The 57,671-nt window shown below is 62.6% G+C and carries 51 protein-coding genes and 3 tRNA genes (2 of these 54 cut by a window edge); 29 read left to right on the plus strand and 25 right to left on the minus strand.

Annotated elements, in window-relative coordinates:
- On the minus strand, positions 1-357 hold the 5' portion of the coding sequence (locus tag ACN50D_RS22750; protein ID WP_003942539.1) for a helix-turn-helix domain-containing protein. The gene continues 210 nt to the left of window position 1, outside the view; 357 of the gene's 567 nt are visible here — the first part of the coding sequence; the start codon lies at positions 355-357; its stop codon lies off the left edge, out of view.
- Between the two features lie 98 nt (positions 358-455).
- Here ACN50D_RS22750 and nox point away from each other — a divergent pair, with 98 nt between their 5' ends.
- The 4 genes from nox to ACN50D_RS22770 all read left to right on the plus strand — a co-directional run bounded on the left by nox (position 456) and on the right by ACN50D_RS22770 (position 4,487).
- Positions 456-1,667, plus strand: coding sequence for a 4,4'-dithiodibutanoate disulfide reductase (nox, locus tag ACN50D_RS22755; RefSeq protein ID WP_212634011.1), 1,212 nt, complete (start codon positions 456-458; stop codon positions 1,665-1,667).
- A 131-nt stretch (positions 1,668-1,798) separates the two neighbouring features.
- Positions 1,799-2,806: a thioredoxin-disulfide reductase gene (gene trxB, locus ACN50D_RS22760; protein ID WP_063315344.1), complete on the plus strand. Its 1,008-nt coding sequence runs from the start codon at positions 1,799-1,801 to the stop codon at positions 2,804-2,806.
- A gap of 38 nt (positions 2,807-2,844) precedes the next feature.
- Positions 2,845-3,168, plus strand: coding sequence for a thioredoxin (trxA, locus tag ACN50D_RS22765; protein ID WP_003942530.1), 324 nt, complete (start codon positions 2,845-2,847; stop codon positions 3,166-3,168).
- Between the two features lie 128 nt (positions 3,169-3,296).
- A complete protein-coding gene (locus tag ACN50D_RS22770) occupies positions 3,297-4,487 on the plus strand; it encodes an N-acetylmuramoyl-L-alanine amidase (protein ID WP_003942558.1) in 1,191 nt (396 codons plus the stop codon).
- 20 nt (positions 4,488-4,507) lie between these two features.
- Here ACN50D_RS22770 and ACN50D_RS22775 read toward each other — a convergent pair whose 3' ends face one another.
- From ACN50D_RS22775 to rpmH, 11 genes are all read right to left on the minus strand, one after another.
- The gene (locus tag ACN50D_RS22775; protein ID WP_007729135.1) at positions 4,508-5,191 is read right to left on the minus strand and encodes a hypothetical protein; all 684 of its coding nucleotides are present in this window, start codon (positions 5,189-5,191) and stop codon (positions 4,508-4,510) included.
- 255 nt (positions 5,192-5,446) lie between these two features.
- Positions 5,447-6,487, minus strand: coding sequence for a ParB/RepB/Spo0J family partition protein (locus ACN50D_RS22780; RefSeq protein ID WP_054188731.1), 1,041 nt, complete (start codon positions 6,485-6,487; stop codon positions 5,447-5,449).
- Position 6,488: 1 nt separating this feature from the next.
- The gene (locus tag ACN50D_RS22785) at positions 6,489-7,490 is read right to left on the minus strand and encodes a ParA family protein (protein ID WP_003942510.1); all 1,002 of its coding nucleotides are present in this window, start codon (positions 7,488-7,490) and stop codon (positions 6,489-6,491) included.
- 81 nt (positions 7,491-7,571) lie between these two features.
- On the minus strand, positions 7,572-8,252 hold the full coding sequence (gene rsmG / locus ACN50D_RS22790) for a 16S rRNA (guanine(527)-N(7))-methyltransferase RsmG (protein WP_019746204.1): 681 nt from the start codon (positions 8,250-8,252) through the stop codon (positions 7,572-7,574).
- Positions 8,253-9,409: 1,157 nt separating this feature from the next.
- Entirely contained in the window at positions 9,410-9,901 is a 492-nt protein-coding gene (locus ACN50D_RS22795; protein ID WP_212634013.1) for a DUF6301 family protein, read from the minus strand.
- A gap of 257 nt (positions 9,902-10,158) precedes the next feature.
- On the minus strand, positions 10,159-10,485 hold the full coding sequence (locus ACN50D_RS22800; RefSeq protein ID WP_020971491.1) for a hypothetical protein: 327 nt from the start codon (positions 10,483-10,485) through the stop codon (positions 10,159-10,161).
- Between the two features lie 117 nt (positions 10,486-10,602).
- Positions 10,603-11,166 (minus strand): protein jag, encoded by a 564-nt coding sequence (locus ACN50D_RS22805; RefSeq protein WP_003942504.1) that lies wholly within the window; start codon positions 11,164-11,166, stop codon positions 10,603-10,605.
- 20 nt (positions 11,167-11,186) lie between these two features.
- Positions 11,187-12,293 carry a membrane protein insertase YidC gene (yidC, locus tag ACN50D_RS22810; protein ID WP_003942570.1) on the minus strand — a complete coding sequence of 369 codons (1,107 nt, stop codon included), beginning with the start codon at positions 12,291-12,293 and terminating at the stop codon, positions 11,187-11,189.
- 4 nt (positions 12,294-12,297) lie between these two features.
- Positions 12,298-12,678: a membrane protein insertion efficiency factor YidD gene (gene yidD / locus ACN50D_RS22815; RefSeq protein WP_007729147.1), complete on the minus strand. Its 381-nt coding sequence runs from the start codon at positions 12,676-12,678 to the stop codon at positions 12,298-12,300.
- On the minus strand, positions 12,675-13,055 hold the full coding sequence (rnpA, locus tag ACN50D_RS22820) for a ribonuclease P protein component (protein ID WP_003942450.1): 381 nt from the start codon (positions 13,053-13,055) through the stop codon (positions 12,675-12,677). The genes yidD and rnpA overlap by 4 nt, the downstream gene beginning before the upstream one ends.
- 26 nt (positions 13,056-13,081) lie before the next feature.
- Complete coding sequence (gene rpmH / locus ACN50D_RS22825) at positions 13,082-13,225, minus strand: 50S ribosomal protein L34 (RefSeq protein WP_003942540.1); 144 nt, start codon at positions 13,223-13,225, stop codon at positions 13,082-13,084.
- Positions 13,226-14,005: 780 nt separating this feature from the next.
- On the opposite strand from rpmH, the gene dnaA reads away from it, so the two are divergent.
- The 16 genes from dnaA (at position 14,006) to ACN50D_RS22905 (ending at position 34,326) form a co-directional block, all read left to right on the plus strand.
- Positions 14,006-15,568, plus strand: a complete 1,563-nt coding sequence (dnaA, locus tag ACN50D_RS22830; protein ID WP_003942491.1) for a chromosomal replication initiator protein DnaA — start codon at positions 14,006-14,008, stop codon at positions 15,566-15,568.
- Between the two features lie 584 nt (positions 15,569-16,152).
- Positions 16,153-17,337, plus strand: coding sequence for a DNA polymerase III subunit beta (gene dnaN / locus ACN50D_RS22835; RefSeq protein WP_007729165.1), 1,185 nt, complete (start codon positions 16,153-16,155; stop codon positions 17,335-17,337).
- A 44-nt stretch (positions 17,338-17,381) separates the two neighbouring features.
- Entirely contained in the window at positions 17,382-18,290 is a 909-nt protein-coding gene (gene gnd / locus ACN50D_RS22840) for a phosphogluconate dehydrogenase (NAD(+)-dependent, decarboxylating) (protein ID WP_030536719.1), read from the plus strand.
- On the plus strand, positions 18,291-19,520 hold the full coding sequence (gene recF / locus ACN50D_RS22845) for a DNA replication/repair protein RecF (protein ID WP_058036936.1): 1,230 nt from the start codon (positions 18,291-18,293) through the stop codon (positions 19,518-19,520).
- Positions 19,513-20,058, plus strand: coding sequence for a DUF721 family protein (locus ACN50D_RS22850; protein ID WP_003942471.1), 546 nt, complete (start codon positions 19,513-19,515; stop codon positions 20,056-20,058). The genes recF and ACN50D_RS22850 overlap by 8 nt, the downstream gene beginning before the upstream one ends.
- 124 nt (positions 20,059-20,182) lie before the next feature.
- Complete coding sequence (locus ACN50D_RS22855) at positions 20,183-21,094, plus strand: metal-dependent hydrolase (RefSeq protein ID WP_007729174.1); 912 nt, start codon at positions 20,183-20,185, stop codon at positions 21,092-21,094.
- Positions 21,094-22,215, plus strand: a complete 1,122-nt coding sequence (locus tag ACN50D_RS22860; RefSeq protein WP_212634074.1) for a PDR/VanB family oxidoreductase — start codon at positions 21,094-21,096, stop codon at positions 22,213-22,215. The genes ACN50D_RS22855 and ACN50D_RS22860 overlap by 1 nt, the downstream gene beginning before the upstream one ends.
- A gap of 40 nt (positions 22,216-22,255) precedes the next feature.
- Positions 22,256-23,179 carry an alpha/beta fold hydrolase gene (locus ACN50D_RS22865; RefSeq protein WP_003942581.1) on the plus strand — a complete coding sequence of 308 codons (924 nt, stop codon included), beginning with the start codon at positions 22,256-22,258 and terminating at the stop codon, positions 23,177-23,179.
- A 197-nt stretch (positions 23,180-23,376) separates the two neighbouring features.
- Positions 23,377-25,413: a DNA topoisomerase (ATP-hydrolyzing) subunit B gene (gene gyrB / locus ACN50D_RS22870; protein WP_003942515.1), complete on the plus strand. Its 2,037-nt coding sequence runs from the start codon at positions 23,377-23,379 to the stop codon at positions 25,411-25,413.
- Positions 25,414-25,499: 86 nt separating this feature from the next.
- Entirely contained in the window at positions 25,500-28,031 is a 2,532-nt protein-coding gene (gene gyrA / locus ACN50D_RS22875; RefSeq protein ID WP_003942463.1) for a DNA gyrase subunit A, read from the plus strand.
- Positions 28,031-29,410, plus strand: a complete 1,380-nt coding sequence (locus ACN50D_RS22880; protein ID WP_212634014.1) for a DUF3566 domain-containing protein — start codon at positions 28,031-28,033, stop codon at positions 29,408-29,410. Before gyrA ends, ACN50D_RS22880 begins: the two co-directional genes overlap by 1 nt.
- Positions 29,411-29,485: 75 nt before the next feature.
- Positions 29,486-29,559 (plus strand) — tRNA-Ile (locus ACN50D_RS22885).
- A 176-nt stretch (positions 29,560-29,735) separates the two neighbouring features.
- Positions 29,736-29,808 (plus strand) — tRNA-Ala (locus ACN50D_RS22890).
- 276 nt (positions 29,809-30,084) lie between these two features.
- Positions 30,085-31,194: a hypothetical protein gene (locus tag ACN50D_RS22895; RefSeq protein ID WP_054828211.1), complete on the plus strand. Its 1,110-nt coding sequence runs from the start codon at positions 30,085-30,087 to the stop codon at positions 31,192-31,194.
- 62 nt (positions 31,195-31,256) lie between these two features.
- Positions 31,257-32,921 (plus strand): alpha/beta hydrolase, encoded by a 1,665-nt coding sequence (locus ACN50D_RS22900; RefSeq protein ID WP_007729186.1) that lies wholly within the window; start codon positions 31,257-31,259, stop codon positions 32,919-32,921.
- 127 nt (positions 32,922-33,048) lie between these two features.
- Entirely contained in the window at positions 33,049-34,326 is a 1,278-nt protein-coding gene (locus tag ACN50D_RS22905) for a lipase family protein (RefSeq protein ID WP_212634015.1), read from the plus strand.
- A 57-nt stretch (positions 34,327-34,383) separates the two neighbouring features.
- Here ACN50D_RS22905 and ACN50D_RS22910 read toward each other — a convergent pair whose 3' ends face one another.
- Positions 34,384-34,836 (minus strand): hypothetical protein, encoded by a 453-nt coding sequence (locus ACN50D_RS22910; protein ID WP_042453366.1) that lies wholly within the window; start codon positions 34,834-34,836, stop codon positions 34,384-34,386.
- A 90-nt stretch (positions 34,837-34,926) separates the two neighbouring features.
- Here ACN50D_RS22910 and ACN50D_RS22915 point away from each other — a divergent pair, with 90 nt between their 5' ends.
- Complete coding sequence (locus tag ACN50D_RS22915; RefSeq protein ID WP_007729190.1) at positions 34,927-35,454, plus strand: peptidylprolyl isomerase; 528 nt, start codon at positions 34,927-34,929, stop codon at positions 35,452-35,454.
- Positions 35,455-35,471: 17 nt separating this feature from the next.
- Positions 35,472-36,416 (plus strand): rhomboid family intramembrane serine protease, encoded by a 945-nt coding sequence (locus ACN50D_RS22920; RefSeq protein WP_030536709.1) that lies wholly within the window; start codon positions 35,472-35,474, stop codon positions 36,414-36,416.
- Between the two features lie 31 nt (positions 36,417-36,447).
- On the opposite strand, the gene ACN50D_RS22925 is transcribed toward ACN50D_RS22920, so the two are convergent.
- Positions 36,448-36,975, minus strand: coding sequence for a lipoprotein LpqH (locus tag ACN50D_RS22925; protein WP_125050136.1), 528 nt, complete (start codon positions 36,973-36,975; stop codon positions 36,448-36,450).
- A 304-nt stretch (positions 36,976-37,279) separates the two neighbouring features.
- Here ACN50D_RS22925 and ACN50D_RS22930 point away from each other — a divergent pair, with 304 nt between their 5' ends.
- A complete protein-coding gene (locus tag ACN50D_RS22930; RefSeq protein WP_007729201.1) occupies positions 37,280-38,623 on the plus strand; it encodes an MFS transporter in 1,344 nt (447 codons plus the stop codon).
- Here the strand turns inward: ACN50D_RS22930 and ACN50D_RS22935 are convergent.
- The gene (locus ACN50D_RS22935; RefSeq protein ID WP_212634016.1) at positions 38,614-40,479 is read right to left on the minus strand and encodes a helix-turn-helix domain-containing protein; all 1,866 of its coding nucleotides are present in this window, start codon (positions 40,477-40,479) and stop codon (positions 38,614-38,616) included. The genes ACN50D_RS22930 and ACN50D_RS22935 overlap by 10 nt on opposite strands.
- Positions 40,480-40,605: 126 nt before the next feature.
- Between ACN50D_RS22935 and ACN50D_RS22940 the strand changes: the two genes are divergently transcribed.
- Positions 40,606-41,973: an FAD-binding oxidoreductase gene (locus ACN50D_RS22940; protein ID WP_228232348.1), complete on the plus strand. Its 1,368-nt coding sequence runs from the start codon at positions 40,606-40,608 to the stop codon at positions 41,971-41,973.
- A gap of 106 nt (positions 41,974-42,079) precedes the next feature.
- Entirely contained in the window at positions 42,080-42,928 is an 849-nt protein-coding gene (locus tag ACN50D_RS22945; protein ID WP_212634018.1) for a TauD/TfdA family dioxygenase, read from the plus strand.
- Between the two features lie 7 nt (positions 42,929-42,935).
- On the opposite strand, the gene ACN50D_RS22950 is transcribed toward ACN50D_RS22945, so the two are convergent.
- Together ACN50D_RS22950 and crgA are read right to left on the minus strand one after the other, a co-directional pair.
- Entirely contained in the window at positions 42,936-43,427 is a 492-nt protein-coding gene (locus ACN50D_RS22950) for a PH domain-containing protein (RefSeq protein WP_003942511.1), read from the minus strand.
- A 107-nt stretch (positions 43,428-43,534) separates the two neighbouring features.
- Positions 43,535-43,798: a cell division protein CrgA gene (crgA, locus tag ACN50D_RS22955; protein WP_003942576.1), complete on the minus strand. Its 264-nt coding sequence runs from the start codon at positions 43,796-43,798 to the stop codon at positions 43,535-43,537.
- Between the two features lie 102 nt (positions 43,799-43,900).
- Here crgA and ACN50D_RS22960 point away from each other — a divergent pair, with 102 nt between their 5' ends.
- Together ACN50D_RS22960 and ACN50D_RS22965 are read left to right on the plus strand one after the other, a co-directional pair.
- Positions 43,901-44,614, plus strand: coding sequence for a DUF881 domain-containing protein (locus ACN50D_RS22960; protein WP_003942461.1), 714 nt, complete (start codon positions 43,901-43,903; stop codon positions 44,612-44,614).
- A 22-nt stretch (positions 44,615-44,636) separates the two neighbouring features.
- Positions 44,637-45,302 carry an aminodeoxychorismate/anthranilate synthase component II gene (locus ACN50D_RS22965; protein ID WP_003942537.1) on the plus strand — a complete coding sequence of 222 codons (666 nt, stop codon included), beginning with the start codon at positions 44,637-44,639 and terminating at the stop codon, positions 45,300-45,302.
- 57 nt (positions 45,303-45,359) lie between these two features.
- Here the strand turns inward: ACN50D_RS22965 and pknB are convergent, their stop codons facing one another.
- The 7 genes from pknB to ACN50D_RS23000 form a co-directional block, all read right to left on the minus strand.
- Positions 45,360-47,285 carry a Stk1 family PASTA domain-containing Ser/Thr kinase gene (gene pknB / locus ACN50D_RS22970; protein ID WP_007729221.1) on the minus strand — a complete coding sequence of 642 codons (1,926 nt, stop codon included), beginning with the start codon at positions 47,283-47,285 and terminating at the stop codon, positions 45,360-45,362.
- Positions 47,282-48,640 (minus strand): protein kinase domain-containing protein, encoded by a 1,359-nt coding sequence (locus tag ACN50D_RS22975; protein WP_064688049.1) that lies wholly within the window; start codon positions 48,638-48,640, stop codon positions 47,282-47,284. The genes pknB and ACN50D_RS22975 overlap by 4 nt, the downstream gene beginning before the upstream one ends.
- A 3-nt stretch (positions 48,641-48,643) precedes the next feature.
- Complete coding sequence (locus ACN50D_RS22980; RefSeq protein WP_007735774.1) at positions 48,644-50,110, minus strand: peptidoglycan D,D-transpeptidase FtsI family protein; 1,467 nt, start codon at positions 50,108-50,110, stop codon at positions 48,644-48,646.
- Positions 50,107-51,558 (minus strand): FtsW/RodA/SpoVE family cell cycle protein, encoded by a 1,452-nt coding sequence (locus ACN50D_RS22985; RefSeq protein ID WP_007735775.1) that lies wholly within the window; start codon positions 51,556-51,558, stop codon positions 50,107-50,109. The genes ACN50D_RS22980 and ACN50D_RS22985 overlap by 4 nt, the downstream gene beginning before the upstream one ends.
- Complete coding sequence (locus tag ACN50D_RS22990) at positions 51,558-52,982, minus strand: PP2C family protein-serine/threonine phosphatase (RefSeq protein WP_162114235.1); 1,425 nt, start codon at positions 52,980-52,982, stop codon at positions 51,558-51,560. The genes ACN50D_RS22985 and ACN50D_RS22990 overlap by 1 nt, the downstream gene beginning before the upstream one ends.
- The gene (locus tag ACN50D_RS22995) at positions 52,979-53,443 is read right to left on the minus strand and encodes an FHA domain-containing protein FhaB/FipA (RefSeq protein ID WP_003943418.1); all 465 of its coding nucleotides are present in this window, start codon (positions 53,441-53,443) and stop codon (positions 52,979-52,981) included. Before ACN50D_RS22995 ends, ACN50D_RS22990 begins: the two co-directional genes overlap by 4 nt.
- Before the next feature lie 186 nt (positions 53,444-53,629).
- On the minus strand, positions 53,630-55,048 hold the full coding sequence (locus ACN50D_RS23000; protein ID WP_212634019.1) for a DUF3662 and FHA domain-containing protein: 1,419 nt from the start codon (positions 55,046-55,048) through the stop codon (positions 53,630-53,632).
- Positions 55,049-55,302: 254 nt separating this feature from the next.
- Here ACN50D_RS23000 and ACN50D_RS23005 point away from each other — a divergent pair.
- Positions 55,303-55,388: transfer RNA gene (locus tag ACN50D_RS23005), tRNA-Leu, on the plus strand.
- A 229-nt stretch (positions 55,389-55,617) separates the two neighbouring features.
- On the opposite strand, the gene dndA is transcribed toward ACN50D_RS23005, so the two are convergent.
- Positions 55,618-56,769: a cysteine desulfurase DndA gene (dndA, locus tag ACN50D_RS23010; protein WP_212634020.1), complete on the minus strand. Its 1,152-nt coding sequence runs from the start codon at positions 56,767-56,769 to the stop codon at positions 55,618-55,620.
- A gap of 160 nt (positions 56,770-56,929) precedes the next feature.
- On the opposite strand from dndA, the gene dndB reads away from it, so the two are divergent.
- Positions 56,930-57,671 carry the 5' portion of a DNA sulfur modification protein DndB gene (gene dndB, locus ACN50D_RS23015; protein ID WP_307850572.1) on the plus strand. 386 nt of this gene lie beyond the right edge of the window, so 742 of the gene's 1,128 nt are visible here — the first part of the coding sequence; its start codon is at positions 56,930-56,932; its stop codon lies beyond the right edge, outside the window.

The raw sequence follows: 57,671 nt of genomic DNA on the forward strand, positions 1-57,671 counted from the left end.
GTTGCGCAGGTCGTCGTGGTCGCGCAGGGCCGCCAGCAATCCTGGCGACGCGGCGCGAACCTCGGGACGGGAGAAGAGCTGAGCACTTCCCTCCACCACCCAACGGATCCAGCCGTCGCGATCGGTGCCCTCGAACGGTGTCAGGTCCGGTGTCGCCCCCAGGATCGACCCGAGAACAAGATGTGCCTTCGACGGCCATCGCCGCGACATCGAGGCTCGGCTGACTCCTGCCCGTGCCGCGATCGCCCGGAGACTGAGTTGATCCCAACCGACCTCGAGGAGCATCGCTCGGGTGACCTCGAGGACTGTGTCGTCGATGCGTGGGTCTCGTGGGCGACCTGATCCTGTGGCATTCATCGTGTCGAATTGTCGGACAGATTGGGAGTAGGCGCTATATCGTCGTAGTTACGAGTCCACTGGCATCGTAAAGATCAGGCCGCCGCAGGAAGTTGAAAATGACCACAGCGCCCACACCGTCGATATTCGAACCCGCACGTCTCGGCCCTCTGACCTTGCGCAACCGCATCGTCAAAGCTGCAACGTTCGAGGGCGTCATGCCCCGGGGAGCGGTCTCGGACGATCTGATCAACTTCCACGCCGAGGTGGCCCGCGGCGGGGCCGCGATGACCACTGTCGCCTATTGCGCCGTCTCACCAGGTGGACGAGTCCACCGCGACACCCTTGTCATGGACGAGCGCGCGCTGCCGGGACTACGCAGACTGACCGACGCCGTCCACGCCGAAGGCGCACTTGCTGCGGCGCAGATCGGCCACGCTGGACTGGTCGCCAACACGCTCTCCAACAAGACGAAGACTCTGGCGCCGTCGACCCGGCTGAGTCCGCCCGCGATGGGCCTCGTCAAGGGCGCGACACTCGCCGAACTCGACGGTGTCGTCTCCGACTTCGAACGGACCGCTCGCGTCGCCGTGGACGCAGGATTCGACGCCATCGAGGTCCATCTCGGCCACAACTACCTCCTCAGTTCGTTCATGAGCCCCAATCTGAACAAGCGCCACGATCGATACGGTGGCAGCGTCGCCAAGCGCGCCGAGTATCCGCGTCGAGTCGTCGAAGCGGTGCGACGGGCCGCTGGATCCAGCGTGGCGGTCACCGCGAAATTCAACATGTCCGATGGGGTGCCGAAAGGTCTGTGGCTCGACCAGAGCCTGCCGATCGCCCAGATCCTCGAAGCCGACGGCCACCTCGACGCGATGCAATTGACCGGTGGCAGTTCACTTCTCAACGGAATGTACTTCTTCCGTGGCGAGGTCCCACTGGCTGAGTTTGTCGCCTCCCAACCCAAACTCGTCGGGTACGGGCTGAAGTTCTACGGTCCCAAACTCTTTCCGACGTACCCGTTCGAGGAGGGCTTCTTCCTGCCCTTCGCCCGTCAGTTCCGACAGGCGCTGAGGATGCCACTGATCATGCTCGGCGGCATCAACCGCGTCGACACCATCGAGCACGCACTGGATGAAGGATTCGAATTCGTCGCCATGGCGCGTGCGCTCCTCAGGGACCCACAACTGGTCAACAAATTCCAAGCCGAGAGCGTCGACGAGGGGTTGTGTATCCACTGCAACAAGTGCATGCCCACCATCTACACCGGCACGCGCTGTGTGGTTCGGGACGCGCTGGTGGTTCGGGAGGCACCGCGCCCCGCCCAGTGAGTCCCGCGCTGTGAGCTGCCGGCTGTGAGCCACTTTCCAGCGGAGTGCGGGAACAACACCCCTTATCCTGGTGTTGATCGGTACGGCTCTCCAAGAAGCGGAGGGTCTGCACTCACTATTGGAAGGCTCGCATGACCACCCAGCTGGAAAACACGCCCGCGGTCCATGACGTCATCATTGTCGGTTCCGGACCGGCCGGATACACCGCTGGTGTCTACACCGCGCGCGCTGAGCTCCAGCCCCTGCTGTTCGAGGGAACCCAGTTCGGTGGCGCCCTCATGACCACCACCGAGGTCGAGAACTTCCCCGGATTCCGCGAAGGAATCATGGGCCCCGACCTGATGGAACAGATGCGTGAGCAGGCACTTCGCTTCGATACCGACATCCGCACCGAGGACGTCGAAGAGATCGATCTCAGCGGCCCGATCAAGACGGTCGTCGCGAACGGCGAAACGTACGCCGCGCACGCGATCATCCTCGCCATGGGCGCGGCAGCCCGTTACCTCGGCATTCCCGGTGAAGAACGCCTCCTCGGCCGCGGCGTCAGCGCCTGCGCCACCTGCGACGGCTTCTTCTTCCGTGACCAGGACATCGTCGTGGTCGGCGGCGGCGACTCCGCGATGGAAGAGGCAACCTTCCTGACCCGCTTCGCTCGCTCGGTCACCCTGGTGCACCGCCGCGAGGAATTCCGCGCCTCACGGATCATGCTCGAGCGCGCCAAGGCCAACGAGAAGATCCGCTTCCTGACCAACGCGGAGCCCGTCGAGGTCCTCGGCGAGAACAGCGTCACCGGGCTCGTCGTTCGTGACACCGTCACGGGTGAGACCTCCACACTCGAGATCACCGGCATGTTCGTCGCCATCGGCCACGACCCGCGCAGTGAGCTCGTCAAGAGCCAGGTCGATCTCGACGACGCCGGATACGTGCGCGTCGCTCCCGGTTCCACCGCGACCTCCGTCGACGGCGTCTTCGCTGCCGGTGACCTGGTCGATCACACGTACCGCCAGGCGATCACCGCTGCCGGCACCGGATGCTCCGCAGCAATCGACGCCGAACGCTGGCTGGCCGATCGTGGCGACATCACTGCCAACACGCTCGACGCTGCCGGCCATACGGTCGACGTCGTCGGCGCTCCCTGATTCATCAAGCTGTCGTACCCAACCCTCGAGGAGTAACAGTGTCGAATACCGTCACCATCACCGACGATTCCTTCAAGCAGGACGTCCTGGGCAGCGACAAGCCCGTTCTGGTCGATTTCTGGGCAACCTGGTGCGGCCCGTGCAAGATGGTCGCCCCGGTCCTCGAGGAGATCGCCGGTGAGAACAGCGAGAAGCTGACCGTCGCGAAGCTCGACATCGACGCCAACCCGGCGGCCGCCCGCGATTTCCAGGTCATGTCGATCCCGACGATGATCCTGTTCAAGGACGGCAAGCCGATCAAGACGATCGTCGGCGCCAAGGGCAAGGCCGCACTGCTCAAGGACCTCGCAGACGTTCTCTGACGGCTGGATGAGCATCGTGGATTCTCGCAATCCACAGAATTTCTGAGATAATCGATCGATGTGCCTGATCGGGTCTACGACCAGGCACATCGATCGAATTCGTTAACCGATCCGAGAGGCTTTCACGCATGCACAGACTCCGACACGGCGATCACGGCCCGGCCGTCGCCGAGATTCGGGGCACATTGACGAAGCTGGGATACCTCCATCACGGAACTTCCGGTATTCGACGTGAAAGCGCCGACGGTGCCCACTGGGTTGCACCCGACGCCATCTTCGATCATCAACTCGACAGCGCCGTTCGCGCCTTCCAGCAGCAGCGTGGGCTCCTTGTCGACGGCATCGTGGGCCCGGCCACCTATCGGTCACTTCGCGAGGCCTCGTACCGCCTGGGCGCCCGTACGTTGATTTACCAGCTTTCTGCGCCGCTGTACGGCGACGACGTCGCAGCTCTGCAGGCCAAACTGCAGGACCTCGGCTTCTACGCAGGTCGGGTCGACGGTTTCTTCGGCCCGCAGACCCACGAATCTCTCTCGTCTTTCCAGCGTGAAATCGGGATCGCCGCCGACGGTATCTGCGGACCGCAGACACTGCGTTCGCTGGAACTGCTGGGAACTCGCGTCACCGGCGGATCGCCGCACGCGATCAGCGAAGAGGAGCTGGTGAGGCGCAAGGGCCCACAGCTGGGCGGCAAGCGCATCGTCATCGATCCAGGCCTCGGTGGTCCGTCCACCGGCACCATCGTCAACGGCATCTCCGAAGCCGACATCCTGTGGGATCTGGCTATGCGCCTCGAGGGGCGGATGGCAGCAACCGGGATGGAAACCTTCCTCTCCCGCCCGCACAACGCCGATCCGAGCGAGGCCGAGCGCGCGCTGACGTCCAACGCATTCGACGCCGATCTGATGATCTCCCTGCGCTGCGACAGCAACTCGAGCCCGTCGGCGAACGGCGTCGCGAGCTTCCACTTCGGAAATTCGCACGGTTCGGTCTCGATGATCGGGCAGGTGTTGACCGGTTTCGTTCAGCGCGAGATCGTTGCGCGAACTCCGTTGCGGGACTGCAGAACTCACGGTCGAACGTGGGAGTTGTTGCGCCTGACCAACATGCCGACGGTGCAGATCGATCTCGGCTACCTGTCCAACGCGTCCGACGTTGCGGTACTGACGAATCCGCGGATGCGTGACACCATCGCCGAAGCCATTTTGATCTCGGTCAAGCGGCTGTATCTGTTGGGCCAAGATGATCAGCCGACCGGTACCTTCACCTTCGCCGAGCTTCTCGCAGAAGAGCTTTCGGTAGCCGACCGCATTTCGTAGGTCCTGCGGTCGGCACCTGCTCACACTCTGGCGAGTTCGCTGATCTCCACCATCTCGAGAGCTGCGGCCTTCAGTAGACGGTCGAGGGCTTCTTCGACGTCGACTTTCCATTCGTGATCTCGATTGAGTTCGAGACGAAGGCGCGGATAACGATGGTGCGGTGCCACGACCTCGAAACCGTAATCCTCGAGGAACTCGGCACTGATCATGCATTCCGCGGGTGAACATTCCAGAGCAGCAGTTGCACTGGCCACGTCGGAAGCAGGTCCCAAGTCGTCGCTACGGATACCGAATGCCTCGAGCGCACGAACTCCTCGTCGGACCAGATCTGTCACGACAGCGGCCAGCAGGCTCGGCCCTAGTTCTTCCTCTATGCCCGAGGGCTCGAGGCGAAGGCTTGTCAGAAGCACTGCGTCCGAGCTGACCGGGCTGGTGGGAAACAGTTGCGCGCGCGGGATCATGCGGGGAGGGGCGTACAACGCACTGCCGAGCGGCTTTCCGTCGCGGACGGCGACCTGTCCGCACGAACCCCACTCGAGCATGACCATCGACAGCCAGGCTTCCTTCTCGAATTCCTGATCACAGAATCCTCGGGCGTCATGAAGCGCGCCCGGGTCCATCTCCCAGAACACGCATCGGCGCGCATGGGCGGAAAGCTGATCGAGGCTGTCGAGTGTGAGAGAGGTGATGACGTGAGTCGACACTGACTAACTCACTCTCCGTAGGTCCCCGAAGCGGTTTTGATGCTCGCCCGCCGCTTTTCTCTTCTCCAGGATAGGCCAGCTACGACATGTCGGCAGTGGCACGAGAGTTGATCGCCCTAATGTATTGCTGTTCAACATCTTTCGTCCCGCTTCAAGATTTCGAGAAGCTCGGACCACCTAGATTTGTCACAGTGACGAAAATAGGTGGTGTGCCCGGTCATCATGATTACGTCACCAAACGGGCATCCGAGTTCTCTACTTGGATTTCTGTGCTTCCATCATTCCGACGATGCGTTGTAGGTCGTCGACCGAGCCGAATTCGACCACAATCTTTCCCTTCCGCTTGCCCAGACTGACAGTCACCCGAGTGTCGAACGAGTCCGACAACCGCTCGGCCACATCCTGCAGACCCGGCATCACGATGGGCTTGCGCTTCTGTGGGGGAGCGATCTCATTATCCGCCCGGTTGGCCAGAGTGACTGCTTCCTCCGTCGCGCGAACAGACATTCCTTCCGCGACGATGCGCGCCGCCATGACCTCCTGAGCGTCGGCACCCGCCTCGAGGGACAGCAGTGCGCGAGCATGGCCGGCCGAAAGTACACCGGCCGCAACGCGACGCTGAACCGCCACCGGCAGCTTCAGCAGACGAATCATGTTGGTCACGACGGGACGCGAACGTCCGATCCGATTGGCCAATTCTTCGTGGGTGACTTCGAACTCCTCGAGCAGCTGCTGATACGCCGCTGCCTCCTCGAGGGGGTTCAACTGAACTCGATGGATGTTCTCGAGGAGCGCGTCGCGCAGCATCGAGTCGTCATCTGTTTCACGAATGATCGCCGGAATCTTCTCCAGCCCGGCTTCCTGGCTCGCGCGCCAGCGACGCTCACCCATGACAAGTTGGTACTTGTCACCGTGACGACGGACCACGATCGGCTGCATCAAGCCGAACTCGCGGATCGAGTGAACCAACTCCGCGAGTGCTTCCTCGTCGAAAACGCTGCGAGGCTGCTTCGGGTTCGTCTCGATCAGGCTCGGTTCGATCTCGAGATAGACCGCGCCGGTCGGCTCGAGTTCGGTCTCCGGCTCAGCTTCCACCGGAGCCTTCGCAGCCGACGCCTTGGTGGCTTTCGGCGTTTTCGGGGCCGCCTTGGTCGGTGGGGGAGGGGAGGGGTTGCGCTTGTCGACGCCGATTACGACGTCCGCTGCAGCCGATCCCAGACCCGGCGCCGTGGCCGGCCCAGTGGGGATGAGAGCAGCCAAGCCGCGGCCCAATCCACCTTTGCGTGCTTGACTCATCTCACTGCTCCTGGGTCGTCGTGGTGGCAGAGCGGGCGGCAAGTTCACGGCCGGCGTCGAGGTAACTCATGGCGCCACGCGAACCCGGGTCGTAGTCGAGAACTGTCATCCCGTATCCGGGAGCCTCGGACACCTTCACGCTGCGCGGAATCACAGCTCGCAGAACGGCCTCACCGAAGTGCTTGCGTACTTCTTCGGCGACCTGGTCGGCCAGCTTGGTGCGCCCGTCGTACATCGTCAGAAGGACGGTGGAGACATGCAGATCCGGGTTGAGATGAGCCTGGACGAGTTCGATGTTGCGGAGCAACTGACCGACCCCCTCGAGGGCGTAGTACTCGCACTGGATCGGGATCAGAACTTCCTTGGCAGCGACCATCGCGTTGACGGTCAGCAGTCCCAGCGAGGGCGGGCAGTCGATGAGGACGAAGTCGACGTCAAGCTCTGCGAGCACCTTGTCGTTGAGCGCGCCTTTGAGTCGATTCTCGCGGGCAACCATGGAGACCAATTCGATCTCGGCGCCCGCCAGATCGATCGTTGCCGGGATGCAGAGAAGGCGCTCACTGTGCGGGCTGGTCTGGATCGCCTCCGGGGCCTTCACTTCGCCTATGAGCAGCTCGTAGCTCGACGGGGTGCCCGAGGTATGGACGACGCCCAGAGCGGTGCTGGCGTTGCCCTGAGGGTCCAAATCGACCACAAGGACAGTGAGCCCTTGAAGAGCGAGCGCCGACGCAAGGTTCACCGTGGTCGTCGTCTTGCCGACGCCACCCTTCTGGTTCGCGATGGTGATCACGCGGCGGAACGCCGGCTTCGGCAGCGTCACCGAATGGGGATGAAGCACTTGGCTCGCTCGATGCGCGGCCGCCCCGATGGGGGTCTCCTCCGAGGAGATCGCCGCGTAGGGGGCGGTGAAATTGTCGTCGTCGTTGACGATCTGATCCGCACCCGCACTCGTGTGCTGCTTCGGTGTTTCACGTGAAACGGCGGATTCAGATCGACCCGACATTGACTGCTCCTTCGATTGGGAATCGATCACTAGGTGCTCTCATCATCTGTACATTGCTCTCGATTGCATGCGTGTAAATCATCAACGCTGGCGGCGCTTCGGGAGACGTTCGGCCTTCACCACAACAGTGGGGGTGCGGAGAATCTTGGCTCCGCATTCGAGTATTTCCAACTTACCTGCGCCCAACTTGGTGAGCGCCGTACGGTCTCGCTCGATCTCCTCGGCGGCGCTCGAACCCTTGAGTGCCAACATCCGGCCGTGCTCGTGAATGAGTGGGAGGGACCAACGTGCGAGCTTCTCGAGAGGCGCCACAGCTCGCGAGGTGACTACATCCGCGCCGCCCGCTTCCTTCACAACACCCGATTCCTCGGCTCGCCCTCGGACAACCAATACGTCCAATCCGTTGGACTCGATGAACTCCGCGAGGTACACCGAGCGTCGAAGCAACGGTTCGACCAGAGTCACCTTCAAGTCCGGGCGGGCGATTGCGAGAGGGATACCGGGTAGGCCGGCGCCGCTTCCAACGTCCACAACCGACTCGCCTTCGGCAATCAACTCACCGATGACGGCGCAATTGAGAAGGTGACGCTCCCACAGTCGAGGGACTTCACGGGGACCAATGAGCCCGCGCTCGACACCATCCGTCGCCAGGGATTGGTAATACCGTTCCGCGATCTCATATCTGTCACCGAACACTGCGCGCGCAGTCTCTTGTTCGTCCCAGTCAACCGACGCCGCACCATTCTGTTCCACGTGAAACATCCTCCCGCGTAAACCGCGAAATCAACAATCAAGACCGAAATCATTATCCGCTCTGGAGCCGACATGTGTTCGCTTCTGCACACCGACTCGCTGTGAGTCTGCCGACTCGTTCATTCTTTGGGAAGTATTCGGCCCAAAAATTCAAGCGGGGGAGGGGAGGGGTTCACGTTCCACGTGAAACATTGCGCTGAAAAATCTTCCAATTCTGACGCGTTTCACGTGAAACATAGCCGGGCAATCGAATGCAGATAGGAGCGCAATTCTTAGTATCATCACAGTGACGAAACTGCCATGGGTAGTTACATGGATGGAATTCTGACCCAAAAAGACCAATTTTCGATGAAAAAGTCGTTGCAAAAGATAGCCGACGTCGGACTGCAGAACGGACTCGGTCAGTCAGATCCTCTCTGTAGGTCGACTCGGAAAACAGACTTCGATTCCAGATCTCGGACAGCTTCGGTATCTCATCGCCGGTTGTTGCGAGCCATATATCCGTCGGCTTGACACTCCTGTTGCGGGACGCCGGAGGCTTGGCATCACAAACCGCGAATCCAAGGAGCTTCGCATCACAGGATGCGCATGGCGAGTTCGCCTTCGATGTGGATACCGGTGTCGGCGGGAAGATCAAAGTCGAGCAGGGGACCTGCCCGATGCGCAGGATGAATTCCTGCGCCTGGACTCGAAAGCGCTGCAGGCTCTGCGCGATTAAGATCCGCGCTTGGTGCAGGAGTTGTTGGACGGCAAAGACTACGACTACCCGTTGGTGCATACCGAACCCGGAACCAACAAGATCATCGCTCACAAGTTCGATCCGGGCACCGCAAAGTCCTTCCACCTCGTACAGCCCGGATCCGCCCTCACGACGAGACCAGCAGCGGGTGTGGGCGCCGATCGCGCACACCCCGCGAGTCAACCGAACTCAGGGCGGTCCCGTGATTACCCCGACGCGGTCCGCAGTCTATGAACCGGAGCCCGTGTAGATGAGGTCGATTCCGGTTTGCTTGGCAAAGTAGTCGCCGCCGATCTCACCCCGAAGCCCGCAACAGCATCATCGACTTTGCGTGGCGACGAAGCCCATTCGATGTGATTGGTCCGATTCCTGTGAGGAGCGCGCAAACCTGTTCCCACACCGGATTCGATCTCGCCGACCTCGATCGCTAGTCCTCGTCCTCATACTCAGGTTCGGGCTCATCCACCCATGCCTGATACCCCGGACTCGTCAGTCGCAGGTGGATCGCGCTGGGGCTCATACTGAGTATGACGACCACTTTGGGCAGGTCCCACCGGATAGTTGCCTCAGGTCCGGGCTCGGAGTACGTGGGTATCTGAAGGACGGAAGTCAGTGCCGCAGTGAGATTCGCGAACCCTGCGTTCCGCAGCGGGCGCACCACTGTCATGGGCGTAGCATCATCTGCCACGTCCGTGACGAAGATCGAGATCCAATCCATTCTGTGTTGCCGCCCGAACATGTTCGCCTTCGGCCGGCAGACATGAAGGTTCGTTCGTATCGAGCCGCCACCTTGCCTGAGTTCGACGAGCTCCCATCCGGCTTGTGCGCAGAAGGGTTCCAGGTCGTCGACGGCCCAGGTCCAGTCGAATTCTGCGGCGAGGCGGGCAATCCGGGTGGCGCCCTCGATGTCGACGTGCATGTGCGGATGCTACTTCCTTCGTGATCGTTGTTGATGACGCCCCAATCCGGGGGCCGTCGAAGTGAGGGCTCGCGGGTTGTCGGTCATCGGATGCCAGCACCGAAGGTGACGACCTTGCCAGCAGGCCTGACGACATCGGGTCGGTGATCCATTGTGGCGGCAATCTGGGGCGGAGTTCGAGGGCTCGGGGCAACAACCATCGATCCGGTTTCACGTGAAACGAAGGCCGACTATTCCTCCTGGGGGAGGGGAGGGGCTCACATGTAGTACGGCATGTTGTCGATCGAATATCCGAACATGCACAGTGCACCCCCGACGAACAAGAAGGCAATCGCGAAGCTGAGCATGACCGGTCTCCCGGATCGCCATGCCAGTGCAAGTGGAATGAATACGACGGCGACTACTCCCAGCGGCAACAACCAGCAGAGCCAATACTTCAGACCGCCCGGCGGAAAGGACTGGACTTCCATTTTCTGCTGTAGTTCGAAGACCACGGGCCAATAGCTCAGGCCGCACACGAGCATCCCTATCAAGGCCCCAAGGGTCATCAATCCGAGAGGGAATCCGGAGCGCTCGTTGGACATGTCGACAACGATAGGCAGACCTTCACCGTGGCGCCGGATTCGGTTTCACGTGAAACACTCTCGGACACAAAAGCGGGCCCCGGAAAATCCGGGGCCCGCATTCGATCAGGGGGAGTGTCAGTCCTTGAGGACAACCACTCGACGAGACGGCTCAGCGCCTTCGCTCTCGCTGGAAACACCGGCGACCTTGGCGACGGCGTCGTGCACGATCTTGCGTTCGAACGGCGTCATCGGAGCAAGCTCTTCGCGTTCGCCGGTCTCGAGAACACGCTGTGCAGCTTCCGCACCGAGAGCACTGAGTGCCTCGCGCCGGCCCGCACGCCACCCGGCGATGTCGAGCATCAAGCGGCTGCGCTCTCCGGTCGACTGCTGAACTGCCAGACGAGTCAGCTCCTGGAGAGCATCCAGAACCTCACCCTTGCGTCCCACGAGCTTGGTCAGGTCGTCGCCGCCGTCGATGCTGACGATCGCCCGATCGCCCTCGACGTCAAGGTCGATGTCTCCGTCGAAATCGAGAACGTCGAGCAACTGCTCGAGGTAGTCGCCGGCGATCTCGCCCTCTTCGATCAGGTCGTCATCGGAATCGTCGATGTCTACATCCACATCGGTAACCGGCGCAGTGGTCTCGGTGCTCACGTCTGCGTTCTCTCCATCCACAACGATGTCAGCTTCACTGGACATTGGTCGTTCTCTTTCCTGGATCAGCGCCGTTTATTGCGCTTGGGGGAGTTGCCGCGGTTGCTCTGTGGCCGGTTCTGTTTCGGTTTCGACGTGGAACCACCACTGGAACCCGAGGGCTTCGGCTGTGGCTTCTTGAGCGAAACTTCCGGGGCGTCACCGTCGTCGTCGGCTGAATCCGCGGTCTTCAGCGCAGCCGGAGATCCCTTCTTCTTGCTGGGATCGGGACGGGCACCGGGCTTGGGCGCATTGTCGTTGCGGCGAGTGATCGCTTCCTGCTTCTTGGCTTCTTCTTCCGCGTCGATCTTGCGGAAGACGAGGTGCTGCTGACCGTAGGTCCAGATGTTGTTCGACACCCAGTACAGGAGGATCGCGATCGGAAGGAACGGTCCACCGACCAGAACACCGAGCGGGAAGACGTACAGGGCGAGCTTGTTCATGATCGCGGACTGCGGGTTCGCGGCAGCTGCTTCGCTCTGACGGGCAACAGAAGCGCGTGAGTTGAAGTGCGTCGCGATGCTGGCGATGATCATCAGCGGAGCGGCCACGAGGATGATGTTCAGCCGTGACGGAAGCTCGGGAACGTTCTCGGTGACGTAGGCCTGAAGCTGCGCAACCGGCGTCGTGATCGCGGCCGAGATGGGCGCGCCGAACAGACGAGCATCCAGGAACGACTGGACGTCAGTGGCCGAGAAGACGTAGTTCGGGGTGTTGAGGTTGTCCTCGGCGCTCATGCCCAGCTGGCCCATGCCGGTGCCGGTGCGGTTGAACGAGCGCAGGACGTGGAACAGACCGATGAACACCGGAGCCTGAGCCAAGACCGGGAGACAGCCCATGATCGGGTTGAATCCGTGCTCCTTCTGGAGCTTCTGCATCTCGACGGCCTGGCGCTGACGGTCGCCCGAATACTTCTTCTGCAATGCCTTGATCTGTGGCTGCAGTTCCTGCATCTGACGCGTCGTGCGGACCTGCTTCACGAACGGCTTGTACAGAACCGCACGCAAGGTGAACACCAGGAACACCACGGAAAGCGCCCAGGCTATTCCGTTGTCCGGGCCGAGAATGAACCCGAAGACCTTGTGCCAGACCCACAGAATCGCGGATACCGGATAGTAGATGAAATTGAGCACGGCTCTAAGTACTCCTCTGTTCGTCCGTCGGACTGTGACACGCTGCGCGTGCTTCCGGACAGCTATGGCGGCTACCCGCATCACGGTCACGACGGGCAGGGACAGGGTCCCACCCTCCAGAATGCCAGGGGGCACACTTCGCCAACCGCACCACAGTCAAGAAAAGGCCTTTGATCGCCCCGTGAGTGCGCAGCGCTTCGACTGCGTATTCACTGCAGGTGGGGGTGAACCGGCAGGTCGGCATCCTCAAGGGCGACACATACGTCCGGTACAACTCGATACAGAAGATGAGAACAGTGGCGGGAGCGCGACGCACAGCCTTCAACACCGTGATGACACGGGAGGCTCTGGGAGTCTCGATCTGCTCAGAGAGCGGAGTACTCATGGCTCTTCACTTACCGACACCAATAGGTTCATTTTGGTCAGGCCCCCGCGCAACTGCTTGGCCAGTTCGGCTGAACTGGCGGTAGCTGCACCCGGAAGTGCGCGGATAACCACGTCTGTCTCCGGTGAAACCTGTCCGACGAAATCTGCACAGATATGACGAAGCCGGCGTGCGACTCGATGTCGAATCACCGCCGGCCCGACAGCCTTGCTCACGATCAGCCCGAACCGGGGACCGTGATTTGTTACTACCAGCGCCTCTACTTGCTCGCGATCGAACGCGTGCACGACAAGGTCGCGTCTTCCCATACGACGTCCACGTCGCACCGCCACGGAGAAATCCGCGTGGCGACGCAACCGGAACGGCTCAGGCAACACCCCGAGCTCCTGAACTCGAAATCAGATCAGGCGGTGAGGGAATCGCGGCCCTTACGGCGACGCGCCGAAACGATTGCACGACCCGCACGGGTACGCATACGAAGACGGAAGCCGTGAACACGCGCGCGGCGGCGATTATTCGGCTGGAACGTCCGCTTGCCCTTGGCCACGGTCAACACTCCTCGAAGTTCATTGACGCCTCCCGGCGTCATTCAGTGATCGACGCCTTACGGCGCCTTTGGATACAACAGGTACAGAACAATCAGCTTCACTCGTTGTGGCTTGGAAGACCGTTCCGACCTGACATATGTAGCCAGCACGAAGCGATCACCACCAGCGGGTGACCGTTCGAGGTTACTTACCACCGTTGCCAAGGTCAAACCAGCCCGATTCAGGGCCCTCCCGCGGCAACTGCGGCGACACGCCGACACTTCCATTATTCCGAAGATTCCGTTCGCGGTGTGCATACGGCCGTGACCTCGAGCGAGGCGGCAAGTGTGACCTTGGCAACAGTTCCGCTACGGAACGCAGGTGGCCCGAAGGCAACCCGGACAGTTCCAACCGCGCACGCTCTCGACAAGGCCTCATCAGCACATACGGGCACGAGCACCGGACGCGACCCCGAATCCCGAGTTTCCACATTCATCCACAGGGCTGTGAGTGTTGACGCATCCCCGACACCAAGTGGCGAACGCCTCGAGTTCCGACAAAGTTGCAGGTAGATCAATTTCTCGGTCACTTTGACGAATTTGGTTGACGAAAAAACCGACTCGGTGCAGGTTTGTCCACATCTGTGGATAATTGTGTGGAAACACAGCCCAGGTGGCATATTCGTAGCCTGTTACGGGGTTCTCACCCCGGGTGGTAATCCACCGAATCATTCGACGCCGCAGCCATACGCTCGGCAGCTGCAGCACACCCACTGTCGGCGAAACACGGGAAGGAACCACGTGAACGACGATCCCAACGCGCTCGCACGGGTCTGGGTCGACGTGGTTGCAGAACTCACGAGTGATGACCCCGGAAGTAATCTTCCGGCTTTGAGCAGCAAGCAGAAGGCATTTGTCCGTCTGGTGAGGCCTCTCACACTTGCTCAGGGTTTTGCACTCCTCTCGGTTCCATCGCCATTTGCTCAAGAGACGATCGAGCGCGATCTGCGCGAGCCGATCCTGCAGGCACTCGGACGCCATCTCGGTGGCCAGGTCGAGGGACTCGGTGTCCGCATTGCACTCGAAGACGATGCCGACGCACCCGCCGAACCGGTCGAGGAGCGCACGGGCAGCCGTCAGTTCGAGTCGGTCAACTCATCGGGCGCATACCGTCGGCGCAGATTCACCGAAGGCGACGGCGAACCTTCGGACTCCGAGACTGCCGAGACCGAAGAAGTCGACGACGACCGCGAAGCACTCGCGAGCGTTCACGAATCGTGGCCGTCGTACTTCACGAAGCCGCCCGCTACTCCTTCTGCTTCGGGGTCCGGCGCCAACAGCCTCAATGCGAAGTACACCTTCGACACTTTTGTGATCGGATCGTCCAACCGATTCGCTCATGCCGCTGCCGTCGCGATCGCGGAGGCGCCGGCGCGTGCGTACAACCCCTTGTTCATCTGGGGAGCTTCGGGCCTGGGCAAGACGCACCTTCTTCATGCGGCCGGCCACTACGCACAGCGACTGTTCCCCGGCATGCGGGTCAAGTACGTCTCGACCGAAGAATTCACCAACGACTTCATCAACAGTCTTCGTGACGACCGCAAGGTCGCGTTCAAGCGTCGCTACCGGGAAACGGATGTCCTGCTGGTCGACGACATCCAGTTCATCGAAGGCAAGGAAGGTATTCAGGAGGAGTTCTTCCATACCTTCAACACCTTGCACAACGCGAACAAGCAGATCGTCGTTTCCTCGGACCGTCCGCCCAAACAGTTGGCAACCCTCGAGGAGCGTCTGCGGACGCGCTTCGAATGGGGCCTGATCACCGACGTTCAGCCGCCTGAGCTCGAGACGCGTATCGCGATTCTGAGCAAGAAGGCGAGAATGGATCGCCTCGAGGTCCCGCACGACGTCCTCGAGTTGATCGCCAGCCGTATCGAGCGCAACATTCGTGAACTCGAGGGCGCGTTGATCCGCGTCACCGCTTTTGCCTCGCTCAACCGCCAGCCGTTGGATCTGACGTTGGCCGAGGTGGTCCTGCGCGATCTGATGCCCGATTCGTCGAGCCTCGAGATCAACGCGGCGACGATCATGGCGGTGACGGCCGAATACTTCAACATGTCGATCGACGACCTGTGTGGGCCGGGTAAGGCCCGGCCACTCGCTCAGGCCCGCCAGATCTCGATGTATTTGTGCCGTGAGCTCACTGATTTGTCCTTGCCGAAGATCGGTCAGACGTTCGGCCGTGACCACACGACGGTCATGTACGCCGACAAGAAGATCCGTAAGGAAATGACGGAACGCCGCAAGGTGTACGACCAGGTTCAGGAGTTGACCGCAAGGATCAAGCAGCGCTCCAAGCGTTGACCTGCACTTATTTCGATCGATGCCGCTCGAGGCAGAGGTTCCCTCGAGCGGCATCGGTGTATTCGAAGGGTTCCACGTGCGGTCCCCTCGAGGGCGGTTGTCCACCTCGAGGGACGACACGCCGGAGTCAGACACGCCGATGAGAACAAACTCTTCGTTTCTTGTGAAAAGTATTCACATCTGTGGATAAGTGTGTTGATAACTCCGAAAGTCTGTGGAGTTCTCGAGGAGGAATCCGAAAACTTTCAGAGAGTGCACAGAGGGGGTCGATTGGTCCTCGAGTCTGTCCTCGAGAAGTGCACAGGCCCTCGAGGGGACCTACCAGCGTCGACAACCGTTGCTCCACAGATTGCACAGGACTTATTACTACTACTGAGAATTTCCTAGGAAAAGCTCTTTGAAAATAGTTCTGGGGACAACTCCTGTTGAGAACCTCGCCTCAGGCTGCGCTCGCCGCGGCTTCGGCTTTCCACTTGCGCCCTCGAGGGCATACGGTGGGCATCGCTTGGTCTGTGTCAGACTTCAAGTGAGCTGATGCAGATCCGCAGCAGACGAACATGCCTACCGAGAGGAATAACCCGGCGATGGAGCTTGGAAGCCTGAAGTTTCGCGTTTCCCGGGAAGAGTTCGCTGATTCAGTAGCGTGGGTTGCTCGTAGCCTGCCCTCGAGGCCGCCTGTGCCGGTTCTCGGCGGAGTTCTTCTCGACGCAACCGAAGCCGGCCTCACCGTTTCCGGGTTCGACTACGAGGTATCTGCGCAGGTCCGCGTCTCGGCAGATGTCACGACTGCAGGTCAGGCACTCGTCTCCGGACGCCTCCTCGCAGATATCACCAAGTCGCTTCCCAACAAGCCGGTCGATGTGACCCTCGAGGGCACTCGCGTGCTCATCTCGTGCGGAAGCGCCAAGTTCTCCCTGCCCACGATGCCGGTCGAGGACTACCCCCAGCTTCCGACGCTTCCGCAGCAGTCCGGGTCCATTCCCGTCGACCTGTTCTCCGAAGCCATCAGCCAGGTAGCTGTTGCAGCCGGCAAGGACGACACCCTTCCGATGCTCACGGGTATCCGTGTCGAGATCGAACAGAATTCGATCGTCCTCGCCGCTACCGACCGCTTCCGTCTCGCCGTACGTGAACTCGAGTGGACTCCGGCCAATCCCGACGTCCAGGCTGCTGTTCTCATCCCGGCCAAGACTTTGTCCGAGTCCGCGAAAACGCTTGCCGGCAATGCAAATTCGCCGGTCGAGTTGGCTCTCGGCTCCGGTACGACCATCGGAAACGACGGACTCCTCGGCATCGTCAACGACGGACGCCGCACCACGACGCGCCTCCTCGACGCCGAGTTCCCGAAGTTCCGTCAGTTGCTGCCTGCTCAGCACACCGCGATGGCAACGGTCGAGGTCACGCCTCTCATCGAAGCCATCAAGCGTGTAGCACTCGTCGCCGAGCGTGGCGCACAGGTTCGCATGCAGTTCTCCGCTGACGGCCTGCTCCTCTCTGCGGGTGGCGACGACGCCGGCCGCGCGGAAGAGACGCTCAACGCGTCGTTCCAGGGCGAAGCACTCACCATTGCGTTCAACCCCGGTTACCTGATCGACGGGTTGAACTCGCTTCACAGCGAAAACGTTCTGTTCGGCTTCACCACTCCCAGCCGTCCGGCTGTTCTTCGCCCCGCGGCCGAGGAAGAGCCCACGGCAGACGAGTCCGGTAACTTCGCTGCGCCCTCGAGCGAGTACACGTACCTGCTGATGCCGGTTCGCCTTCCGGGCTGAGTGGAACCCCGCACTTCAGTTCGCGCCTGACCAGGGAGAACAGTATGAAGATCGGACTCGTAGGTCTCGGCAAGATGGGCTTCAACATGCGTGAGCGCTTGCGCGCGCATGGCCTCGAGGTGATCGGATACGACCCTCGACCGGAAGTCACCGATGTCGGGTCACTTGCCGAACTCGCTGCTTCCCTCGAGGGACCTCGAGTCGTCTGGGTGATGGTTCCGGCCGGTGACATCACCCAGAGCACCATTGCCGAGCTGGCGGATGCCCTCGAGGGTGGCGATCTGGTCATCGACGGTGGGAACTCGCGTTACACCGACGATACTGTCCATGCCGAGCTTCTGGGCGCCCGTGGGATCGGTTTCCTCGACTGCGGTGTCTCCGGTGGCATCTGGGGCCGTGAGAACGGATACGGCCTGATGGTGGGCGGATCCGAGACCGACGTGGCGAAGGCAATGCCGATCTTCGACGCTCTGCGCCCCGACGGCGACGCTGCAGACGGCTTTGTCCACGCCGGCCCCGTCGGTGCTGGTCATTACGCGAAGATGGTGCACAACGGCATCGAATACGGCCTGATGCAGGCGTATGCCGAGGGGTACGAGCTCCTCGAGGCGGAAAGCCTGATCGCGGACGTTCCGGGCGTGCTCCGAGCTTGGTCGAAGGGAACCGTCGTACGTTCGTGGTTGCTCGATCTGCTTGTCGACGCCCTCGAGGAGGATCCGGAGCTTGCGCAGATCACGGGCTATACCGAGGATTCCGGTGAGGGCCGCTGGACGGTAGAGGAAGCCATCAAGCACGCTGTCCCCGCTCCCGTCATCTCCGCTGCTCTGTTCGCGAGATTTGCTTCACGACAGGATGATTCACCGGCCATGAAGGCGGTGTCGGCCTTGCGCAATCAGTTCGGTGGTCACGCCGTCAAGAGCGCCTCGCCCAAGAATTCGGCTTCTGGAAGCTAAGTGTTCGTTCGTAGATTTTCGCTGCGTGACTTCCGATCCTGGGATTCGCTGACGCTTGACCTCACGCCGGGAACAACCGTGTTCCTCGGTTCCAACGGGCACGGTAAGACGAACGTCCTCGAGTCACTCGGGTATCTGTCGACGCTGTCGTCTCATCGAGTGTCCACGGATGCACCGATGATCCGCAGCGGTTCGACCAGTGCTTTTGCCGGTGCAACGGTGGTCAACAACGGGCGCGAACTGACCATCGACGTCGAACTGATCGAGGGAAAGTCCAACCGCGCCAGGATAAATCAGTCTCCGACGCGACGCCCACGCGAAGTGCTGGGGATTTTGCAGTCGGTGATGTTCGCGCCGGAAGATCTGTCGTTGGTACGTGGTGATCCTGGTGATCGTCGACGCTATCTCGACGAGTTGTTGACGTCGCGGATTCCCCGAATGGCTGCTGTCCGTGCGGATTACGACAAAGTGCTGCGTCAGCGCTCAGCCCTACTCAAAACTGCTGGTGCGGCTTTGCGTCGCGGTTCTCGTGGTGGTGAGTCCGACAACGTCCTCTCCACCCTCGAGGTGTGGGACGGGCATCTGGCCGCTCACGGCGCACAATTGTTGGCCGGGCGCCTCGAGTTGGTCCATGATCTGGCGCCGCATCTGGCGGAGTCGTATCGTTCCATCGCACCCGAATCCCGGCCGGCGTCGATTCGATACAAGAGCAGTCTGGGGTCCTCGTTGGATCCCGAATTCACCGATCCTGCAAGGATTTCCGGTATCGACGACGTTGCGTACCTCGAGGAGAGATTCCACCTCGAGTTGGCGCAGATGAGGTCGAAGGAAATCGATCGCGGAGTGTGTCTGGTCGGTCCGCATCGGGACGATCTGGAGCTGATTCTCGGTGACAGCCCGGCGAAAGGCTTTGCAAGCCATGGTGAATCGTGGTCTTTCGCGCTTTCGCTGCGGCTGGCAGGTTTTGCCCTGTTGCGCGCCGACGGCAGCGACCCGGTCCTGATGCTCGACGATGTCTTCGCGGAATTGGACCGTCGTCGGCGTCGTGCGCTCGCCACCGTTGCAGCCACCGCCGAACAGGTGCTGATCACGGCCGCCGTTCCCGAGGACGTACCGGACGAACTCGAGGCGGCCAAGTTCGGCGTCGAAGCCTCCGATACCGGAGACGGTCGGATATCCCGGATAGTGCCCGTAGGCTCGACAGATCAGGAGGTCGAGTTCGATGACTGAAGACAGCAGCGCGGCTCCGGAGCCCGAGCTCAAAGGGATCGATCTGGCGCGCCGTGCCCTCGAGGAGGCACGCGCGACGGCAAAGGCCAACGGCAAGGCCGTCGGGCAGGGGCGATCGTCGCCCAAATACGGAAGTGGCCGACCGCGTCGACGCAGCGGTTGGTCCGGCCCCGGCCCGGATGCGCGGGACCCTCAGCCGTTCGGCGCTCTCACCAGCGCTATCTCCAAATCGCGTGGGTGGTCCCCCAAGGTGTCCGAGGGCACGGTCCTCGGTCGGTGGCCGCAGGTCGTCGGAGAAGACATCTCCGCGCACGCCGAGCCGATCTCTCTGAAAGAAGGTGTTCTCAGCATCTCCGCCGAGTCGACGGCGTGGGCTACCCAGTTGCGCATGATGCAGTCCCAGATTCTGGCCAAGATCGCTGCTGCCGTCGGTGACGGCGTCGTGAAGACACTGCGGATCACCGGTCCGAGTGCGCCTAGCTGGCGCAAGGGAGAAAGGCATGTGAAAGGCCGCGGACCTCGCGATACGTACGGCTGAGGAAAACTCAACCAGGCCCTGGTTCTACCTATTACTTCGTGTTACAGTTAAAACTCGCTAGTGAGTGAACTGTGTCACAAGGCTGTCGTTCCCCACCGATCGGCAGGCATGAAGGAGTAGCTAGATGTCGCAGAAGATATCGACACCCGCTTCGTCGTTCGCCGAGCCGGATCACATCCTGTTGCAGGCTCGCAATGTCGAGTTCGACTGGTCCGATCTGCCCATGCACTGGATTCCGGGCGATCCGTTCAGCACACACGTTCTCAACGTGCTTCACCTTCTCCTCCCCGCCGGTGAGGAATGGTTTGTCGAGACCTTCAAGGAAGCTCTTCCTCTGATCGAGGACGAGAAACTCCGTGAAGACGTCGTCGGATTCATCGGCCAAGAGGCGATGCACTCCAACGCGCACTCGGGTGTCCTCGTCCATCTCAAGGAAAACGGCCTCGATCCGACGCCGTACACCCAGCAGATGGAGTGGGCATTCTCGAAGCTGCTCGGACCGCGTCCGATGACGGGTCTGCGTGCCGAGAATCACCTGGTGGAGCGCTTGGCGATCATCGCGGCCATCGAACACATCACTGCTTTCCTCGGCGACTGGGTGCTCAACGCCAAGGGACTGGACAAAGCCGGCATGCACCCGACCATGCTTGATCTCCTTCGCTGGCACGGCGCCGAAGAAGTCGAACACCGAGCCGTCGCGTACGACGTTATGCGCTACTTCGACAAGCGTGAGACCCGCCGGATCCGTACCCAGATCCTCGTCACGCCCGCAATCGTGTGGCTGTGGATTCGCGGTACCCGGTTCTTGATGCGCAACGATCCCGAGCTTGCCGCTCAGGCTCCCAGCCGTCGACGCCCCCACCTGTCCGATTTCATCGCGGCCGGTAAGCGCGGCACAGTTCCCACGTCGTTCGAGCTGGTCAAGCGGATGTCGACCTACTTCAGCAAGTCCTATCACCCCAGTAACGAGGGCTCGACCGCCCAGGCGGTGCAATACCTCGCGTCGTCACCCGCAGCCCAGGCGGCCGCACGGTGATTTCACTCTCGAGGGTCAAGGACGTCATCTCCGGGCACGACGGGTTGCCGCGGTTTCCGGCGCCACCCGATCTGTCCGGCAAGAACCGTCCCGACCGCGCCATGCGCATCACGGAGTTGTTGGCGGACAAGTACCTTCGGGTGTTGACGGCCTACGACTACAACCCCGAGATCGCGGGCCACAACCCCGACACGGCCATGAACATGGTGGTCAGCACACGTGAGGTGGTGGCAACCGACGAGAACGTCGTTCGCCTGCGCTTCGAATCCGCCGACGGCTCACCGATTCCGCCGTGGCATCCGGGTTCGCACCTGGACTTCCATCTACCTTCGGGTCTGCGGCGTCAGTATTCGCTGTGCGGCGACCCGGCCGATCGCACGGGATACAGCGTCGCGGTGCGCCGGATCCCCGACGGCGGTGGCGGTTCCATCGAGATGCACGCTCTCCAGCCCGGTGAGCACGTCACGGTACGCGGACCACGCAACGGCTTCCCGTTTGTCGGAGAAGGCAGCGCGTTGTTCGTCGCCGGCGGCATCGGTATCACGCCGATCATCGCAATGGTCCGTGCGGCAAGAGAATTGGGGATGGACTGGTACTTCGTGTACTCGGGCCGCTCCCGTGAATCCATGCCGTTCCTCGACGAGATCGCAACCTGGGATCCCGAGAGTGTCTTCGTGCGCCCGGACGACGAGTTCGGATTGCCCACCACCACAGACCTTCTCGGACGAGCGCCGGTCGGCGGCGCCGTGTACTGCTGTGGCCCGACGCCGATGCTCGATGCCGTCCGCCGCGGTTTCCGCGATACACCCTCCACCGCTTTGCATTTCGAGCGGTTCGGGGCTCCGCCGGTGATCGACGGCAAGGAATTCGAAGTGCAGCTTGTCAATTCGGGTCAGGTACTCACCGTGCCCGCCGACGAGTCCGCGCTCGACGTCATCAAGAAGACATTGCCCGGTGTCGGGTACTCGTGTCAGCAGGGTTTCTGCGGAACCTGTCGTGTGAAGGTACTCGCGGGTAAACCCGATCACCGCGAAAGGCGTCTGACCGACACCGAACAGGAAACGGAGATGCTCATCTGCGTATCCCGTTCCGACGGTGGACGTCTCGTTCTCGATCTCTAGATTTCCCAATCCGAAGGATTCACAGCCGAAGGGTCAGTCAATGTCCAAGCACTCTCCTGTCCATGCCGTGACCGCGCGTCGCGTGACCAACGGTTCCGTCAGCCTGGCCGTGTTCGAGCAGGGCAAGGCGGACGGCGAGACCATCGTCCTGGTGCATGGTTGGCCCGACACCCATGAATTGTGGAACCGCATCGTGCCTTTGCTGGCAGATGACTTCCGCGTCGTCAGCTACGACAGCCGCGGGGCCGGTGAGAGCACGATCCCCTCGAGGGTGCAGGACTACCAACTGAGCGCACTGGCCGGCGATCTTTTTGCCGTCATCGACGCGGTCAGCCCGGGCAAGCCGGTGCACGTCCTGGCACATGACTGGGGATCTGTGGAAACGTGGGAAGCGGTCTGCGAGCCGGGTGCCGAGGAGAAGATCGCGTCGTTCTCGTCCATCTCGGGCCCCAATCTCGATCATCTCGGCAAGTGGATCCGGGCGAGCGTGTCCAAGCGTCGTTTCCTCGGCCCAGCGGCGCAGGGAATTGCGTCGGCCTACACCGTTCTGTTCCAGATTCCCGGGCTGTGCACCCTCCCGTTGCGTCTGTGGTTCTCCAAGCACTGGCCGGCATTTCTGGGCTTCTTCGACGGTCTGGACCCCCGTGTGGTCAACACCGCGCCCACCATCGCCGACGACATGGTGAACGGACTCAAGCTTTATCGCGCGAACATCCGGCCGTCTCTCGGCAAGCCGCGGGATCGGTACACGGACGTGCCTGTTCAGCTCATTCTGAACAAGTACGACAAAGCCGTTCGTCCGGTGGGATACGAAGACACCGAAAAATGGGTCTCCGACCTGCAGCGACGTGAAATTGCCGCGGGACACTGGTCGCCGTTTTCACATCCGGGCGAGGTTGCCGAACATGCGCGGGCATTTATCGCGAGCCTGAGAGAGCGTCGCTCGGAGAAGCAAAGTTCCTAGCGTTTCACCTTCCGGGGATCGTAAAAATTCGTCTGCGGCGCAGCCAGGGGTGTCATTGGCCGCTTCTAGTCGGTGCTTACCAGTAAGATGGTCAACGGTAACTAGCGGCAACATTCTCGAACCCGCTCCGACGACACCCGCAAGGGCTTGCTGACGGCTGCGCTCGAGTATTGACGGAGAAGGAGAGCTACCCACCCGTGGCTGCCCAGAAGTCAGATACAAGCACTTCCAGCAAGGACTACAACGCGTCGTCCATCACCGTCCTCGAAGGACTCGAGGCGGTACGTAAGCGTCCAGGCATGTACATCGGTTCCACCGGTGAACGTGGCCTGCACCACCTCATTTGGGAGGTCGTCGACAACTCGGTCGACGAGGCGATGGCCGGACACGCCACCAAGGTCGAGGTCACCCTCCTCGAAGACGGCGGAATCCGCGTCATCGACGACGGCCGTGGCATCCCGGTCGGCATGCACGCCTCCGGAGTTCCCACCGTCGAGGTCGTGCTGACCCAGCTGCACGCCGGCGGCAAGTTCGACTCCGACTCCTACGCCGTCTCCGGTGGTCTGCACGGCGTCGGTATCTCGGTGGTCAACGCGCTTTCCACCCGGCTCGACGTCGACATCAAGGTCGACGGCTACCGGTGGCAGCAGACGTACACCGATTCCAAGCCGGGAGAGCTCGTACAGGGCGACCCGACGAAGGAAACCGGCACCACCGTCAGTTTCTGGGCCGATCCCGAGATCTTCGAGACCACCCGCTACAACTTCGAGACCGTTGCGCGTCGTCTGCAGGAAATGGCCTTCCTCAACAAGGGCCTGACCATCACGCTGACCGACGAGCGCGCCGAGGTCATCGACGACGAAGCTGCCGAGGTGGCCGAGGCTCCCAAGTCTGCTGCCGAAGAAGCCGAAGAAGCTGCTCAGGCAGCGCCGCGTAAGTCCAAGACTCGCATCTACCACTACCCCGGTGGACTCGAGGACTACGTCCGGCACATCAACAAGAGCAAGACCCCGATCCACAACTCGGTCGTGGGATTCACCGCCAAGGGCACCGGCCACGAGCTCGAGGTCGCAATGCAGTGGAACTCCGGCTACTCGGAGTCCGTGCACACCTTCGCCAACACGATCAACACCCACGAGGGTGGTACCCACGAAGAGGGCTTCCGCGCCGCACTGACCGCAACGGTCAACAAGTACGCGCTCGAGAAGAAGCTGCTCAAGGACAAGGATCCCAAGCTCACCGGTGACGACATCCGTGAGGGACTCGCGGCCATCATCTCGGTGAAGGTCGGTGAACCCCAGTTCGAGGGTCAGACCAAGACCAAGCTCGGCAACACCGAGGTCAAGTCCTTCGTGCAGAAGGCGTGCAACGAGCACCTCGCGCACTGGTTCGAGGCGAACCCCGCCGACGCGAAAACCATTGTGAACAAGGCTGTTTCGTCGGCGCAGGCCCGCGTCGCCGCACGTAAGGCGCGTGAGCTGGTCCGTCGTAAGAGCGCGACCGACCTCGGTGGCCTGCCAGGCAAGCTCGCCGATTGCCGCTCCAACGATCCGGAGAAGTCCGAGATCTACATCGTGGAGGGCGACTCCGCAGGCGGCTCGGCCAAGTCCGGCCGAGACTCGATGTACCAGGCGATCCTCCCGCTTCGCGGAAAGATCATCAACGTCGAGAAGGCGCGGATCGATCGCGTCCTCAAGAACACCGAAGTCCAGTCGATCATCACCGCGTTCGGCACGGGCATCCACGACGAGTTCGACATCGCCAAGCTGCGCTATCACAAGATCGTGCTCATGGCCGACGCCGACGTCGACGGTCAGCACATCGCAACGCTGCTGCTCACGCTGCTGTTCCGCTTCATGCGGCCGCTCGTCGAGCACGGCAAGGTCTACCTCGCGCAGCCGCCGCTGTACAAGCTCAAGTGGCAGAAGGGTGCGCAGCCGGAATTCGCGTACTCCGACCGCGAGCGCGACGCGATGGTCAAGGCCGGCCTCGAGTCCGGCAAGAAGATCAACAAGGACGACGGCATCCAGCGCTACAAAGGCCTCGGCGAGATGAACGCCAAGGAACTGTGGGAAACCACGATGGACCCGACGGTGCGCGTTCTGCGTCTCGTCACGCTCGACGACGCGGCTGCTGCCGACGAGCTGTTCAGCGTGCTGATGGGCGAAGACGTCGAAGCACGACGCAGCTTCATCACCCGCAATGCCCGGGACGTTCGTTTCCTCGACGTGTAGGCCTGCGGCCCTGTGAGCGGTTGAGGAGTCCCCGGACTCCTTTTCCGCGCACAGGGGCTTGCCCCCTCTTTTAAGAAAGTGAGCTCATGACCGACACCACGTTGCCACCGGACGGTCCGCAACACGACCGGATCGAACCGGTCGACATCCAGCAGGAAATGCAGAACAGCTACATCGACTACGCCATGAGCGTCATCGTCGGTCGCGCTCTGCCGGATGTCCGCGACGGACTCAAGCCGGTGCACCGCCGCGTGCTCTACGCGATGTACGACAACGGATATCGCCCCGACCGCGGATACGTGAAGTCTGCCCGACCGGTCGCCGAGACCATGGGTAACTACCACCCCCACGGCGACTCCTCGATCTACGACACGTTGGTCCGTATGGCCCAGCCGTGGTCGCTGCGTTACCCGCTCGTCGACGGTCAGGGAAACTTCGGATCCCGCGGCAACGACGGCGCAGCCGCCATGCGTTACACCGAGTGCAGGCTCACGCCGCTCGCGATGGAAATGCTGCGCGAAATCGACCACGAGACAGTCGATTTCACACCGAACTACGACGGTAAGACGCAGGAACCGACGGTTCTGCCCAGCCGTATCCCGAACCTTCTGATCAACGGTTCCAACGGCATCGCCGTCGGTATGGCCACCAACATTCCGCCGCACAACCTGCGTGAAGTTGCCGAGGCCATCTACTGGGCGCTCGAGAACTTCGAGGCGGACGAGGAAGCCACCCTCGCGGCCGTCATGGAGCGCATCAAGGGACCCGACTTCCCGACGCACGGGCTCATCGTCGGTGGACAGGGCATCCAGGACGCCTACACCACCGGCCGTGGCTCCGTTCGTATGCGCGGCGTCGTCGAGATCGAAGAAGATGCCAAGGGCCGCACCACGATCGTCATCACCGAGCTGCCCTACCAGGTCAACCCGGACAACCTGATCACTTCCATCGCGGAGCAGGTTCGTGACGCCAAGATCGGTGGCATCTCCGACATCCACGACGAGTCCTCGGACCGCGTCGGCATGCGCATCGTCGTCACCGTCAAGCGTGACGCCGTTGCCAAGGTCGTGCTGAACAACCTTTACAAGCACACCCAGCTGCAGACCAGCTTCGGCTGCAACATGCTCTCCATCGTCGACGGAGTGCCGCGCACGCTGCGCCTCGACCAGATGATCCGTCTGTACACGACGCATCAGCTCGAGGTCATCGTTCGTCGTACCAGGTACCTGCTTCGCAAGGCACAGGAGCGCGCCCACATCCTGCGCGGTCTGGTCAAGGCCCTCGACGCTCTGGACGAGGTCATCGCCTTGATCCGTGCGTCGCAGACCGTCGACATCGCTCGCGCCGGATTGATGGAACTCCTCGACGTCGACGAGATCCAGGCCGATGCCATCCTCGGCATGCAGCTGCGTCGTCTGGCCGCCCTCGAGCGTCAGAAGATCGTCGACGAGTTGGCCGAGATCGAACTCGAAATCGCGGACCTCGAAGACATTCTGGCTCGCCCGGAGCGTCAGCGCGCGATCGTTCGTGACGAGCTCAAGGAAATCGTCGACAAGTACGGCGACGACCGTCGTACCCGCATCATCGCCGCCGACGGAGACGTCAACGACGAGGATCTGATCGCACGCGAAGACGTCGTCGTCACGATCACCGAGACCGGTTACGCCAAGCGCACCAAGACCGACTTGTACCGCTCGCAGAAGCGCGGCGGCAAGGGTGTTCAGGGTGCCGGCCTCAAGCAGGACGACATCGTCTCGCACTTCTTCGTCACGTCGACGCACGACTGGCTGCTGTTCTTCACTACGAAGGGCCGCGTCTACCGCGCGAAGGCTTACGAGTTGCCCGAGGCGAGCCGTACCGCTCGCGGTCAGCACGTTGCCAACCTGCTGGCCTTCCAGCCGGACGAGCGCATTCAGTCCGTCATCCAGATCAAGACGTACGAAGACGCGCCCTACCTGGTGCTCGCCACTCGCAACGGTCTGGTCAAGAAGTCCAAGCTCACCGACTTCGACTCCAACCGCAGCGGTGGCATCGTCGCCATCAACCTGCGCGGTGAAGACGAACTGGTCGGCGCTGTCCTCTGCTCCGCCGAAGACGACCTCCTTCTCGTCTCGGCACAGGGCCAGTCGATCCGCTTCTCGGCCACCGACGAGGCACTGCGTCCGATGGGCCGCGCCACTTCCGGTGTCCAGGGCATGCGTTTCAACGGTGACGACGAGCTGCTCTCGCTCAACGTCGTTCGTGAAGGAACGTTCCTCCTGGTCGCCACCTCGGGCGGTTACTCCAAGCGAACCGGCATGGAGGATTACCCGGTGCAGGGTCGCGGCGGCAAGGGCGTGCTCACGATTCAGTACGACAAGAAACGTGGCACTCTGGTCGGTGCGCTCATCGTCGACGACGACGACGAGCTGTACGCGATCACCTCGGGCGGCGGCGTCATCAGGACGGCTGCCAAGCAGGTTCGTAAGGCGGGACGCCAGACCAAGGGCGTGCGTCTGATGAACCTCGGCGAAGGCGACACACTGCTCGCGATTGCGCGCAACGCCGACGAGCCCGAAGAGCTCGCTGCAGAGACCACCGACAACGCAGACAATGCCGATGGAGCTAAGGAGTCCTAGTGAGCACTCCCAACCAGCCGGGCAGTGACCAGAAGAGCGAAAGCACTTCAGGTTCGACGCCACCGAAGCCGGAGCAGGCAACTGCTCCGGCGGGGCCGCAGACCTCGAAACCTGCAGCTCCAGCGGACGGCGGACCCAAAGCTTCCGAGGCAGCTCCGGCGCCCAAGGCACCGGAGCCGCCTCGCGGCCCGTCGGCTCAGAAGCCGGCGGGTGGGGCTTCCGACGCCGCGGGTGCGGCCAAGGGTCAAGCTCCTTCCGCTCCTTCAGTGGCTCCGGCGGCGCCGGTAACTCCGGCAAAGGGTGACGGTCAGGCTCCGCCGCAACCGGTTGCCAATCAGGCTCGTGGCAGCCAGGCGCCGCCGTGGCAACGCGGACCCCAGCCGTCGGGTCAGCCGCAGGGGCAGCCAGCTCAGAACCCCGCTGCTCAGAACCCGGCGTCCAAGGCCCCGGCGTCGAAGGCTCAGCCACCGCAGAATCAGGCGCCGCAAAGTCAGCCGCAGACCAACATCACGCGCCCAGCCGGCGCTGGTGCTCCTGCGGGTCGACCGGCAGCTCCTGCCGGGGGTAAGCCGCCTGCGGGTCCGCAGCGTCCTGCAGCGGCCGGCCCGGCGCAGGGTGGTCCGGCCAAAAACCCCGCGCAGGGTGGTGCGCCGAAGGGACAGCCACAGGCGGGTCGCCCCGCTGCCGGTGCACAGACGGGTCGTCCTGCCGGCAACCCGTCGGCACGTCCCGTCGTGACGGGAACGGCGGCTGCCGCAGCTACCGGTGGCGTCGCCGGCGCGGCAGCAGCCAAGGCTGTTGCACCCTCGGGCGCAAATCCCAAGGCTGCAAACGCCACAGTCGCCAATCCCACGGTCGCTAATCCGAAAGCAAAAGCCGCCGCGATCGACGGGCCGACTCGGCACATCGATCGCAAGGATCTACCGAAGGACATGCCTGACCTCTCCGAGGCCAAGCATCCGTTGCCTGCCGCGGTGAAGGGTGAGAAAACTCACGCCGTATCGGCTTCGGTCGTGCCCGGTGCGCCGCTGCGCGCAACGGTGCAGATCCGTCGTATCGACCCGTGGTCCACGCTCAAGATCACATCCGTGATCTCGGTGTCGCTGTTCTTCGTGTGGATGGTGGCCGTCGGACTGCTCTACGTGGTTCTCGACGGCATGGGCGTCTGGGATCGCCTGAACAACGCGTTCACCGACATCGTTGCCGACGGCGGCTCCGACGGTCTGGTGACGGCCGGCCAGGTGTTCGGCTACGCCGCGCTGATCGGTATCGCGAACATGGTGCTTTTCACGGCACTCGTCACGATCGGATCGTTCATCTACAACCTCTGCAGCGACCTGGTTGGCGGCGTAGAGGTAACTCTCGCCGACCGCGACTGACCTGCGAAAACATTGCTCCGCCGGGCCCGTTTTGGTGTCAGCGGCCCGGTGGGGTAATCTTTGGAATCGGTTCAGGGGCCTATAGCTCAGGTGGTTAGAGCGCTTTACTGATAATGAAGAGGTCGGAGGTTCAAGTCCTCCTAGGCCCACTCCCATGTGCCGAAGAAGGGTTGCTGGAATGAAGGTTTTCCTGCTTGTCGGGGCCGGAATTCTGGTAGCTCTCGGGGTCACCAAGCTGATCAAAAGTCAGCGCGGAGACAAGGTTTGGCACGATTTGGAAACAGGATAGAACCTAGGTACTCTGACTCCGGTCAGAAAACCGAACGGGGCCTTAGCTCAGTTGGTAGAGCGCTGCCTTTGCAAGGCAGATGTCAGGAGTTCGAATCTCCTAGGCTCCACAGTAAGAAAACACCCTCCCGGATCCCGGGAGGGTGTTTTTGTATGCCGATGTACCCGATCTCTGCTCGCCCCAGCCGGTGCCCGACTCGTGGCCTCCCCTTCTTGAGCGAACGGTACTTTCGGCGCACTGAAGGCGATGAACATGCCGTTCGCTCGGAGTGGGGTGGCCAGAACCGCGCCCACTATGGACCGTTCGTCCCGAATTCTCCGGAAAGTCTAGTGGTCATAACCAGCCGGGCGTAGCGTGAGGAGAACCCAATTTCAGGAGGTTCGTAGTGCTTCACAACGACATTCCCAGCCACGGTGAAATTGCCGCACTCGCGGAGGTGGAGGGGCCCACCTGCATCACCATCGTGACTCCGACTGAAGATGCGCCGCAGGATTACGACAAAGCGCGCATAGCCTTCAAGGACCAGGTCCGCTCGGCACTCGCATCGGTGGAGGATCCGGCCGAGCGCAAGCAGTTCGAGGCCGAATACGCAGAGCTCGACGACGACGACGATTTCTGGCGCTTCCAGTCGCGCTCATTGGTCACGTACGCGACGCCGGACCGTCTGGTGACCTTCCGCCTCCCCAACCGTCTGCAGGCGCTCGAAACGGTCAGCGATCGGTTTCATCTCAAGCCACTGCTCCGTTCGGTGACGTTCCCCCAGACGGCGTTTGTTCTCGCTCTGGCAGAGGGTTCGGTGCGACTGATCGAGATCGCCGCCGATCAACCGGCCGACGAGGTTCGTGTTCAGGGAATGCCGAAGAACGCTGCGGATCACGCGGGCAAGTCGTCGATCAACAGTCGCACCGAGGCGGGTCGGCTCTCGGGTTCGGACAGCCGAAAGCTGCGCGTCAATCAGTACGCCCGCGCAGTCGATCACGAGGTCCGCGGTGTGCTCGCCGGCCGTGACGTCCCCTTGATTCTGGCCGCTGCGGAACCCATCGCGTCGGTGTATCGCTCCGTGAATTCGTACCGCCACCTGGTCGACAAAACCGTCGAGGGAAACCCCGAAGCCTTGTCGACGCAGGAAGTGGCGGACGGTTCGCGTCCGGCGCTCGACGACTTCCATGCCGAGCAGCTGGCGGCGGTGCGGGACACCTTCAATGTGCGCACGGAACAGGGACGCACTCAGACGGACGTCGCCGACGTGGCAACAGCCGCGACGTACGGACAGGTCGACACCGTTTTCATCGACATCGATTCCGTCGTACCCGGAAGTCTCGATCCCCAGACGGGCGCTCTCACGACCGGTGAGTCGACCAACGGAAGCACCTACGGGGTCGTCGACGAGATCGCTCGTCGTGCGCTCCTGACGGGTGCGCGGGTGCTCGCTGTTCGCGCGGAGGACATTCCGGGCGGCGGCGCAGTTGCCGCGATTTTGCGCTTCGCCCCGTAAACAGACTGGACGCGTGTGCGCCTCGTGACCTGATTCGGGCACGGGGCGCATACGATTCCGGCATGAAACGTGTGTGGGAACGGCTGCGCCTCTACTGCAAGACGCTGCACCCGGTCGGGCTTGCCTTTGCTCTGGTCTTCTTCACCTGGTCGATGAGTCCGTCCCTGTTGCCGCGCGCGTGGTACCTGCAGGGCGTTGCGACGGGCATCTCGCTCGCCATGGGATACGGCGTCGGCGTGACGGTTGCCTGGATGATCCGCAAGTGCGGCGTCGAACCGCAGTGGTCGGATCGCACCAAGAAGATCGGCTGGCGAATCCTGTTGGTCGCGGCCGTCATTCTGGTGCCGACGTTCTTGGTCCTCGGTTCGTGGTGGCAGCAGATCGTTCGCGATCTCGTGGAAGCTCCACGCACCAATCAAGCGAATTATCTTCTGGTGCTGATGATTTCGCTCGGAATCTGGTTCATCCTGCTCGAGGCAGGCCGTGGTCTTCGGTTCACCACCAACAAGCTCACCGCCGTCGCACTACGGTTCGTTCCCCTCGAGGCGGCGAAGGTCGGCAGCTTGATCGTCATCTTCGCCCTCGGCATCTTCATCGTGAACGGTGCGCTGTACAACGGGCTGATCGCCTTCGCGAACTGGAGTTTCTCCGGTGCGGATCACGAAACACCGGACGGCATCGAACAGCCCATGATTGCAGAGCGCAGCGGTTCGCCGATGTCCGCCGAGGCTTGGGATTCTCTCGGCCAGGAGGGGCGCACCTTCATGGGTAGCGGTCCCACCGCAGCCGAGATCTCTGCATTGACCGGACGTGAAGCGAAGCAACCGATCCGGGTGTATGCCGGACGTGAATCCTCGGACTCGATCAACGGTGTCGCACAGCGGGTCGTCGACGAGTTGGAGCGCACCGGCGGATTCGACCGCGGAACTCTCGCAGTTGTCACGACCACCGGTCGCGGTTGGGTGAACGAGGACGTCGCGTCGGCGTTCGAGTACGTCGAGGGCGGGGACACGGCGATCGCGTCGATGCAGTACTCGTTCCTTCCGAGTCCGTTGGCCTTCATCGCCGACCGTGAGACGCCGATGATCGCCGGCCGCGCGCTGTTCAACGCGGTCTACGCCAAGTGGATCGACTTGCCCGTTGAGACGCGACCCGAACTGGTTGTCTTCGGTGAGAGCCTCGGCTCCTACGGTGGCCAGGCCGCATTCGCCGGCGCCCAGGACATGATGACGCGCGTCGACGGCGCACTGTGGGTCGGAACCCCCAACTTCACTGCTCAGTGGCAGGAAATCACGGACAGTCGTGACTCGGGCTCACCGGAGATTCTGCCGGTGATCGACGGTGGCCAGGCAATTCGGTTTGCCGGTGATCCGGAAGATCTGGAGCTGAAGTCGGACTGGGACGACGATCGCATCGTGTACTGGCAGCACGCCAGCGACCCGATCACGTGGTGGTCCTTCGACCTGCTGCTCAACAAGCCGGATTGGCTCAAGGAACCGCTGGGTCGCGACGTGGATCCGGGAATGACATGGGTTCCTCTCGTGACCTTCTGGCAGGTAACCCTCGACATGGTCTTCTCGGCTGACGTCCCGTCCGGGCACGGTCACAATTACGGCGAGGATGCAGCGGACATGTGGGCCAAGATCCTGCACCCCGAGGCCTGGACCTCTGCTGATACCGACAAGCTTCGTGCGCTGCTGACCACCAATCTGGAGCCCACGAAGTAGTCGTAAACGGTTGTATTTCAGCCTGTTAAGGCGAAAACCTCACGAAAAAGTGTTACGTGAGGTATGTGTTACTCTGCGTTCGCTGTGTGCCAAGCCACAGCGCAAGCGAACGTGGGGAGATCGAAACGTGAAGAGCAGAGCATGGTGGGCGGCCGGGGTCTCCGTCGCGGCACTGGTCATGGGTGCTGTGACGGCCCCTGCCGCAACGGCGGAGCCGGCGGATTTCTACACGCCGCCGGTCGAGCTTCCGGCAGGTGCCAACGGAGATCTCATCAAGAGTGAGCCGTCACCACTGCTGCTGAGCGTGCCCGGATCGAACGGTGCGTGGCCGGCAACCGCCACCAAGATCATGTACCGAAGCGAGGACGCCAAGGGCGCCCCCGTTGCCGTGACGGGCACCTATCTCGAACCGTCGAACCCGTGGACCGGGCAGGGGGCGCGTCCACTGGTTGCCGCAGCGGTGGGAACGCACGGGCAGGGCGATCAATGCGCTCCGTCCAAGCTGTTCAACACCGGTATCGAGTACCAGTTCCCGACGGACGTCATGGTCGGCTACGAGTCCATCTGGGTGAACACGTTGCTGCTCAACGGCATTGCCGTCGTCGTCACCGATTACGAGGGCCTCGGAACTCCGGGCGATCACACCTACGTCAACCGTGAAGCCGAAGCGCACGCCGTTCTGGACTCGGTGCGAGCCGCTCAGCAACTCCCGAACACGAGCATTCCCGCCGACGGCCCCGTCGGACTGTGGGGTTACTCGCAAGGTGGTGGAGCTGCCGCTGCCGCAACGGAATTGAAGCCGTCGTATGCTCCTGAGCTTGATCTCAAGGGCTCGTACGCAGGTGCACCGCCCGCCGATCTGGCGGCGACGCTGCAGCAGGTCGACGGCACGTTCCTCACCGGAGTGATCGGATACGCGCTCAACGGGATCCTTGCGCAGTACCCCGAGGTTCAGCCGCTGCTCGACGCCGAGATCAACGATCGCGGCCGACAGATGTTGGCCGCCACCAAGAACCAGTGCGTCGCCGAAAGTGGATTGCAGTTCGGCTTCCAGCAGTCGTCGAGCTTCACCAATTCCGGTGAATCACTCTCCGCAGTTCTGGCGCGTCTGCCCATGGCGCAGGCAATCCTCGACGAGCAGAAGATCGGCAAGCTGACGCCGGAGTCGCCCGTGCTCATTCAGCATGGCCGCTCCGACGACATCGTTCCGTTCGGCCAGGGGCAGCAACTGGCGCGAGACTGGTGCGGCAAGGGTGCAACGGTGCAGTTCTCCGTCAACGAACTGCCCCCGATCATTCCGGGACTGGCAATCAATCACGCGACGCCGTACCTGGTGGGTACCCCCGAATCCATCGGATACATGATCGATCGCTTCAACAACGTCCCGGCACCGTCCAACTGCTGAATGTGAACATCGAAAAGCCCCGGAACACAATCTGTTCCGGGGCTTTTCGTATGTCGACTAAGCGGTCTTCTCGGCCGAGTTCTCCTCGAGGCGAGGGGGTGCGGAAGCGACCGGCGGATGCTCGCGTCGGCGGCTCTTGAAGAACACCGCGCCACCGATCACCGCGACACCGGCGATGACGAACACGGTGACGCGCTTGCGGCCGCGAGGCTTCTCGGTGCGTTCCGCGGACTTCGTGGGGATAGCCTTTGCGCGCTCGACGCCCTTCTTGGCGAGGACTTTGCCCTGACGACCCAGGAACAACCCGACCTGCCCAGCGCCGCGAGCGACCGACGTGGCGACCACCGCAGCGATGCGGCGAGCGTTGTCGGCTGCCTCGGACTCCTTGATGCGAGCCGCTGTCTCTTCGAGGTAGGCGGCAGTCTCGTCGAAGGTGTCCTCGACGCGGGCGCGCGCGTGATCGAAGGTGTCGGGCAACTGCGTGCTGAGGGACTCGGTCACTCGTGTCATGACTTCACTGTGCCATAACAGTGGGGCGAGGACAGGGAGACTTTTGCGGGGCGACATCCGCGAGAACGCCGGCAATGGCACGATGGTGGTGTGACTTCAACTCATCAGACCGCAACCGCAACGCTGCACACGAACCGCGGCGACATCAAGATCGCTCTGTTCGGCAACCATGCGCCGAAGACCGTCGAGAACTTCGTCGGCCTCGCCGACGGCTCGAAGGAGTACACCACCGCAAACGCCGCCGGCACCAAGACCGGCCCGTTCTACGACGGTGCCATCTTCCACCGCGTCATCGACGGCTTCATGATCCAGGGTGGCGACCCCACCGGAACCGGCACCGGCGGCCCGGGCTACAAGTTCGGTGACGAGTTCCACCCGGAACTGCAGTTCGACCGCTCCTACCTGCTGGCCATGGCCAACGCAGGCCCGGGAACCAACGGCTCGCAGTTCTTCATCACCACCGGCCCGACGCCGCACCTGAACCGTCGCCACACCATCTTCGGTGAGGTTCTCGACGACGATTCCAAGAAGGTTGTCGACGCTATCTCCTCCACCGCCGTCGATCGTGGCGATCGTCCGGTCGAGCCCGTCGTGATCAACAGCATCACCATCTCCTGAACAGGTAAAACAAGCAGATGACGAACCCCGGTTGGGGCGGCGGTGCGAGTGAGGGCATCCCGCCCCAACCGCGGTGCGTCCGCCATCCAGATCGACCCACCGCACTTTCCTGCAATCGTTGTGGACGTCCGGCGTGCCCGGACTGCCTCCGCGAGGCGGCGGTGGGATACCAATGTGTTGACTGTGTAGCTGCCGGCCAACGCGATGTCCGCCCCGTTCGGGGCGTCGCCGGAAACACCGTGAGCCCCGCCCGTGCGATCCCGATCGTGACGTACACCTTGATGGGGCTCAACGTCCTGGCGTTCCTCGCCACCTTCGCGCAGTCGCGAAGCATCATGAACAATCAGGTCGGCTCGTCGATCTTCGCGAACTGGGCACTCAATCCGGGTCTGGTCGCCAGCGGTGACTGGTTCCGGCTCATCGGCTCCGGGTTCCTGCACTTCGGAATCCTGCACCTCGCGGTCAATATGTACGCCCTCTACATCCTGGGCCGCGACACCGAAATCGTGATGGGCCGCTCGAGGTACATCGGCATCTACCTGGTTTCGCTTCTCGGCGGTTCCGCCTCGGTGATGGCATTCCAGCCGGTGTTCTCTTCGCTCACGGCCCTGTCCTGGACTGCTGGGGCGTCGGGTGCGATCTTCGGCATCATGGGCGCACAGGCCGTCCTTCTATTGCGTTTGCGTCGAAGCCCGGTCCCGATCATCTCGGTGATCGCGATCAATGTGATCATCAGCATTTCGCTGCCCGGGATCTCGTTCTGGGGTCACGCGGGAGGTCTGGTGGCAGGTGCTGCAACGGCCGCTGCCTTCCTGTACGCCCCACAGTGGTTGGGCGCCGGTGAGAACCGCGTGAAGGCGGTGCGGATCGGCTGGATCGCTTTTGGTGCCGTCACAGTGGTGACGTTGGGAGTCATCGTGCTCCGCGTCGTCCAACTGCGCGAACAGCTGGGAATCAGCTAGCAAGAATCCTAGGGCCCAGCCGTTCTATGGATCAGCCGCCGATGATGGACTCGCAGGCGAATGTGATCTCGAAGCTCGACGTCGCCGTCGGGTTGCCCTTGTCCCGGGCGCCGATTCCCTCGCCCGTCACCACGAAGGTACTGCCGTCCTGCTTGGCACTGGCAGATCCGCCGGGCAGGCCTGGTGCGTATCCGGCGGTGTACGGCAGACCGTTCGATCCACCCTCGCTTCCGGCGATTCCAGCAGTCTGAACCGTGCCGGATTCATCGACGATGGCCGAGACGGTCAACATGCCGTAGGTGGCATTTTCCGCGTCGAGCAGTGTCATAACTGTCGTGCCGCCGTCCTTTGCGCACTTCGTCTCGAATTTGGCGTCGAGTGTCTTCCCGCCGACGGTGGCCGAGGATGTAGCGGACGAGGCGCCGGCAGCGCTCTTGTCGGAGTTGGTCTTGTCGGAGTCGCTGCCGCAGGCGGAGGCGAATAGAGCGACCGCCGCGATGGTGGCAGCGACTGCGGTGGAGGACCGGCGGGTCATCGTGGTCCGAACCAACTTCGTCATGTTCTGTCCTTCAAGTCACGCGGTGCGTCCGCACTTGCTCTGGCTGTTTCGCCGACAACACTAGCCAGTGACTTGGTGCTCGTAGCTCTAAACCCCCAGCTCAGACGGGTTTGTCGCCTTCGACTGTTCAGGGACGTTCGTCGGGCTGCCCGGGATCATCTGTCGGATCTTTGGGAGCAATCGCACATGCAGAGACGGCTTCTGTAGAGATTGTCCACATAGGTTGGGCTCGGTCGTGCTTCTACTGTGGCTTGAGTCACTTCGTAGATAGCAACGCTGACCTTTTCCGAGGAGTACCCCTGCAATGACCTCCACCGATAGCACCACCACTGACGGTGGGGTTGCGCCGAGCGAGATCGAAACTCGCGTGGTGAAGAAGGTAGCGCGCCGGCTGATTCCCTTCCTGATCCTGCTCTATTTCGTGAACTATCTGGATCGTACGAACATCGCTTTCGCCAAGCTCACCATGAGCGCCGACCTCGGTATGACCGAGACGATGTTCGGGCTCGCATCCGGACTCTTCTTCGTCGGCTATCTGTTGTTCGAGGTGCCGAGCAACCTGGCCCTGCACCGCTTCGGCGCCCGGCTGTGGATCGCGCGGATCATGCTCACCTGGGGCATCCTCGCCGCTGCGCTGGCATTCGTGCCCAACGTGGGTAGCCTCTATTTCCTCCGCATTCTGCTGGGAATCGCCGAGGCCGGCTTCTTCCCCGGAGTTCTTCTCTACCTGACCTTCTGGTTCCCGAAGAAGTACCGCGTACGCCTGATGGGCTTGTTCCTGCTGACACTTCCGCTCTCGTCGGCGCTCGGTGCCCCGCTCTCGGCGGCCATCATCCAGTACGGCGACGGCCTGTTCGGCCTCGCCGGATGGCGCGTGATGTACCTGATCGAGGGTCTGCCCGCCGTGATCTTGGCGTTTGTCGTCTGGTTCTACCTCACCGACCGTCCCGCCGACGCGAAGTGGTTGACCCTCGAGGAGCGCACCTGGCTGATGAAGTCGATGGCCGACGAGGAGAAAGAACTCGGCGACGCCGGTCACCAGTCGGCCGGCAAAACCCTGCGTGATCCCCGCGTCATCGGTTTCGGTCTGGTCTACTTCGGAATCACGTACGGCCTTTACGCTTTGAGCTTCTTCCTGCCCAGCATCGTCGCGGGATTCAAGCAGACGTTCAACACCGATTTCTCGCTCGTCGAGACAGGCCTGATCGTGGCCGTCCCCTACGCGATCGGCGCTGTCGCGATGGTGCTGTGGAGCCGCCATTCCGACAAGACCGGTGAACGAATGTGGCACGTTGCAGCCCCGACGCTCCTGGGCGCGGTATCCATTCCGATTGCGCTGTACCTGGATTCACCGTTCACCGTCATGATCGCGGTCTCGCTCACCGCCGTCGGCGTGCTGTGTGCACTCCCCGTATTCTGGTACCTTCCCACCACGTTCCTGACGGGTGCCAGCGCGGCCGCGGGCATCGCCATGATCAACTCGATCGGCAACGCGTCGGGCTTCGGTGCTCCGTACATCACCGGCTGGCTCACCGATGTGACCGGAAATGCCAAGGCAGGACTGTGGGTGGTGGGCGCCGTGATGCTCTGTGCCGCAATCCTTGTGGTGGCACTGGCAAAGCGATCGAGCAAGCCCGCTCAGATCTGACCGAGTTTCCCGGCACTGGCACGCAGCCGAATCAGGAGCGCAAGATCGAGCGCCTGGTCCGGCTGACGCCACTGTGTACCGATCAACCTGTCGATCGACTCGAGCCGTTGGTACAGAGTGTTGGCGTGAATCGCGAGCGCGGCGGCGGTCGCGGAGTGCTTGCAATTGTGTGACAGGTACGACGCGAGGGTGTCCAATAGCGGAACGCCGCGTCGTTGCTCCTCCTCGAGGAGAGGACCGAGGGAACGCTCTGTCAGGGCTTCCAGTTCTTCGCGGCCGGTGCGGCTGAGGAGAATTCGGTAGATGCCGAGTGAACTTGCCGGTTCCACGTGGGAGGCCCGCCCGAGAGTCTCGAGGACGTCGACGGTGTGCTGCGCCTCGACATACGCTCGCGCCAGACCTTCCGCTCCCACCGCCGGATCGGCGATTCCGACGGTCGGGTTCTCCGCCGGCTGCACCCACGCCGCCGCAACTGCTGCCGGTGACATTCCGGGAATCAGTGTGATGACTCGTGAACCATGTTCGGCAACAACGGTTCCTGACGGGAATGCAATTTCCTCGATACTGCGACGCGTACGGTCGACGGCGTCGGCCGGGCGGGCCACCACGACGGTGTACGAGCGGTCAGGATTGAGCCCGGCCAGGCGGAACTGACCGGTGACCTCGGCTGGCGTCGGCGCAGGCCTGGTGATCAGATCGACCAGAAATGCGTCGCGTGCCCGACGGGTAGCTTCCCTGGCCGCCCGTTCGCCGACCAGTGCCAGCGCAATGGCGGGAGCTGACCTTTCGAGTGCCAATCTCATGGCGGCGGTGGGTTCCTGGCGCGAGAGTAGGAACAGAACTCCGAGTTGGTCACCGGCACTGCGTACTTCGGTGGCGAACAGGAACTGCTCACCGACGATCAGCGTCACCTCCTGCTCGCGTCGGTCGGCGGCAAAGATGTCGAAGACCCGATGCACGCTCTCGCTCACCCGTTGCAGTCCCGGTGGAATCTCGGATGTTCCGGTCACGAAGAACACCGGCGAACCCGTCGACGCCGAGGTTTCCTCCACGAGTTCACGGACTCCACCGCCGCGCAGGACAACTTGTGTGAGCGATCGGTCCCAGGTCAGTGTCTGTTCGAGAAGTGCTGTGCGTTCGGCAAGTTCGGTGTTCGCGGCGTTCACTTCCGCAACCGTCGCGCGATAGCGTTCGAGAGAACGGGCATTCTCGATGGCCACCGAGGCATGGGCTGCGAGGGCGGACAGCAACGCAACTTCTTCGTTGCCGAATCGACGCTCCTGACGTTTGCACGCGCACAGGGCACCCAGGATCTTGCCGTTCAAAGTCAGCGGCACAGCCAGCAGGCCGCGCATGTTCTCGGCTCGCGCTGCGTCGTCGGCCGGTCCGATGTGTGCAAACGAGGGATCGTTTCGGTAGTCGGGAGACCAAGCAGGAGAAGAGTTCTCGACCACGCGACCGATCAGACCTTCGCGGAAGGGAACCGTGAGGCCGAGCAATTGGGAGGTGTACGCACCGCTCGTGACTTCGATGATCAAGATGTCGTCGTGAATGAGAGCAAGGTACGAAAGGTCGACGCCGAGTAGTCGTTTGGCCTGATCCACGATCTCCTGCAGGAGGGCGTGGTGATCGTGCATCGTGGTCAGCAGCGACGCGATGTCGTTGAGTGCCCCGAGTTCGGTGGCGCGCTGTCGGCGCTGAGCCAGGAGACTTCGTAGTTGAAGTGCCGATCGGGCTTCTCGCTCGATTTCGGCGGCGACCTCGGGGCCTGACCCAGCGGCCAACTGATCGCGGTGTTCGATCAGTTCCTCGGTGGATGCCTCGGCCAGGAGAAGCTGTAGCCAGTTCTCGTGCATCCGCGCTCCCTTGTTAGACCAACTTGTCAGGCCAACGATGAGTATGGAGAGAATGTCCATACGGTTTCCGGTTTCTCGGAGTAAATCTACATGGGGTGGTGTAGCGGCCGTCACTATCGTGGAGACATGACACTCCTCGAGGCGCTCGGCTCGCAGATCGATGCGGATCGACTGATCACCGACCCCGACATCATGGCGAGCTACATCCACGACGACGCCGAGTGGGCTCCCTACGAGATGCCTGTCGCAGTGGTCCGCCCGCGCACAGCCGAGCAGGTACAGACAGTTGTGCAGGCGTGCATCGCCCACGGTGCGCCCGTCGTCACGCGCGGCGCCGGAACCGGTCTGTCGGGTGGAGCCAACGCAGTCGCCGGCGGCGTCGTGATCGCCTTCGACGCGATGAACGCCATCAAGGAGATCAACACCCTCGAGCGTTTGGCCGTGGTCGAACCCGGAGTGGTCAACGATCACCTCCGCGACGCCTGCGCCGAGCACGGCCTCTGGTATCCACCCGATCCGGCGAGCGCACCCTGGTCGACGATCGGTGGCAACGTCGCGACCAATGCCGGCGGCCTGTGTTGCGTCAAGTACGGCGTCACCAAGGACTACGTACTGGGCATGCAGGTGGTCACCGGAACCGGTGAGCTGGTTCGGCTCGGGCGTCGAACTGCCAAGGGAGTGGCTGGGTTTGATCTCTCGGCACTCATGGTCGGCTCCGAAGGCACTCTCGGGGTGATCACCGAGGTGACCGTCAAGCTTCGTCCTCAGCGCGATCCCGAACGCACCATCGTCGGATACTTCGACTCCATCGTTGCTGCGGGCAAGGCCGTCGAAGCCGTCGCCGCAGACGGTCTCACGCCGTCGGCCCTCGAGCTGATCGATCGGCAGTGTCTCCTTGCCGTCGACGCCTGGAAGAACATGGGCCTCTCGGCCGATGCCGAGGTGGTCCTGCTCGGCCGCATCGACACACCTGGCGAGATCGGCGACGCCGAAGCCGAGCGAATGTTGGCCTGCTTCAACCGTTCCGGGGCTACCTGGAGCGCGAGATCCACCGACCAGGAGGAAGCCGACGCCCTGTTCTCCGCCCGGCGTCTGGCATACCCCGCCCTCGAGCGGCTCGGCCCGGTGCTCACCGAGGACATCTGTGTCCCCAAGGCGGCGGTCCCGGAGATGTTGGCACGGATCGAGGCCATTTCGGCCCGGCACGACACGCACATCGCGAACATCGCGCACGCGGGTGACGGCAACCTGCACCCGCTGCTGATCACGCCACACGACGACGAAGCGGCGCGGAGGCGCGCTCAGGCCGCTTTTGCCGAGATCATCGACAACGCCCTCGAGTTGGGCGGAACCGTCACCGGTGAGCACGGCGTCGGCCTACTGAAGATGGGTGGCCTGGAACAGGAACTGTCACCGGCCGTCGTCGCGATGCATCATGCAATCAAGGGCGCACTCGACCCTCACGGAATCATGAACCCGGGCAAGGTGATCTGAAAGGCTGGCTCCGTAACCGAATCGGTTTCCGGAGTTACGCCGTCGAAATGACGAGTTCCTACGCTCGAGTTGAACCGTTTGGCCAACTCGACGTATGGAGTCATGAATGTTCTCTTCCGATTTGACGCTGGCAAGTGTTGTTCCGCGGCGCGTGGAGACGGTCGAGGCCGTCCGGGCGGCAATCGCTCTCGACGGCGCCGCGGTGTTCGGTGGACTGCACACCGAGGACGATGCCATTGCCTTCGCGTCGAAGTTGCTCGGTGAGAAGTGCATTCGCGTCGGCCGCCAGTTCGAGGCGAGTGCCAAGAGTCAGGATGCCGAAGCCGCTGTCGTCGACACGCAACCGGTGGACGAACGCGGCCGCAAGCGCTCGTTCGGTATCTCCGGCGAGCGGATGACCGCCCACAACGACGGTTTCGCGTTCGGCGATTACGCTCCCGATTACCTGTTTCTGTGGTGCAAGCGCCCGGCGTACCCGAGTGGCGGCGACTCGTTTCTCATCGATGCGGTCAAACTGACCCAATTGCTCGCCTTCGATCCCGCAACAGCGGAGCTGGCCGAATTCTGTTGGAGCACAGACATCGACCATTCGGAACCGAACTTCCCGCAGAACACATTCGCGCCGATCGCCCGGACGGTGCCGAGTGGACGCAACCAGGTTCGGTATCACCCATATCTCGCGCCGATCGCCGGCGAATCGGAGGAAGCGCAGTGGCCGCTGGTGAAGCAGTGGAGTGAGGCCGTGATTCACGTGAGAGACAGCGGGCCGATGTTCCGCGCCGAAGCCGGCGAGATGATCTGCATCGACAACTACCGGGTGCTTCACGGCCGCGACGGGTACACCGACCCCGGCCGTGAGCTGTACTCGATCTGGGGATGGTCGAGCGACGCAGTCGCGGTGCCGCAGCAGGCTCTCGACATCGTGCAGCCGGACCTCGCGGCACTGGCCATGTAACCCGCGCTTATTTCTCGGGCGGCACCAAACCGTGAACGGCGAGCACGTCCAGGACGTCCTCCGGTGACGTGCCGAGATCCCAGCGTCCGAAGATCAACAACTTCTCCGTGTCGGTGGGACGGTCGACGATGTCGATCTCGAGCATCGGGACGCGTCGACCCAGACGCGGGTAGCGGACGAGACGGACCCGGTCGATCTGTTCGCGGGTGAACTCGTGGCGGGCGCGCAGTCGCTGCACCGCGATCGACTTGGTTCCCGCGTCTTCGATCACAGCCAGGCGGGGACGCTGACGCAGGGCGAGTCCGCCCATCACGAACAGACCGATCACCGCGAGGGCGAGCAGGAAGCGGCCGGCCGGCTCCGTGGGCGCGATTATCGAGGCGATCGCGAGGGCAATTCCGCCGCCGAACATCGCGTAGACAACACCCATCGGAGTGGCCCACGAGATCACCTCCGTGACGTTGTCACGAGGCTGTGGATGAAATTCATCCTCGAGCATGTGGATAACTTCCTAGGTTGTCCACAGGAGTTATCCACAATGGGGATGAATGACACCCATGTAATTGAATGACGGTCACGATCCGGGTCGAATCAGATAATGGCTGGTCAGCGCCATCTCATGGTCATCACAAGACCCACAACCATGAAGCCGAAGCCGACGAGGAAGTTATAGTTTCCCAAGTCGTTCATCCACGTGATCGAATCCGCGGCCAAGTAGTACACAATCAGCCATGCCAGGCCGACAAGCATGAATCCGAGCATCACCGAGACGTACAACGTGCTCGACGGACCCATCTTCACCTTCACCGGAGTGCGGTTTGCCGGGTTGACTGTGTAGTCGTTCTTCTTACGGACCTTCGACTTGGGCATGACGTCCTCGCTCTACGGTGTGACCTGCATGTGTTACCTACACGCTAACGTAGCTGTGTCCAGTTGGTCACCGGCCGACCTGCACAATCCGGGAGGAGCCACGTGTCTTCGGGTGAATCTTCACGAACCGTCTGGCACATCGGTGTACTTGCCGTCTGCCTGGTAGCCGGTCTGATGGTCGCCACGGCGCAACGATCCGCCGAGGAGAACCAGCTCCAGGTCACCGAAAGCACCAGGCTCTCCGATCTGGTTCGCAGCGCCCAGGCCAATGCCGAAAAAGTCTCGGCCGACCGGGACGAACTTGCCGCCCAGCTCGATTCGCTGCAGCAAGACGCCGCTCGGTCCGACGCCGGAGTGGCCGCCGCGCTCGGTGACATCAAGAACATCTCCGCCGACGCGGGACTGACGGAGATGACCGGCCCCGGCGTCGTCGTCACGATGACGGACGCTCCGCGCAACGCCGACGGCAAGTACCCGGTCGACGCCACCCCGGACGACCTCGTCGTGCATCAGCAGGACGTCCAGAGCGTCCTGAACGCGCTGTGGGCGGGCGGTGCCGAAGCGGTAGGCATGCAGGACCAACGGATCATCAGTACGTCGGCGCCGCGGTGCATCGGAAACACTCTTCTTCTGCACGGCCGTACATACAGCCCGCCGTATGTGATGAGCGCGATCGGCGACGTTGCGCGCCTCGAGGCGGCCCTCGCCGCCGAACCGGGCATTCGGATCTACAAGCAGTACGCGACCCGCTTCGGCCTCGGGTACACGCAGGCAACGCCGTCGCAGATCACGGTCCCCGCCTATACCGGCGGATAGCACAGGCGTTTACCCTGCTCTCATGAGGATTCTCGTCGTCGACAACTACGACAGCTTTGTGTTCAACCTGGTGCAGTACCTCGGCCAGCTCGGAACCGAAGCCGTGGTCTGGCGCAACGACGATCCACAACTGACGGCAGACCTCGAAGGTGCAGTAGCGCAGTTCGACGGCATTCTCCTGAGCCCTGGCCCCGGTACCCCGCAGCGCGCGGGAGCGACGATGGATCTGGTGAAGGTCTGTGCCGACACCAAGACCCCGCTGCTCGGCGTCTGCCTCGGACACCAGGCGATCGGTGCGGCTTTCGGCGGAACCGTCGACCGCGCGCCCGAACTGCTTCACGGCAAGACGAGCCTGGTGCATCACAAGGACGTCGGCGTCCTGGCCGGGCTGCCCGATCCCTTCACCGCTACCCGCTACCACTCGCTGACGGTTCTCGAGGACACCATTCCCGAGGAACTCGAGGTGACTGCCCACACCGAGAGCGGCGTCGTGATGGCGATGCGTCACCGTGAACTGCCGATTCACGGCGTCCAGTTCCACCCCGAGTCCGTACTCACTCAGGGTGGGCACCGGATGCTCGCGAACTGGCTCGCAGTCTGCGGTGAGGCGCCTCCGGAAGGACTCGTCGCAGCCCTCGAGGCCGAGGTCGCGTCGGCGCTCGGTGGCGCATTGCCCGCAATTCTCTGACACCTGTCCACAAAAAAGTGCCTCCCGGAAATCTCCGGGAGGCACTTTTTCACTTTGCTAGCGGCCGGGGATTCCGAGCGCTCCGACGCTGACGGTGATGACCGCGTCCTTGGAGATCTCCGAGCCCGGAGGCTGGGTCTGCGAGACGATCTTGCCCACCATTTCCGGGGTGAGCGTCGTGCTCTGGTTCTGCACCAGCTGCGAAGCGGTTCCCGCCCAACCGGCTGCGCGAAGCGTGCTCAACGCCTCCGACACCGTCTTGTTGGTCAGATCAGGCATCGCGACCTGGTTGCCATTGGACACTCGTAGCGTCACGGTCGAACCCTTGGTGGCCGAAGTACCGCCGGTCGGGTCGGTCGAAACAACCTGTCCCTTCGGCAGTCCCGAATCGATCTCCGTGATCTGGACGACGAACCCGGCACCTTCGATGTTGGGCCTCGCCACCTCTTCACGCTGACCGGTGACGTCCGGGACACGAACCTGCTCCGGTCCGGTGCCGACGGTGATCGAGACCGCGGAATCGAGAACAACCGACACTCCGACGGCAGGATCCTGATTGACGATCTTGTCGACCTCGGCGACGGTCGATGCCGCCTTGCCGATGGTCGGATCAAGTCGGAGTCCGACGGAGTTGAGCTTCTTCTCCGCGTCGTCCTGGCTCAGCCCGGTCAGGCGTGGGATCGCGACCTGCTCGGGGCCGGTGGACACGTCGATGGTGACGGTGCTGCCCTTCTCGATGCGCACCCCGGCAACCGGACGCGTCGTGATGACGTTTCCGGCGGCGATCACCTTGTCCGTCTTCTGTTGACGCTCCACCTGGAATCCGGCGTTGGTCAGCGTCGCCTCGGCGACGTCGGCGGGCTGGTTGGTCAGGTCACCCGGAACGGTCACCATCTCGACCTTCGGCGAGTTCACCCGAATGAGGAAGAACGTCACCAGACCGATCACCAGAAGCGCCGCGATGCCCATCAGGGCGTAGCGTCCGCCCTTCTTCTTGGCAGGCGGCTCGGCGGCGCGAGTTGTCCTCGCAGCAACCGGCTCGACCGGATCGGGAGCAGTGCGGTAGTTCCCGGTGTCGGAGCCGACGGCGCCGAGGATGGTGGTGCGGTCCTCGTCGTTCATCACCATCGGAGCACTCGGACGCTGACCGCCCAGGACACGTACCAAGTCGCTGCGCATGTCGCCGGCGCTCTGGTAGCGGTTGGCCGGGTTCTTGCTCATCGCCTTGAGAATGATCGAATCCAGCTCGCGCGGAATGTCGGGATTGATCTCCGACGGCGTCTGCGGATCTTCACGAACGTGCTGGTACGCCACGGCGACCGGTGAATCACCCTTGAACGGCGGCTCGCCCGTCAGAATCTCGAACAGCACACAACCGAGCGAGTACACGTCCGAACGCGCGTCCACCTGCTCACCTCGCGCCTGCTCCGGCGAGAGGTACTGAGCGGTGCCGATCACGGCGGCCGTCTGCGTCATCGGGCTCGACGCGTCGGAAATGGCACGGGCGATACCGAAGTCCATCACCTTCACGGCGCCGGCACGGTTGATCATGATGTTGGCGGGCTTGACGTCGCGGTGCACGATGCCGTTGCGGTGGCTGAAGTCCAAAGCGGCACAGACGTCCGCGATCACTTCCATCGCCTTGCGCGGAGCCATCGGCCCGGTGCTGCGCACGATGTCACGCAACGTGTCGCCGTCGACGTACTCCATGACGATGTACGGCAGCGGCCCGGCGTCGGTCTCGGCTTCACCGGTGTCGTAGACGGCCACGATCGCCGGATGGTTCAGCGCAGCAGCGTTCTGCGCCTCACGACGGAACCGCAAGTAGAACGTGGGATCGCGCGCGAGGTCTGCACGCAGCACCTTGATCGCGACGTCGCGGCTGAGTCGGAGGTCGCGCGCCAGGTGAACCTCGGACATTCCGCCGAAGCCGAGAATCTCACCCAGCTCGTAGCGGGAGGAGAGATTGCGGGGTGTCGTCATTGGTCTTGTCCTAGCGGTTCTTCAGCGTCTCCGGGATCCGCCAACGGCTCAGTGGTCGTTGTGGTCGTCGTTGTCGTCGTGGTGGTGGTTGTGGTCGTCGGAGTTGTTGTTGTCGTGGTCGGCGTCGTCGTTGTGGTTGTCGGCTCGGTCGTGGTTGTCGTCGGCCGAGTCGTCGTTGTTGTCGGCTCGGTGGTCGTCGTCGTGGGCCGAGTCGTCGTGGTGGTGGGCTTGGTCGTCGTGGTGGTCGGCAACGTCGTGGACGTGACGACGGGCGGCGTCGGGTCGCTCGGACCGTCGGTCGCGATCCAGACTCCGCCGATGATCAACGCCAACAAGATCAATCCGCCGCCGGCCCATGCCACGGCCTTCTGCCCACTGGTCATTCCGCCGGCTGCCGCGTCGTCCGCAACAGCTGCGCCCGTCACCGGGCCCGTGTACGTCGGCGGCATGACCTGCGTGGCACCCGTTGCCGGCAACGCGCTCGCGGCACCGGTAGCGAGCAGACCGGGCGGCGGTGGACGCCTCCCTGCCCGAACGGCTGCAACGGCGTCGGCGAACTCGCCGCCACTGGCGTAACGGCCGGCCGGATCCTTGGTCAACGTGATGTCGATGAGCTCGCGGATGTTCGGCGGCAGGTCGGCCGGCATCGGCGCCGGGGTTTCCTGCACGTGCTTCATCGCGACGGTCAGCGCGCCGTCACCGGTGAACGGGCGTCGACCCGAAAGTGCTTCGTATCCGACGATTCCCAGCGAGTACACGTCACTCGCCGCGGTCGCGTCCTGACCGAGAGCCTGCTCGGGCGCGATGTACTGGGCGGTGCCCATCACCATTCCCGTGCGCGTGACAGGGGAGTTCTCGACGGCCTTGGCGATGCCGAAGTCCGTGATCTTCACCTGGCCCGTCGGCGTGATGAGGATGTTGCCGGGCTTCACATCGCGGTGCACGACACCGGCGTCATGTGCGACCTGCAGGGCGCGGCCGGTCTGCTCGAGCATGTCGAGGGCATGCGGAACCGCCAGGCGGCCTACGCGCGCCAGGACGGCGTTGAGCGGTTCACCGTTGACGAGTTCCATCACCAGGTACGCCGTGGAATCGCCCGAGCTGTCGCGGGTCTCGCCGTAGTCGTAGATTCCGGCGATACCGGGATGGTTGAGCTGTGCGGTGGTGCGGGCCTCGAAGCGGAAGCGCTCCAAGAACTCCGGATCGGAAGAGAACTCGGACTTGAGTACCTTGACGGCGACGCGACGATTGAGCCGGGAGTCGGTGGCTTCCCACACCTGACCCATCCCACCGGTGGCGATGAGACGGATCAATCGGTAACGATCGGCGATCAAAGCGCCGTTGTTCAACGCCACGGTTCAGCCCCCTTGGATTCCGGCTGCGATGACTGCACGACCGATCGGCGCAGCAACCGAGCCACCGGTAGCGGCAAGTCCGCGGTCACCACCGTTCTCGACGATGACGGCCACGGCGACCGTCGGATTCTGCGCCGGTGCAAAAGCGATGTACCAGGCGTGCGGCGGAGTTTCCCGCGGATTCACGCCGTGCTCGGCGGTACCGGTCTTGGACGCGATCTGAACGCCGGGGATCTTGCCGTCGCCGCCGGTGAAGTTCTCCGAGCCGATCATCAGATCAGTCAGCGTTGCGGCCACTGCCGGCGAGATCGCCTGACCCATCGACACCGGTGACGGCGTACTGAGATCGGTCAGATCGGGTGCCTGCAACTGGGAGATCAGGTTGGGCTGCATCCGCACACCACCGTTGGCGACGGTCGCGGCGATCACCGCATTTTCGAGCGGGGTCACCGCGACGTCGCGCTGGCCGATGCTGGTCTGGCCGAGAGCCGCGTCGTCGGAGATGTCGCCGACCGTGCTGTCTGCAACCGGCAGCGGGATCGCGGGAGTGTTGGGTCCGATGCCGAAGGCGCTGGCTTCGTCCTTGATGGCGTCGGCGCCGTCCTTGATGCCCAGTTCGACGAAAGCCGTGTTGCACGAGCGCGCAAACGCGTCACGCAACGACGCCGTCGGGTTGGGGCCGCACGTGCTGCCGTTGTAGTTCTCGAGGGTCGTGCTGGTGCCGGGCAGCGTGATCTGCGGCGCCGCGGTCAGCTGGTCGTCCGGGGTCGCACCGTTGCCAAGAGCTGCAGCCGTGGTGAGCACCTTGAACGTCGAGCCGGGAGGGTAGGTCTGCGAGATAGCGCGGTTGACCAACGGATCGTTGGGATCGGCATTGAGCTCGTCCCACGCCTTGGTGGTTTCGGCGCCGTCGTGGCTGGCAAGCAGGTTCGGGTCGTAGCTCGGAGTGCTGACCATCGTCAGGATGCGTCCGGTGCTCGGCTCGATCGCGACGACGGAACCGGTGTAACCCTTGCTGGTCAGCTGGTCGTACGCCACCTGCTGCATGGCCGGATTGAGCGTCGTGACGACGTTGCCGCCGCGCGGATCGCGTCCGGACACCAGGTCGAAGAAGCGCTGACTGAACAACCGGTTGTCCGAGCCGTTGAGAATCGGATCTTCGGTGCGCTCGAGGCCGGCGCTGCCGTACTGCATCGAGTAGAAGCCCGTGACCGGTGCGTACGGGTACGGATTCGGATACTCGCGCAGGTACTTGTACCGGTCGTCGGTGGCGCGGGAGGCGGCAAGCACCTGACCGGAAGCCGAGATCTGACCTCGCTGGCGTGAGTACTCGTCGAGCAGCACCCGCGAGTTGCGCGGGTCGGCTCGCAGGTCGTCAGCCTTGATGACCTGTACGTACGTGGCGTTGGCGAGGAGCGCGACGACCATCACCATGACGGCCATCGCGACGCGGCGCAGTGGAGTGTTCATACGCGCGGCATCATCTCGGTATTGGCGTCAGCGATTGGGGGCGGACCTTTCTTCTTCGTCACTACCGGCGCACGAGCCGCGTCCGAGATCCGGACGAGGATGGCCAGCAGTAGGTAATTCGCGAGCAGCGACGAGCCGCCGTACGACATGAACGGTGTAGTCAGACCCGTCAGCGGGATCAGCTTGGTGACGCCGCCGACGACGACGAAAATCTGGATCGCGATCGTGAACGACAGACCGGCGGCGAGCAGCTTGCCGAAGCTGTCGCGCACTGCCAACGCCGTACGCAGGCCGCGCACGATGAGAAGCAGGAACAGCATCAGCACAGCGGCCAGGCCGATCAGGCCGAGCTCTTCGCCGATGGTCGCGATGATGAAGTCCGTCTTCGCGAACGGCACCTGGTTGGGTCGACCACTGCCCAGACCTGTTCCGGCGATACCGCCGGTGGCCAGGCCGAACAGCGATTGCGAGATCTGATACCCGGTATTGGCGTAGTCGCCGAGCGGGTCCAGCCAGGTGTCGACGCGCACGCGCACGTGTCCGAACATCTTGTAGGCGAAGAAGAATCCGATGGCGAGCAGTCCGCCGCCGATCACCAGCCAGCCCACACGCTCGGTCGCGATGTAGAGCATCACCAGCACGGTGCTGAAGAGCAGCAACGACGTACCGAGGTCTGTTTCGAAGACGAGAACGCCCACCGAGACGATCCAGGCGAGCAGGATCGGCCCGAGGTCGCGGGCACGCGGAAAGTCCATACCCAGGAAGTGTTTACCGGCCGAGGTGAACAGGTCGCGCTTCGCGACGAGCACCGACGCGAAGAAGATGATGAGCAGGATCTTCGCGAACTCACCTGGCTGAATGCTGAATCCGGGCAGGCGAATCCAGATCTTCGCGCCGTTCACGCTCGAGAACTTCGCCGGCAGGATCGCAGGAATCGCCAGGAACACCAGACCTGCGAGGCCGAGCGTGTAGCTGAACCGCGCCATCAGGCGGTAGTCCTTCAAGAACACGAGCAGCAACACGAAACCGGTGATCGCCAATGCAGTCCACATGACCTGCTGGTTCGCATCCGGAGACGGTGCCTCGACGCCGTTGTAGAGCGCTGTTTGTTCGTCGGCGAGGTCGAGTCGGTGGATGAGCACCAACCCAAGGCCGTTGAGCAGGGCAACGATCGGCAGCAACAGCGGATCGGCGTACGGCGCATACCGCCGAATTGCCAAGTGCGCGATCAGGAACAGGCCCGTGTACGCGAGCGCGTACTTAGCCAGATCGAGAGTGATCTTCTGTTCCTGGCTCGCTTCGACGAGCAGAAGCGAGACCGTCGTGATGATGACGGCGAAGCCCAGGAGCAGTAGCTCCATGTTTCGACGGGTCGACTGGACCGGCGCCGGGGCAAAACCTCCGGGCGGACTCGGAAAAGCCGTCCCCGCAGCTGCGTTGGACGACATCAGTTGACCGTCCTGCAAGTCTGACCGGGAACTTCGGTCGGCGTAGGCGTAGTCGTGGGTGCCGCCGTCGTCGGCGTAGCAGGCTCCGCGGGCGGTGCGGGGGGCGGCGTGGTCTCCGGTGCTGGCGGGGGAGTGGGCGTGGCCGTCGTCGTCGGGACCGGCTCACAACGAGGCAGCAGATCGCCGCCGATGAGACGGATCATCTGGCTCTGCGCATCTTCACGCTTGCCGGACGGCAACCCGGCGCGCACCTGCTCCTGCGCCGACGGCTGCAGATCCGTCACTTCGAGGATGTTGCAGTTGCTGGGAATCGCGTCGGGGGAGACGAGGGTCAGGACGTCGTCGTCGCCGACGCAACCCACCAGATCCGCGTCTTGCAGCGAGTAGCCGAGCACCGAACCGGGGATTCCGCGCAGCACAGTCACGCGGCCGTTGTCTTCGCCGACGTAGTAGTTGTTGCGGATGACGGCGCGGCCGATCACGGCGCCGACGCCGACCAGTGCGATCAGCACCACGGCGAGGACCACCCACCACAACCGGTTCCGCTTCTTCTTCGGTTCCGGTTCGGGTTGGGAGACAACTCGCTTGGGCGTCGCGCGCGGCGGCCGCATGGCAGCGGCGCGGCCGGCAGCGGTGTTGGGGGGAGGGGCGTCCTCTTCCTCTTCCGTCGACGCGGCGCCCGCAACGATGGGATGCGACTGGCCGTAGTCGAGGTCGATGACATCGGCGACGACGACGGTGACGTTGTCGGGACCGCCGCTGCGCAGCGCCAATTCGATGAGACGGTCGGCGCACTGCTCCTGCGAGCCCTCGCGCATCGTGTTCTCGATGGTCTCGTCGCTGACCACGTCGGAGAGGCCGTCGGAGCAGAGCAGGTAGCGATCGCCGGCGCGGGCTTCGCGCACGGTGAGCGTCGGCTCGATCTCGTTGCCGGTCAACGCACGCATGATCAGGGATCGCTGCGGGTGCGTGTGTGCCTGTTCGGCGGTGATCCTGCCCTCGTCGACCAGCGACTGAACGAACGTGTCGTCGCGGGTGATCTGCGTCAGGTGATCGTCACGCAGCAGGTAGGCGCGCGAGTCGCCGATGTGCACGAGACCGAGCTTGCTGCCGGAGAAGAGGATCGCGGTGAGCGTGGTGCCCATGCCGTCGAGTTCGGGTTCTTCCTCGACGTGATCGGCGATGGAATCGTTGCCCTCGCGGGTGGCTGCCTCGAGCTTGCCGAGCAGATCCTCGCCGGGCTCGTCATCGTCGAGATGCGCCAGGGCGGCAATCATCAACTGCGACGCGACCTCACCGGCCGCGTGTCCGCCCATGCCGTCGGCCAAGGCCAGCAGGCGTGCACCGGCGTACACGGAATCTTCGTTGTTGGAGCGCACGAGACCGCGGTCGCTGCGCGCCGCGTAGCGGAGAACAAGGGTCACGGGCGTAGCTCGATTACCGTCTTGCCGACGCGAACCGGAGTGCCCAGCGGGACGCGTACCGCAGTCGTGACCTTGGCGCGGTCCAGATAGGTGCCGTTGGTCGAACCGAGATCCTCGACGTACCAGTCGGCGCCGCGCTGTGAGAGCCGTGCATGGCGCGTCGACGCGTAATCGTCGGTGAGAACGAGCGTCGAATCGTCGGCGCGGCCGATCATGACCGGCTGAGAGCCCAGAGTGATGCGGGTACCGGCGAGGGCGCCCTGCGTGACCACCAGGTACCGAGGCACCTTCGCCTTGCCCAGCGAGGGCAGGACCTTTCCGGCGCGGGTGTACCGCGGCGGAACCCTGACCCCGGAGCCGGCATAGATGTCGGAGCGGAGAGTGCGGAGGACTGCCCAGACGAACAGCCACAGTAGGAGCAGGAAGCCCGCCCGTGTGAGTTGCAGAATCAGGCCCTGCACGGCTGTCCACCTCCTTCTATGGCTCGAGCCCCGCCGCAGCGGGGTTCGAGCATTGTCGACTGGCAGCATCATAGGGGGCTCTGGGCCCCGAAGATCACGATACTGACAGCCGCGTGACGGCGGCGCGCCGACGGACCGCCGAATGTTCGATTGTTATCGGAAAAATCCTGGCGTCCGTTTCTCAGCTCAGAGAATGCGAACCAGAATCTCCGAGTGACCTGCGCGAATGATGTCGCCGTCTGCCAGCTGCCAGTCCTGGACCGGTGCTCCGTTGACGGTGGTGCCGTTCGTGGATCCCAAATCGGACAGCATCGCGGTACGGCCGTCCCAACGGATGTCGATGTGGCGACGTGAGACGCCGGTGTCCGGGAGGCGGAACTGGGCTTCCTGGCCGCGGCCGATGACATTGCTGCCGTCGCGAAGCTGGAAGTGGCGTCCGCTGCCGTCCTCGAGCTGCAGGGTTGCCGTCAGGCTCTGGGCTGTCGGTGCGTAACCGCCCTGCGGCTGGGCGTAGCCCTGCTGCGGGTAGGCCTGCGTCTGCTCGAAGTTGCCGCCCTGCTCGTAGCCGGCCTGCTCGTACGGCTGCTGTGTGTACGCCTGCTGGTCGTAGCCGCCCTGCTGGTAGCTCTGCTGGTCGTAGCCCGGCTGATCGTAGGACTGGCCGTTGTACGGCTGCTGGTAACCCTGCTGGTCGTAGCCGCCCTGCTGGTAGCCCTGCTGGTCGTACCCACCCTGGTACGCCTGCTGGCCGTAGCCCTGCTGCTCGTACGGCTGCTGCTGGTACCCCTGCTGGTCGTAGCCGCCGCCCTGCTGGTCATAGCTCTGCTGGTCGTAACCGGCCTGCTCGTACGGCTGCTGCTGGTTCGGGTACGCCTGCTGGTCGTAGCCACCCTGCTGCTGGTTGTAGCCCTGCTGGTCGTCGCCTGTTCGGTAACCGTCGCCGCGGTCGTAACCGTTCTGGTACGGCGCTTCCTGGCCCTGCGGAGCGGCGTAACCGCCGTCGTCGTGGGAGTACCCGTTCCGTGCCGGCTGCTGCGGTTCGGGCTGGCGACCCGCCGGTTCGCGGCTTGGTTCGTAGCCTGAGTTCTGCGTCATGGGGCCGGCTCCTGGTTGTGACGGGACTGGATTGGAAACAGGGGGAACAATCGGTGCGGGTCGCTGAGGCGGCCGTTGTGGAGGCCGCGACGAAACCTGCGGAACATGCGACGGCGGGGATGCCTGCTCGGCGTCACCATCCGGGTCGACGGTTCCGCGGGTGCGGAACTGACCGGTGTGGAGCGTAGGCGAAGGCTCGAAGGTGACCGAGATGTCGCCGTACGTCTGCCAACCCTGATCGCGGATGAAATCCTGCAGGTGTCGGCTGAAAGCTTTTGTCGTCAGTTCGCGATCTGCTGCCAGCTCTTCGTGATCGGAGTTGTTGATGGTGATCACGTAGTTGTTGGGGGCGAGAAGGATTCCGCCGCCGAGGTGCTCGACGCGGTCACGTGCCTCCTGCTGGAGCGCCGCCTCTACTTCCTGCGGCACAACACCACCACCGAAGACCCGCGCGAATGCGTCGCCGACAGCTCCTTGGAGCTTTCGTTCGAATCGCTGCACGATGCCCATCGGGCCCTCCTCTCGCCTCGCATCTACGACGGCAAAATGCTCGGCAAGTAGCGCCGGCACCGCCTTGTCGCGTGTCGTCCAAACTGCTGTACAGGTTCCACGGTACTGTCAAATGTCGCTTCGGCAGTACCTGGCCGCTGTTTCAGCATGGTATCGGTTCTGGGCTTTCGGGTGCTCGGTGTTCACCGATTCGTGCCCTGAGCTGCACGAATAGAACTTTCAAAGTTTGTCGTGATAATGTTTCGGCGTTGCTCGGGCGAGTGGCGGAATGGCAGACGCGCTGGCTTCAGGTGCCAGTGTCCTTCGGGACGTGGGGGTTCAAGTCCCCCTTCGCCCACCACAAGACGAGGCCACGAACTCACAAGAGTTGGTGGCCTCGTTTTTGTTGTGAGCTAACGGGCACAAATGCGACCGCTGACGTCAAGGTTCGATCGTAACCGCTCGTATTCGGCGGCTCCGAGACGTTTCTCGGAACAATCAGTTTCCTCATGGTTGGAGCAGGTTCTTCATCGATGGAGCAGGCGGGCACGGTCATTCGACGGAGAGTTGTTACTGCGGGAAACTCCAGGTCACGTATTGGTGGAAAGACGAGAAAGGCGGTCGGACAGAACTTCCCAGTTAGGTTGATGCGTCAGATGAGACCAAGACACTCGGATAGCGCCGTGCACTGTGTCGTCATCGAGCCTCATCGCGGTTAGGACGTGGCTGGGCTCGTAGCTTTGCGATGTGCAGGCGGAGCCGTTCGACACCGCCACCACGTCCTTAAGAGCGAGGATCGCTGCCTCACCGTCGACGCCTGGTACTGAAAAGTTCAACGTGGTTGCAAGTGTGTTCTCAAGGGACCCATTGATCTGAATGTTAAGAGGGGCGAGGGCTTCGATCAGCCCTGATCGCATTTCGACATTGCGAGCAGCCCTTTCCCTTTGCTGGCGTAGTGCAGACGTCACGGCCGTTCCGAGTCCAGCGATGAGGGCTACAGGCAGCGTGCCGGGTCGGAGCCCACGCTCTTGCCCGCCGCCGACTAAGAGGGGAGTGAGTGGCGTGCGTCGATACCCTCGACGGCGCATAATCAACGCTCCAATTCCCTTGGGTGCGTAAAGTTTATGTCCGGACACGCTTATCAGATCGATGCGGGGATCTGACATGATGTTTGCGACCTTGCCAAAGGCCTGTGCTGCATCTACATGAAAGAACGCATCGTGTCCCTCGAGGGCGCGGGCGACTTCACCGACAGGCTGGATGGCGCCTGTTTCGTTGTTTGCCGCCATCACGGATACCAGGACTGTGTCGGGGCGAATCGCCTCGGCGATTGCGTCAGCGGATACACGCCCGTTGCCTTCCGGCGCGACAATCGTGACATCGAATCCGCGCTCTTGAAGTCGCTCGACTGGTTCCAGGACGGCTTTGTGTTCGATTGCAGTCGTAACTATGTGCTGGCGCCCTGTCTGTCGGGCATACTGTTCGAGTCCGAGGATCGCAAGATTGTTGCTCTCGGTGGCTCCGCTAGTGAAGATCACCTCGTCGGGTTTTGCTGACGCTCCTGCGGCGACCTCCTCCCGTGCTCGGTTGACTCGTTCCTTCGCGCGTTGGCCAAATGTATGAGTACGGCTGCCTGCATTGCCGTACTCGTCGCGCATGAAATGGATCACCTCGTCGAGCACTTCGGGATCTATCGGGGTCGTTGCATTGCAGTCGAGGTAAATCGGTCCTGAACTGGACATTTTTCTATTGGCTCCTTGTCGGAGGTCGCAGCTATTGTTGCCCACTGTACGGGTTGCAGTTCGGGTTGTTCGTTTAGAACTGTGTGCATGTTCGGATGTGTAGTTCCGTACAGGAGGATGTACAGTTCGAGTGGAGTTGAGGCGACGGGGTAGGTGAGCGGTGAGCAAGCGAGTTGGTCTTCAGCGTCTGGGAGAGTTCGAGTATGTCTTCCCCGCGATTCGCGGGGTTCAGGCTGGACGCGAGTTTTACTCGACAATGTGTCCGTTGCGAATGATCCCGCGACTGTTTTCATTTGACGATGAGGAGCTTCTGCCGGAGCAGCGGGCTCAGCGCACGTTGAACCGCTCTCGGGTACCGGAGATGGCTCGCTACATAGTTGAGAACTTGGACAGTTACGTTTTTTCGGCTCTGACCGCGTCAGTCAATGCAGATGTCACTTTCGAGCCGTACAGCGATGGCGAGGGCAAGAGTGACCGAATCGGAACACTACGCATACCGATGGGGTCACCTTTCGTCATCAATGACGGTCAGCATCGGCGCGCGGCGATTGAGGAAGCGCTGAGCCTTGCCCCTGAAATCGGTGACGAGACGATCTCAATTGTCCTATTCATTGATGTCGGGCTGGAGCGTTGTCAGCAGATGTTCGCAGACCTTAACCGTTACGCGATCCGCCCCGCCCGTTCTATCAGTGTCCTCTACGACCATCGCGACGATCTGTCCGCGGTAACCCGAATGGCGGTCTTCAACTCAGAGTTCTACCGCGATCTGACGGAAACCGAGACCAGCAATCTAGCCGCACGATCTCGGAAGCTATTTACTTTGTCGGCGATGTACAACGCGAACCGCGCGTTGCTCGACGGTATCGAGCCAGAGTCGATCGAGAAGCGCGCTGAATTGGTAG

Origin of the sequence: Rhodococcus sp. SB1D (assembly GCF_048573875.1) — a bacterium.
GTDB classification, from domain to species: Bacteria; Actinomycetota; Actinomycetes; order Mycobacteriales; family Mycobacteriaceae; genus Rhodococcus_F; species Rhodococcus_F qingshengii.

Excerpts from the sequence above, each read along its gene's own strand:
- nox (WP_212634011.1), top strand. The coding sequence starts at position 456 with ATGACCACAGCGCCCACACCGTCGATATTCGAACCCGCACGTCTCGGC.
- trxB (WP_063315344.1), top strand. The coding sequence starts at position 1,799 with ATGACCACCCAGCTGGAAAACACGCCCGCGGTCCATGACGTCATCATT.
- ACN50D_RS22770 (WP_003942558.1), top strand. The coding sequence starts at position 3,297 with ATGCACAGACTCCGACACGGCGATCACGGCCCGGCCGTCGCCGAGATT.
- ACN50D_RS22780 (WP_054188731.1), bottom strand. The coding sequence starts at position 6,487 with ATGAGTCAAGCACGCAAAGGTGGATTGGGCCGCGGCTTGGCTGCTCTC.
- ACN50D_RS22785 (WP_003942510.1), bottom strand. The coding sequence starts at position 7,490 with ATGTCGGGTCGATCTGAATCCGCCGTTTCACGTGAAACACCGAAGCAG.
- rsmG (WP_019746204.1), bottom strand. The coding sequence starts at position 8,252 with ATGTTTCACGTGGAACAGAATGGTGCGGCGTCGGTTGACTGGGACGAA.
- ACN50D_RS22795 (WP_212634013.1), bottom strand. The coding sequence starts at position 9,901 with ATGCACGTCGACATCGAGGGCGCCACCCGGATTGCCCGCCTCGCCGCA.
- ACN50D_RS22800 (WP_020971491.1), bottom strand. The coding sequence starts at position 10,485 with ATGTCCAACGAGCGCTCCGGATTCCCTCTCGGATTGATGACCCTTGGG.
- ACN50D_RS22805 (WP_003942504.1), bottom strand. The coding sequence starts at position 11,166 with ATGTCCAGTGAAGCTGACATCGTTGTGGATGGAGAGAACGCAGACGTG.
- yidD (WP_007729147.1), bottom strand. The coding sequence starts at position 12,678 with ATGAGTACTCCGCTCTCTGAGCAGATCGAGACTCCCAGAGCCTCCCGT.
- dnaN (WP_007729165.1), top strand. The coding sequence starts at position 16,153 with ATGGAGCTTGGAAGCCTGAAGTTTCGCGTTTCCCGGGAAGAGTTCGCT.
- gnd (WP_030536719.1), top strand. The coding sequence starts at position 17,382 with ATGAAGATCGGACTCGTAGGTCTCGGCAAGATGGGCTTCAACATGCGT.
- ACN50D_RS22850 (WP_003942471.1), top strand. The coding sequence starts at position 19,513 with ATGACTGAAGACAGCAGCGCGGCTCCGGAGCCCGAGCTCAAAGGGATC.
- ACN50D_RS22855 (WP_007729174.1), top strand. The coding sequence starts at position 20,183 with ATGTCGCAGAAGATATCGACACCCGCTTCGTCGTTCGCCGAGCCGGAT.
- ACN50D_RS22865 (WP_003942581.1), top strand. The coding sequence starts at position 22,256 with ATGTCCAAGCACTCTCCTGTCCATGCCGTGACCGCGCGTCGCGTGACC.
- gyrA (WP_003942463.1), top strand. The coding sequence starts at position 25,500 with ATGACCGACACCACGTTGCCACCGGACGGTCCGCAACACGACCGGATC.
- ACN50D_RS22900 (WP_007729186.1), top strand. The coding sequence starts at position 31,257 with ATGAAACGTGTGTGGGAACGGCTGCGCCTCTACTGCAAGACGCTGCAC.
- ACN50D_RS22910 (WP_042453366.1), bottom strand. The coding sequence starts at position 34,836 with ATGACACGAGTGACCGAGTCCCTCAGCACGCAGTTGCCCGACACCTTC.
- ACN50D_RS22920 (WP_030536709.1), top strand. The coding sequence starts at position 35,472 with ATGACGAACCCCGGTTGGGGCGGCGGTGCGAGTGAGGGCATCCCGCCC.
- ACN50D_RS22925 (WP_125050136.1), bottom strand. The coding sequence starts at position 36,975 with ATGACGAAGTTGGTTCGGACCACGATGACCCGCCGGTCCTCCACCGCA.
- ACN50D_RS22930 (WP_007729201.1), top strand. The coding sequence starts at position 37,280 with ATGACCTCCACCGATAGCACCACCACTGACGGTGGGGTTGCGCCGAGC.
- ACN50D_RS22935 (WP_212634016.1), bottom strand. The coding sequence starts at position 40,479 with ATGCACGAGAACTGGCTACAGCTTCTCCTGGCCGAGGCATCCACCGAG.
- ACN50D_RS22940 (WP_228232348.1), top strand. The coding sequence starts at position 40,606 with ATGACACTCCTCGAGGCGCTCGGCTCGCAGATCGATGCGGATCGACTG.
- ACN50D_RS22945 (WP_212634018.1), top strand. The coding sequence starts at position 42,080 with ATGTTCTCTTCCGATTTGACGCTGGCAAGTGTTGTTCCGCGGCGCGTG.
- ACN50D_RS22950 (WP_003942511.1), bottom strand. The coding sequence starts at position 43,427 with ATGCTCGAGGATGAATTTCATCCACAGCCTCGTGACAACGTCACGGAG.
- crgA (WP_003942576.1), bottom strand. The coding sequence starts at position 43,798 with ATGCCCAAGTCGAAGGTCCGTAAGAAGAACGACTACACAGTCAACCCG.
- ACN50D_RS22965 (WP_003942537.1), top strand. The coding sequence starts at position 44,637 with ATGAGGATTCTCGTCGTCGACAACTACGACAGCTTTGTGTTCAACCTG.
- pknB (WP_007729221.1), bottom strand. The coding sequence starts at position 47,285 with ATGACGACACCCCGCAATCTCTCCTCCCGCTACGAGCTGGGTGAGATT.
- ACN50D_RS22980 (WP_007735774.1), bottom strand. The coding sequence starts at position 50,110 with ATGAACACTCCACTGCGCCGCGTCGCGATGGCCGTCATGGTGATGGTC.
- ACN50D_RS22985 (WP_007735775.1), bottom strand. The coding sequence starts at position 51,558 with ATGTCGTCCAACGCAGCTGCGGGGACGGCTTTTCCGAGTCCGCCCGGA.
- ACN50D_RS23000 (WP_212634019.1), bottom strand. The coding sequence starts at position 55,048 with ATGGGCATCGTGCAGCGATTCGAACGAAAGCTCCAAGGAGCTGTCGGC.
- dndA (WP_212634020.1), bottom strand. The coding sequence starts at position 56,769 with ATGTCCAGTTCAGGACCGATTTACCTCGACTGCAATGCAACGACCCCG.